The following is a 57,671-nucleotide window of genomic DNA, read 5'->3' as shown; positions in this document are numbered from 1 at the left end:
CATTCAGGCCACATTTGACAAGTATCTTTCAGACGAGGATGACGAATATCTTTTCAAATTCCATAAGCGTTACAGCAATCCGGACAGTTTCAATGCCAACGTAAATATTGGAATCAGAAAGATATGTGCTGATATGGGAATGAAAAAGGAGGATTATTACTGTTATTATACTTTCCGTCATACATGGGCTACAATTGCCCAAAATGACTGTGATGCCAATCTGTATGAAGTTGCTTTCGGCATGAACCACAGTCATGGACTGAATATAACAAGAGGCTATGTCAAGATAGACTTCACTCCTGCCTGGGAACTCAATGCCAAAGTGATTGACTTCATTTTCTTCAGCAGCAAGAAGAGCAAGCAAGGCAAGGCACGTGACTTCGAGACACCGGCAGACAAGATGTTCCGTATCACCAAAAAGATGATGATCTATGGCCGTGCATATTTCAAAGGTGACGTTATCGGTGAAATAACAGACATTGGTTTCAGTAATGTAGACCAGGTTATTGACAGACTGGTTGAACAGTTGCCGAAGGATATTCCTACTGGATGTATGGTTCAGTTCCGTCTTATGAACTGTGATTCCAAGAAGGAAGTTGTATATGAAAGAAGCAAAGGGAAAGGATTCATGTAATCGACAAACTGGAACAAACCATTAACGCAAAGGGAGGATTCTACTTATCTTTATCAGAACCGTACCATTTCTCATATTGGTGCGGTTCCTTTCTATTTGTCCGGTTGATTCCAGGGCAATACTTCACGACCTATAAGTATGACAAAAACGAGTACGATGAGCTTCCATATAAGTATAAAGGTTTTCTTAACCAGCCATACAGCCAGACGTATGGCAATCCTCAAAAGCCAGAATACCAGCTTCAGGAGCAACATACCGATAATAAATACCGGCAACAGATATATAATCAACAACAATTCAAACATAACGTATAATATTTAGTGATATATAATAGCTTGTTTATTATATAAATATACTAAAAATCAATGAGATACAGAAATTTGCACAACACTATTTTCTTGTTGTTCGAGTAGATTTTCTACTGATTATCAGTGTTATATCACCATGATAACAAGGTATCTCCAGACTCTGAAAACAAGGTTATTCTGTCTGAATGTTTCTACAATACAAGTTCAGATAAAATAAGGTTTCCCGATAGCCATTTCATCAGCTTAATCAGCTACTAGATTATATTTTCCCTTTTATTCGGATTCCAATAACTTAGATAATCAGGTTACTTTTACCATGCTATCATGGTATCGGGACTACATATTATATTGGATATAGTTCTTATGATAACAATAGCCATCTATCCCATATAACTACATCTTGTGTGTTTTTGAAACTTTGGTTTATCCAACCATAGATAACGGAACATTGTTTACTGATTACTTCGATTTGTATGGTTCTATGATTGAATAATGCTTGTAGCATCTATTTCAGAACACACTGATATTGACTTGATAGGTTCTAGGACTCTATACAACAATATTCCGCTATATGGATATTCCAGGACAACCGGATGCTACAGCACATGGTAAGCAGGAATATGCCTCCAAAGAATTGTGTTGTTGATTTCGGTTTGCAACGGCAATCTCCGGTAAATTTGGGTGTAATAATCATTCCCGGAAGGTTTCGTTCTGACGTGCAGAGTTTTCCAAGCAAGTTGTACTTTTGTGGCCACAAAACTCCGTTTCGTACTCACAAAAGTAACTTGCCGAATGCTGACGCATCGGAGCGGCTGGCCGCTGTTTCGCATGGCGAAAGATGGTCCGGGAAACCTAACCACCAATGTATCCAAGTATGAAGAATCAGAGAACCAAATACATCAAGGTAAGAATGACACCGGAGGAAGTACAACAGTTTAAGGAGAAATCTGCCTCCTATTCATCCGTGAGCCATTATATACGCTCGGCACTGACAGAGTATTCAAATATCGGAACCAAAAGACAGCTCGAACTGATGAATGATCTCGGTCTGTTTTACCGCAAATATCAGAATGAACTTTCCTGGGCTGGAGGAAACCTTAATCAGTCGGTTAAACGTGCCAATGAGCTTGCGGTAGCCGGATTACTCGCACCCAGCTATATCCAGGAGGTTCTGTTACCAATTATCCTCGAAACTCAGGAAACATTGAACCGAATAAAGAAAGACCTTGATTCTCTGACACAGAAAGCTGTCAGAATCTGAATTGCAGACTACACGGTATTCAATCATTTCAGATATTATTATAGTATAACCATGGATTAATGAGCTTGAAGTATTTCGGTTACTCAGTCACTTAAACCATGATAAATTAAGATTCAATATGATAGCAACCATATTACCGGGAAGTACGAACTTCCATGCTGTCGGTTACAATGAACATAAAGTCTCGAAAGGTGTTGCACGGCTTATCGAGATTCAGAATTTCGGTTCACTCGGAACTTTTCACAAACCTACCCCGAGTGAGCTGGTCGGTTATCTCCAGAAGTACAGTTCACAGAACAGCAGAATCAGGAAACCGCAGTTTCATGTGGCCATATCATGCAAAGGACACGAAATGTCGGAAGATGAGTTGCTGGATTTTGCACACCAGTATCTCAAGGAAATGGGATACGGAGAATCCGGTCAGCCGTTGCTTGTTTACTCCCATTATGACACGGAGAATACCCATCTTCATATCATCACTTCGAGAGTGGCACCTGATGGAAGAAAGATTCAGCACAGCCATGAACGCAGACGTTCTCAGGAAGTCATAGACCGTATTCTTGGAAATGACAGGAAAAAGAAAACAGAAAATGATATTGATGCTGCCAAACAATATATATTCTCTTCCTTTGCCCAGTTCAAGGCAATAATGGTTTCCATGGGCTATGAGGTTTATCAGAAAGATGAGAATGTATTCGTCAAGCATGGTGGAAAAGTTCAGAAGGAAATCCCTTTTTCTGAAATAGAAAGTCTTTTCAAGAGCGGTTATCGGGAAAGGGCTCGTTGCCGTCAGCTTAGAAGCATATTAAAGAAATACCGTGATGTAAGTTCAAACAAGGAGGAACTGCAGAAGGAACTGAAAACGAAGTTCGGTATTGATATTGTGTTCTTCGGCAAGAAGGATACACCATACGGATATATGCTCGTTGATCATGCAAACAAGACCGTCATTCATGGTGCAAGAGTGCTGGCTGTAGAGGAACTTCTGGACTTTACTACTCCTGAAGAACGGTTCAACCGAATTGAGGACTATATTGATCGGTTACTGACACTAAATCCGAAGATTACCCAGGGTGAAATATACAGTAAAATCAGGAAGCAGCGTGCCTATATTAAAAAAGGTATCATCTATTTTGATGGCCAAAGCCGTCCGTTGAAATCTTTTATGGCAGAAGCTATTGACCGTAACAACCGTATAGCCATGGTAGAAATGTTCAGCCCGGCTACTGAGTCTGAACGGGATTTGCTTTGTAAGATTTTCAAGGTTTCCCGGACAGATTTGGTGGACTTGTCTCTAGAAAGAACACACTATTATACTGATGCAGTGGATTGTTTGCGTGAGATATTCAGTGATGATACTGTAACCTCGGTCAAAAGCCAACTTCGTGAAGAGGGCTTTATTATACGTCAGGAAGAGGATGCAACTTATGCCATAAATTTCAATCAGCACATCATTATAAATCTTACTGAAGAAAACTTCAATCTTGAACGGTTAAGAAAACCAATGACACAGTCTGTCAAGCAATTGGATAAACACAAGCGTCTGCAAAACAAGAAGTCCAACGCATTTCTCTCAGGCAAAGGTAAATTGCGTGATTTTGGCGGTGGAAGCCACAGCGAGAAACGTGAGTGGGAGGTTGGACAAAAAGAGAACTATAATGATATTGACAATGACAATTATCCTATGAAGAGATAATGTATCTTTTACTCTTCCTCTACAATTATTGTTTTATGAGAATATATCTTATGAGTTAATACAAGTCTCTTCTATAGACAAGACTTGTATTAACTCTATTGGCATTAGAATTAATTAACTCACAAATCATTTACATCCTCGTAAAGTTTGACAAGATGTCTAATAGACATATCAATTAATGGCTCGTACATAAAACTATTAATATGAATACACTCAGGAGTCATCATATTAACACGCTCAAGTATTTTTAATACTGTATTTTCTGGTAATCTGTTACGCATTTTATCTATCCATTTGGTCGTCTGATTCTCTCCTGACTGTAATGATTCTTCAGTCTCTCCTAATGATAAAAGTTCACGTCTCATATAAGTCTCTGCTTTAAGACGAATTGCAATAGATAATACAATTTTATCTTCTATTTGGAGTTCTTCTGGTTTTTCTTTATTGATGATTTTTCGAGCTTCATCATAAATTATATCTATAATCTTTGTTCCGGTTGTAATATAATTATATTTTTTATTCTTTATATGTTTGCGAATAATATTATCAATGTCAATATCAGTAAGATTATTAGTTCGATCTAATAAATGAAGACAATTGGTTAGCGTCATAAAATCATTGTTTTCTTTTCCATTACCATCATCATAATCACTACCTTCTGTATATTCCACTATATTGCGAACAAACGGTATCATACTAATAAAATTGCAAGTATTAGTATGTTTTATTTCATTATCAAGGGGGGTTCTCATTATATATGGACCCCTATGTAATGATATATTACCTTCTTTTTCTTTTGTTGCCATAAAGAATTTCTTTATACGAAGTCTTTGAGTAGCATTTCTGTAAAAGTCAAAATTATGAGTCAGAAGTATTATTTTAAATTTATCATTACAACTGTTAGATATATCGTTAATATATTCAATTATAGCAAATTTATTTTGATAATCAAAAGAGTCTGATATATCATCCAATACTATTAAAGATTCTTCATCTTTCTCTTTTCGTGCTTCAATTTCAAAAATCATTTGTAATATGAAAAAAGCTCTCATTTCTCCTTTAGAAAGAATCTTCAATATTTCATCCCTTGATTGTTTAATATCTTCACCAGTTTGTTTCTTATATACAAAAGATAATTTAGGAGTCTCTTGTTTCAAAATAATATCTTCTTGATTATCTATTCTAGCCTTAAATGGAACATAAAAACGAGCATTGAATAAATCTACAATATTTTTCCATTTTTCATGTTCCTGACGAGCCTCATGTATGATATTCATTAAATCTTCTTTATTTGATGAATATTGTTTATACAAATCTTCCAAGACCCTTCTAGTTTCCACATCCGAAAAATAGCCAAGAAGTACATTCTTTTTAAAAACTTCATATTCTTGTAATTCTCCAAGAATAGTCATATTGTCTTTTATACATTCTTTAAATGCACGAAGTTCTGCATTAGAGTCAAGTTTCTCTAGTATTTTAGTAAAAGTAGCTTGTAATTTTTCATCGCTTTCTACTGTTTTTATCTCTTCTAATATTCTTTCATTTAGCTGCGAAAAAGACTCAATATTACTATTATCTTTAAGTTGTAACTTATGATTCACTTTAAAGAAAGAGCCATCTTTTAATCCATTACTAAGAGTTTTTGCTTGATATGTTCCGAAAGTAGTCTTACCATCTGTTGATATATGAAAGAATTGGGATTTAGTTAACAATTCATTATAACGTTGTACAAACAGATTCAAGGATGTCATATTTTTCTCTATAAAATCCTTCACAGCACCTTTTTTATCGAAGATATCATTGAACTTTATTTGATACAAAGGATAATCCGCATTATTTATTTTATCCCATAATATATCAAGGATGTCATATATACTAGAATTCTCTTTTTCAGCAAACACACTCACCAATTCTGTTTCACAATCTGTACTTTGAGATATCTTTTTATATTGCTTGATAAAATTATTTTTTGCCCCACTAATTATTTTTATTATGGTATCGTATCTCTTCTTCAAGTCTGTACTAGCCAAAAAAGTAGTTACACTTTGTGCAGCGTCAAATGTCATATCATCAGGATTAGCAACAAATATATTTTCAGGTTTTAAAACAGCCCCAGATTCTAAAGTTACATTTGATTTTACAGGTAAATCCTTGTGCAATCTATCACAAATAGTTTCTTCCAATCCTTTTCTTTTATTACTTTCCGCACGTTGACTAAGTATTTGTAAAGTTTTAGCAAATGATGTTTTCATTGTACCGTTTGGTGCATATATCATTACTGTATTACATGTCTTAAAATCTATTGTTTCTTTAAATTTTGATATACCAAAACAGTTTTCAAAGTCAAAATTTAGCTGTTTCATTTTTTTGTATTTATAAGTTAATAAATATATCTATGGTAAAGACTATTCTTTTGTCTTATAATTATATAGCCAAAGTTATAAAATATATTAATAGATTAATATTCTATTTCCATATTAATCACAATTGGACTTTAAATTGTAACTTTTTAAGTCTTAAAAGTCCAATTCCCTCAATAATTATAAACACAGTATTCCGGTTTATCAAACCCAAATCACAATTGTGTTGCACATTTCTTACCTGAAAATCTTGGTTAATACATTTGTCACAAAATCAATCAATACTTGAAATGATACAGACTCCGGTTATAGTGACATTTGCCAATCAGAAAGGAGGTGTAGGAAAGACTACCCTTTGCGTCACCTTTGCCAACTATCTGGTGACAAAGGGTGTAAGGGTTGTAGTGATTGACTGCGACTTTCAGCACTCCATCATGAAATGCCGAAAGGCTGACATCAGAAAATACGGCGAACAGGAAATGCCATACGAGGTATGGGCATACGAAGCAAACGACAAGGCAATGATGACTTCCCTTATGGAGAAACTGCACAACGATCCTGAAATTGACGTTGTGCTTATCGACTCTCCAGGCAGTCTGAAAGCGGAAGGACTGGTACCAATATTTGTAAACTCAGACATTATCGTTGTCCCTTTCCACTATGATCTGGTAACCGTTCCGTCCACAGCCAGTTTCCTAATGTTTGTTGACCGGCTGAAAAAGGCTGTCGGTGAAAGGATGAAAGCCAGACTCTTCATCATTCCCAATCTGAATGACGGAAGAATCGGCAAGCGTTACGAACTGCTTATCTGGGACAATGCAAGGGATACCTTCTCCAACTATGGATACGTCACTGCGAAGATTCCCAAACGTGCGGATATGGAACGGTTCAGCACTATGGCGGCACTGGATATGCAGGCTGCTATCGTTACACCGGTCTTTGATAAGGTCTATCAGAGTATCTACGATACACTTCAACCGATAAGGGAAAAAGAACTCAAAGGCATACAGCTGACGGAAAATCTGAATCCCAAGCCTAAGAAGAAAAAGAAGGCACAGCCGTCTGATAAAGCTTCACAGGACATTACCGGCCAATCTGAAACCAGTCCTTCAGAGAATGGTACAGGTAATCAGAACAAAGAATCAGAATAATCAGTAAACTTCAATAACCATAGCACTATGAGTAAGGATATACCGGAAATAGATGACCTGACAAGAGGCATCAATGATTCAGAACTTATATTGACGCAAGATACCGTAGGAACACAGGTTGAGCAAAGAGAAAATAATAATGAAGCACAGGAAAAGGATACTGCTGTTTCCCTTTCGGATACAGGATGCTGGAGTGACTTCATGGAATTTCTGACATCTGACGGTTCAGTAACGGATAAAACAGAAAGGCTTGTCTGCAAGCTCGACCGTGACCTTGCGGATTCACTGGACGACTGCGATATACATGGCAGGTGCCGCTCTGACCTGGTGAATGCCATCGTAAGGGCATTCTTCAAGTCATATCTGCCACGTCTGGCAGAATACAGAAGAGAAAAGAAATCTTTGTTTAACAGTTATAATCTGTAAGTTATGAAAAAGACAGACTGGACCGACAGGATGCTGGCCGCTCTTGTCGAGCTGTATCCGGTAGAGACCACAGCCTATACAGCTGCCGTTCTAAACCTGAGCGAATCGACCGTCAAACTGAAAGCCCGTGAACTTGGACTTGTAAAAATGGCCAAATCCAGATGGATGGAGCGTGCCGACTATATCAGAAACCATTTCCAGGAGTGTTCCTTCTCTGAGATAGGAAAAGCTCTTGGCATTACCCGGATGAGTGTCGGACGCATAGCCGCTGCACTCGGACTCAAACGCAGCAGTGAAGAGAAACACCTGATTTCCTCACGTATCCGTACACAGATGGTAAAGAGGGAAAGACGGCGTATCGTCTTCGGACTGGAACCGGTCACAGGTATCCGTGTCATCTCAAACAGGGCAAAGGTAAGGGTACGCTCAAACATGAAGTCAAACGGATACATCATCAGTGAGGAACACAACGTGATTTATTATACAGGCACTACGGAACGCAGGGAACGTCTGGAAAGCCGGGGCATCAGACTCGGACTGCATATCCTTCCGCTTCCGCAGGACAGTTCCGCTCTTTCATCCAACATCATATTACAACAGCCATGCAGTACGGACAGATAGTATTCCTTCTCTTCGTTGCAATGGTATTCTACTATGCGGCAATGATTTTCATGGACTTCCAAAGGGCAAAGGCTGCACAGAATGCCGAGCAGGACAGCCATAAAGAAGAGGACATAGACATATCGGAAGAGGCACGAAGCTTCAGGCCGATAAGAATAAACCGGGATGAACCTGAATCCAAAGAACAAAGTTCAGAACAGAGTAATACGGAAAATCTCGAATCAAATAATGAAAGCAATAATTCTGATGGTACAGAGAAATCTGCATCCAAATCAGAATCTTCCAAACACGTTTACCGGGAGGCCATCATGACTGACGGCATTCTGGTTGAGAATATCATTCAGGAAATAAACCGGCTGGCAGAGACCGGTACCAGTGATCTCGGTGCCGTTATCTTCAGCTGTGAGAATGCCTGATATATATACCGTTCCTTTAGTGACATCTGTTTCTTTGGCGATGAAATCCTTTAACAATTTTCAGAAATGCAGATAATAAAGAAAAATGCCCGGAATCTTACGGAGCGTTTCATCGGTTCAAGTTTTGCACAGAAGAGTGTGATGGCGGCCATTGCACTTATTATTTCCACATCAAATGTAATGGCAGGAAGCAAGGGTGCAGCAGGTTTTACCAAGGCCACCCAGGAAGTCAGCTCCTACCAGACTCCGGTATCGAACCTGATGAAGGCCATTGCTGCCGTTATCGTTCTGGTCGGTGCCTTCAACGTCTATTTCAAGATGCAGAACGGAGACCAGGACGTGAAGAAGACCATCATGCTTACCATCGGAGGCTGTATCGCATTCATCGCACTTTCGGAAGCTCTTCCGCTGTTCTTCCAGTAATCCTTACCCGGCATGACAATGAATCAGGAAGGATACCCTGTGTTCAAGGGATTGCAGAAACCGCTGGAGTTTATGGGCATACGTGGCCGTTTCCTCACTCTGGCAGCGGCAGCCATAGGCGTATCATTCGTAGGCTTCATCGGTTTCTCAATCGCTTTGGGAAAGATTGCAGGATTCATAGCCATGATGGTCATGGCACTGGTGGGACTGATAACAATCTACATCAAACAGCGTGGTGGACTCCACAACAAGAAGAGGGCAAGAGGTATCTATATCTACAGAAGCCTGAGAAAAGAACAGTAAATCACTTTATACAGTATGGCACACAAAAGGAAAAGAATTTTTGACGGACTCTATGCGCAGCTGGAGGAGACGGACGGCAATGTCGTGCTGTTCTCGGCCAGAGGCGAGCCGTCCGTTATCTTTGAGATAACCAATCCGGTCCAGCAGCTCTGTACGGATGCGCAGCAGTACATGCTGTTTCATGACGTGCTATCCAATATCCTTCAGACCATCGGTGAAGGATATGCACTGCAGAAGCAGGATATTCTGTGCAGACAGGCATATCACCATGACGTGCCTGATGATGCGGAGTTCCTGACAAGGAGTTATTTCAGATACTTCGAGGGAAGGGAGTTCACAGAGATAAGGACTTTTCTTATCCTCACTCAGGAGGCTCAGAGAAGCCAGTTCATCCAGTATGATCCGAAGAGATGGCTCGATTTCCATGCCAAGGTATCAAAGACGGATGATATTCTGACGGAGAAGCATATCCGACACAGGAAGCTCAACAAGGAGGAAGTCAGCGAATACTGCCACCGTTTCATGGCATGCCAGTTCCGGCACGGACCGTTCTCGATGACCAACTTCAAGGCTTCGGACGAATATCTCAGGACAGGTGACCGGATTATCCGTTCCTATCCGCTGGTCGATATTGACGAGATTAATCTGCCTTCCATGGTAAAGCCGTACACGCAGATGAACATCAACGGATACAGTATCGCAACCGACCTGCTTTCTTTCCTGACCGGCGTCCCCTACTCGGACTGTGTGGTGTTCAACCAGGTCATTCAGATACCGGGACAGAGGAAACTGCTGCGCAAGCTTCAGGCCAAGGCGAAGCGTCACGGTTCCATGCCGGACCCGAGCAACCGTATTGCCAAGGCTGACATTGAGGAAGTGCTGGACAGGCTGGCCGTTGACAGTACCATGCTTGTGTACTGCAACTTCAACATTCTGGTGAGCTATCCGCCTGACAAGGTTACTCCGGTAACTTCCTTTCTGGAAACAAAACTGTACGAGTGCGGTATTATGCCGTCAAGGACGGCCTACAACCAGCTGGAGCTTTTCATGGACAGTTTTCCCGGTAACGGATATGCATTCAACCCGGACTATGACCTGTTCCTGACTCTCTCTGATGCAGCACTGTGCTTTTTCTTCAAGGAGCATCTGAAGGAATCCGAGGATACACCGCTGACCACATACTACACCGACCGTCAGGGACTGCCTGTCTGTATCGACATTACCGGCAAGGAAGGCAAAAAGAAAATGACGGACAATGCCAATTTCTTCTGTATCGGTCCTTCAGGTTCCGGCAAGTCCTTCCACATGGAGAAAAACAGGACAAAATAAAAGCAAGCACTTGTAAAATTCAGTGTTATAAAAACCTGATTTTCAACTAATATGTTTTAACAGACGAGAATTTTGGCTATTGGCGTTTAGTCCTCATTGGAGTAATTTTGTACCACAGTTGTACCTCACAAGAGGGGTCGCACGGTTCGACTTCCTTTCAGCAGCGTGCAACAGCGTTCAACAATGTGCAATTTAATTTCTTCGATGATGGACCGTCAAAATGAACACAAATTAACAGGTCAGCCCGACTTCGGTTGGGATATGCCAAACAAGCCGTTCCTCACCATTGGGGAGGTGGCGGACATACTGCAAGTGAGCAGCCGCACCGTGTATAACCTGATTTACAAGGGTACGCTACGGGCTTGCAGGATTACATACCACATCACGCTAATCACCAAGGAGGATTTCTTTCTGATGATTAAGGAAACAACCTACTGCAAGCGGAGCGTTTCACTATTCGCAAAGCAGAGTAAAAAAACAAAGAAGAAAATGGAAGAAGAAAGACAGGACATAGGAGAAACCAACACTTCCCGACAAGAGGGGAAGAAAGGAACAAAGGGCAGCCCGACCAAACGGAGGCTCATTCCGGCGGCAAACTACAAGCAGTCCGTTCGTGACACATTTACGGACAGGGAAAGTGTCGGCGGCGACCTTTATACGATGGCGGAGATATGCCAAAAGTTCAATTATACCTACGGACGGTTTTACAACCTCCGTATGCGGTACTCAATACCGTGCATCAAAGCCAACTCCACCAAATGTTTCCCGAAAGCGGAAGTGGACAAGGCGATGGCGGAAGAGGACGAGCGGTTGGGCAACAACCTTACGGAACATTGGTATTCGTGCTTCGACATCATGCGCCTGTTCGGGCTGGGCAAGACCCAAGTCCGCAGGTTCGCCCTCACGCACGGGGTACGGACAAAGCGCATACACGGCAACCGCCTTTACTACCTGAAAGCCGACTGGGATGCGGCACGTAAGGAAGCGGAGCGGAAAAGCGCAAGCACGAAAGCCAAACGGGAAGAATAACCATTTATAACCAATTAAATACACAACCGATATGACAAACATTTGTACGAAAGTGACGGTCAGGAAACGACCTATCAAGAACGGGCAGTTGTCACTATACCTTGACTTCTACCCACCCATCAGGCACCCGAAAACGGGCAAGCTGACAAGGCGTGAATACCTCGGTATATACATCTATGCCAACCCGACAGAGAAGTTTGAAGCTGAGTTCAACAAGACCATGCTCCGCAATGCGGAACTTATCAAGTGCAGGAGGACGGAAGCCATCATCAACGAGGAGTTCGGTTTTCTCGACCGCAACAGGGGCAAAGAGAGCTTCTTGGAATACTTCCGCTCCAAAATGGCGGACGATGACAATTTCAGGAATTGGAATGTAGCCTACAAGCACTTTGAAAAGTATTGCGGCGGTAGCTGCACTTTTGATGATTTGACCGTGGAATACTGCCAGGGATTTCTCACCTATATGCTCTCGCTTACAACGCAGAACAAAAGCAAGATGATGGCATCCACCGCCAACAACAACCTGAACAAACTGAAATGTGTCCTGCGCCAAGCCTACGAGGAAAGGCGGATAAAGGAGAACATCGCCCCACGGCTGAAACACGCCAAGGAAGCCAACACAAGGCGTGAGTTCCTGACACTTGACGAGGTGAAGATGCTTGCGGACACGCCTTGCGAGAAACCTGTTGTAAGGTCGGCGGCTCTGTTCTCTTGCCTTACAGGATTGCGCATCAGCGACATCATCCGTCTGCAATGGGAGAACATCATCAAATCGGCGGACGGTGGCTGGTGTATGCATATCGTCACCAAAAAGACAAGGACGGAAGCTGTGTTGCCATTATCGGATGAAGCCCTCGCCCTCTGTGGCGAGCGTTCCACAGGGCAGGTGTTCAAGGGAATGACACAAGCCTTGCTCCCCTTGTATCTCAAAGATTGGATAAAGTCGGCAGGCATTACGAAGCACATAACCTTTCACTGCTTCCGGCATACCTACGCAACCCTGCAACTCGCCGCTGGTACCGACCTTTACACCATTTCTAAGATGCTTACGCACAGCAACGTGGCGACCACACAGGTTTATGCCGATGTGGTGAACGACCTGAAGCGCAAGGCTTCCGAACAGATTACACTCAAATAAAGACTACAGCTTATGGATAAAATCACGTTTGAACAACTGCCGCAGGCTGTTTCCCTCCTGATTGAAAAGGTGGGGCAGCTTGCGGACAAGGTGGACGAAGCGTTGGGCAAAGCCACACAGCAGAAAGGCAAACGCCTGCTTGCCTTGGATGATGTCGCCGCCTTGCTCGGCAAGTCCGCTTCCACCATTTACGCCATGACATCCGAGAAGCGCATACCGTACCACAAGAGGGGCAACAAGCTCTACTTCTTCGAGGATGAAATCATCGGATGGATTGAACAGGGCGGTACATCGGGAACAGGCAGCGAGGAAGAGTTTAACAGGCGGCTTGAAGCCTTGCGCAGCGGCAAGAAGCACAAGCCAAGTTCTTTACAGACAAAGCAGACATTATGAGAAAAGAGGACTTGATACCCGTCATTGCAAAGTATGACCCGATATTGGCAAATGCGGTCAGCCGAATGGTTGACTACATCCAAGACCGATGGGCAGCACCGTACCCGTCCAAAGAACAGACGGAAGCGGTGAACGCCTACCTCCGTTCCGTCCATGCGGACGGCGGCGGCACGATGAGCGAAACCGACATTGCCCACCGCAGGATTGCCACGCAGAAGATAACCATCAATGCCATCCGTGTGCTCGACCATGAGCAGCTCGACCGTTTGCAGGATGTGCTGAACCACATAGCGGCGGACAGGGAGTATTACATGCCCGAACTGCGGCAAGGCATTGGCAGGTAGCCGACCATTGTAACACCTATATATCATAGATTATGGATAAAGACAAACAGACCGTACATTACTGCACCATCCTTTCTGGCGAGCAGTGGGATTTTATTTTGGAGGGCAGATTTTCCGCCCAAAGGCAAAGATGCCTGCACAGGCTGATGACCCATGCCGTGCGGACAAAGACCGTTTGTAACATCAAGGGCATAGAAATCGCCTTGGAGGTGGGAGAAGTCGCAGCTTCCGATGTGGAACTTGCGGAATACTTGGGATGCAACCGAAAGACCATCGGCAAGCTCATTGACTGCTTTAACAGGCTCGGTGTGCTGACCACCCGAACCAATAACCGAACTTCCATACACACCCTGCATTTCCTCACAGGCTGGTATGTCGGCGGTGTCCTCCTGACCAATCCCCATTATGTCAGACCATCGGCTAATGTCAAAGAACATGCAGACGGCAGACGGACACCATCTTCCGATGAAAGGTTGCCACAGAACGGGCAAAGTTTTATGTCGGATAACCGCCAATGCCGAGAGCAGGAAGCGGACACCACGGAAAGCGGTGCAGCAGCCCTTTCTTCTTCCCTTTGTTCGTCTATGTTCTCTGACCGTTCCGCTGACAGGCAGGACGGCAAGGACAATGCCGACCATCCCCGTATCATAGACAGTGGGGATGCGATGCCTGACGGGAACCACACAGAGAGCCACAATGAGCCGCAAGACGGCACGATTGGCGGTGCAGATGATACCGACACAGGCACGGAAGATTGACGGGCGCAGAGGGCGGATTTCAGCGGTACTCCGTTGTCGTGGCGTGAATGAATGGGCTTGCCCATATATAGCCCACTATAACTTCTCCGCTGCGCTCCGAAGTTGTGGGCTCTCCCGAGGGGCTTAGGACGCTGCCCTAAGAACCCGGCAAGGACTTTCAGCCCTGTGCAACCCGACCAAAGAGTGACCCCCTCTTTGGAAACTCCGCTTAGTGGCTTCCACCCCTAAGAACCCGGAGCAGGAAGTGACCCTCTCCCTGCACCCACCGATTAAGGCTCTGCCCTAATAACCCGAAGTGAAACTCAAAATACAGACAAGCCCTATGGCACAAAAGACATCCGTCAACATCAAGCCGTGCAACATCGGCAGCAGCGAAGCACACAACAGGCGCACAGCGGAATACCTTGCCAATATCCGCAAGGAGAAGTTCTACATACGCACCGACCTTATGGCAAGAAACGAAACGTGGGTATCACCTGATTTCGGCGAAGCCACGCTCACCGACCGATACAATCAGATAGCCGCAATGGTCAAGGAAAAGACAGGCCGTGCAATGCAGACCAAAGACCGTGAAAGGGTGAACAAAAAGACGGGCAAGGTGACCATCGTCCGTGGCAGCACTCCGCTCAAGGAGGGCGTGGTTGTCATTAAGGAAGATACCACGATGGAGCAGTTGCAGAAATTCTGCAAGGTGTGTAACGAGCGTTGGGGTGTCACAGCCCTGCAAGTGTTCATCCACCGTGACGAGGGGTATTACGGAATACCCGGTGACAATGCCACATGGAAGCCCAACCTGCACGCCCATATCGTATGGGATTGGATGAACCACGATACGGGAAAGTCCTGCAAGCTGGACGAGAAAGCCATGAGCGAGATGCAGACCGTTTTGGCTGAGTGTCTGGAAATGGAAAGGGGCACCTCAAAGGAGCAGACGGGAAAGGAGCATCTTGAACGCGCTGACTTCATTCTTGCCAAGCAGAAGCAGGAAGCCGAACAGGTAAAGGCGGAAAAGGAAGCAGCCGAAGCCGACAGGGATGCTGCGATCCGTGAGACGGACAATGCCAAATCCGAACATGAAAAACTACAAATCGGGAACGAAGAGAAGCAGCGGCGCAGTGAGGAACTTGACAGCGAAATCGCCGAAAAGGAGGAACGTGCGCGAGAGGTTGACAGGGAGAATACGGACAGCATAAAGTCCGGCATCGCCAACTTTTTCGGCAAGGGCAAGTACGCAGCCATCGAGCAGGAGAACGAGAGACTGAAAGCCGAGAACGAGCATATCAAAGAATCGTTCCCCGATGCCGTCAGGAAAGAGGTGGCGAAGCGGACTAAAGCACTGACCGAGGCAAAGCGGGCGGTCGAACTGGAGCGTGACAGTGCTATGGCAATCGCTGACAGCTTTGAATCCGAGAGGGACACGGCACTGCGGCAGCTCCGGGAGCAGAAGACCGGGGAGCAGCATCGCATCAGCATGGCGGTAAGCCGAGCCACAGCGGAGAAGGACAAGACCATCCGCCTGCTGCAAAGTGCGCTGAAAGCAAGCAGGCATATCCTCAGCCTGTTTGCGGATATGCTCTACAAGGCCAACGAAGTATTCAGGCGAGCCATAGATGCGATTATCCATTTCGGTACGGAGCAGCACAAGTCCGTCTTTTCCCCCTCCGAAGCCGCTGACATCAAGAGCGTGATGCAGGAATATGGGGAAACGCCCGAACAGCATTCTGCTGTCGGCGCATGGCTTTGTGACTATGCGGAGAGCCGACAGCCTTTTGACGAAATAAAACATCGCCATACACTCAAAGAGGTTGGCGATGTCGCGGAGGGGAAATATGATTGGAAAATCAACTCTACACAGAGCAACGGGCTTTCACGGTGATATTCTCTTTTATAATGTAAGTAAATGCTTTTTCCCCTTTATATGTTCTTTTATTATTGAAACGGTTTCTCCTATTTTATTTTGCATCTAATTTTCTAATCTCAGTTATCATTGGGCAAACTATTGCAATGCAAATAATTAAAATACCTGATAGTAAAAACCAATGATTTACATCGATTCTATCAGCAAAGAATCCAGAAAGAATTAACCCAATTGGCATAGCAAGAGACATGATACTTCCAGTTAAAGAAAATACACGTCCTAAATATTCAGGCTTAATTTTCTCCTGAAAAAGAGCTGTTTGCACACCGCTGTAAAACGGAACCGAAAGCCCCATTATTGCACAGCAGACTACAAATATGAAAAATCCACTTTGAGGAAGTAATCCTGAAATGGTTAAGCTTATCCCCATCATAAAAATTGATGCCGTTATTAATAAGATTCGCTTTTGGTAATTCCCAAATAACCCTAATAATAGACCCCCTATCAACATACCAGAGGCATAAGCAATCTCCGTAATAGAAATATGCATCGGTGTACCATTAAAATATTCCATAGTGATTAAAGGATATAATGCATTTATGGGCATATAAACAAGCATATATAATGTTCCAACGAGTAATAAAGCAAATAATCCTTTATTTTGCCGTAGTACAGCCATTCCTTCTTTCATTTCTCTTATGAAATTTGGTTTCAAACTTTGCACTTGATCACCTAGCTTAGGAATACGTACAATTGCTACCGTAATAGATGCAATCACAGCACCCAATACATCGATGGCAATAATAGCATTTAGTTCCCAAACGGAGTATAAGAGTGCTGCAACCGCCGGACTAACAATATAGCTTATAGACTGCAAAGACTGACTATAGCCTGCACATTTCGTAAGCTGTTCTTCTGGTACTAAAAGTGGAGTAACCGCATTGAGAGCCGGGGTATGAAAAGCTGTTCCAATGCTACGGATGAACAATACTACCATAACCATCCAGATAGGTAACTCCATATACAATGCAACAATAGCTAGCACGGCCCCAGCTGCTGCGATAATTAAATCAGCACCAATCATTATCTTCTTCCTATCATGACGATCCACTAATACACCAATGGCTGGTCCAAAGACCGCATAGGGTAAAAAACCTACAAGTGAAGCCATAGACAAGACCATCGCAGATCCTGTTTTTTCTGTAAGGTAAAAAATAATCGCCATTTGCAGGATGGCACTAGTGATTAATGATACTGCCTGCCCTGCCCATATTGTATAAAACTTAAGTTTCCAATTGTTGTATTTTTCCATTTATATCTTATTTTTATGTATCCGCAAAAATATAAAAAGTGTCGTTCTTATGAAGAAAAAACGATATTAAAATAGGAATATATTAAAAATGAGCTACTTATGAGTATTTCTCATAGAACGAGGTAATGACTTGGGAATAGTCACAAATTCTGTGATGTGTGGTGTATTTCTGTCAAACAACTTTTTTTGATGCAAATGTACACAAATATAACGAACGAAAAGAAGAATAAGCATTTTTTCTTTCCATGGTATTGTGACTATGCGGAGAGACAGCCCTTTGACGAAATAAAACATCGCCATACACTCAAAGAGGTTGGCGATGTCGCGGAAGGTCGGTATGATTGGAAGATTGAGAGAGGGCGAGGTGGAGTCACCCTATAATGGTTATTGCTTTTTTATTGTAAATTCCAACTTTTGAAGTCCCTTTTTATAAACATTGGCAAGGATGAGTGCGTAACGGACTTCTTCGCCGGATTGCATGGTTTGGATAATACGGGTAAACTCATCTTCGGGAATGACGCTTTTGAACATCGGACCATGTGAATCGTTGCGTATCAAACGAATGTCATCGGTAAACGGTGAAAAGACATACGAATAAGTCGCCTGATATGACACCGTCTGAAATTTAACCCAATTCGGGTCTTCTTTGTCAAGGACATCTTCCAACCAAATACGGGCGTTGTCGTATGACGGCAGCGATGAGCCATCGCCGTAATATATATTACCATCCTTATCAACAACGAACTCCTTGCTGATTGCGTACTTCTCGAAAGGACACAAATCATGGTATTCGATATCTTCTTCCGATGTTATCTCTTCATCAACCGGAACTTCTGGTTCCGTGACAACTCTGTCCTCAAGAATACGGATAAGCGAATAAGTACGGTCGGAAGCATCCGCAGGTGGATTTGCGAGGATTGTCCGCCTTACCGAGAGATAATACTCATGTCCTCTTACATAGGTAAAGCCCTCGATGCTGTTGAATCCGAGAGGTTCCCATACTCCGGGATTATCTTCCGACATGACAAGCATACACTCGATGGGATTCTCCTTCTTGTCGTCGCCCCATGCATACATCACGCCTGTTTCTGCTGAAATCTGCATTCTAATCTCTTTGACAGAATCTTTAGGCTCATCATCGTTACTACATGCTGTTAGTCCTACCACTGCAAACATAGCCATAAGCAGTATTCCGAAAAAGTCTTTCGTATTCATTTTTATCTTTTTAATTGTTAGCTATTATAAAAATGCAAAAACTATAAAAACATTGCATCTCGAATGCAACTTTTTATTTCGTATGTCTTGAATAAAGTTGCTCCAATCCACAATCCAAATACAAAGGTAGTGAATTTCCTATCAATGACCTTCTTCGCAGAGCAAAAATCAGAGTTTTAAGACTTATTTCATACGCCATTTGTACCCCTATTGGCTCTCAATGCGCAAAACATGCTAAAAATCAATCATGTCAAGCAATTCCCCGACAATTCCTTTGTGGTTTTGACCTCATTCCGAGCGGTCATCGGCAAAGTATAAAAATGACTTCTATTTGTTAAGTTTTTGTTAAATCTTCATCTTAAACAAACCTTTTCCTTTCCCTCTTTGCTTCTTCCAAAAACGGCTTTTTCACCCTGTTTCTTATAGTGATTATTTTTGTACCGATATTTTCTTATATTACTGATAATCAGCTATAAATGCTCTCTCATATGTATTCCACATGAACAGTGTGGTACGTCAGCTGCTGGAACAGAATACGGATGTGGTCATGGTGGATACGGGTGATTCCTACGAAGGCATATGCGGATATTACAAGGGTACATACATAGCCTACTCGAAGGAGAAGCCCATTTCCATGAATCCGTTCAAGGTCACGAAGGAGGAATATGAACTTAATTTCGGTGAGAAGAAGAACTTCCTTAAATCGCTGATATTCCTGATATTCAAGGGTAACACATTTCCAACAAAGATTGAGGACATGCTGATAAACCAGACCATCGTGGAATATTACGAGGCCTATTTCAATCCGTTTGAAAAGTTCAGCGACAGTGAGCGTGAGGCATTGAGGCAGAAACTGCTGGTTGCCGCCAAGATGGAGAATGACTATGAACAGTACACGCACAGCATGGAGGACATTGACAGGCAGATAAATACGGAAGAGGTTCAGGAGAAGGCTGAAAACCGTGCCCTGCTGCTGCCTTCCGAAGTACGCCGTCTGAAGCTGATCCGACAGTGCCGATCACTGACTGCTCTGATAAATGATGAAGCGGCCACAGAATCGGAAAAGGAACGTGCACTTGCCATCATAGAAAAATATAAAAGGGAACTTTATAACAATTCCATGCTGATTAAGATTGACAGGCAGATTGACCACATGGAAGAGCAGAAGCGCAGGCTGAAGGTTCAGGAACTATCATTCAATTCCTACTATGAGTTTGCCCTGGAGCGCATTCCGCAGATTACGCAGTTGGAGAAAATCAGTTTCAATATACATGACTTTGCAGCCATACTGAAACAGTTCTACCGTGGCGGCGAGCTGGAGATGACGCTGAACTCCGACCTGGACATTAATCTGTTTGACGAGCGTTTCATTGTGTTCGAAATAGATAAAATAAAGGATGATCCGGTGCTATTCCCGATTGTGGTGCTGATTATCATGGACGTGTTCCTGCAGAAGATGCGTATCAAGAAGGGACGGAAGGCTCTTATCATCGAAGAGGCATGGAAGGCAATCGCTTCACCTACCATGGCGGAATATATAAAGTATTTGTATAAAACCGTCCGAAAGTTCCACGGAATAGCCGGTGTGGTCACACAGGAGCTTAATGACGTGATTGATTCCCCTATTGTGAAGGAGGCCATCATCAACAACTCGGATGTGAAGATTCTGCTTGACCAGACTAAGTTCAAGGACAGGTATGAAGATATTGCAGCCATTCTGGGACTCACTGACATACAGCGTCAGCAGATTTTCACTATCAATGCGCTGAACAACCATGAGGGAAGAAGCTACTTCAAGGAGGTGTGGATTTGCAGGGGACAGCACTCGGATGTGTACGGCGTAGAGGAAGCACCGGAATGTTACTGGGCATACACCACAGAACGTACCGAAAAGGAGGCACTGAAGATTTATCTTGCCCGGTACGGTACGCTGCAGGAGGCCATCACCCGTATCGAGGAAGACCGCAAGGCTGACGGAGGGCTTCTGTATCTGGAGTTTGCAAGAAAAGTCAACCAACATCAAAAAGTTATGTCACTATGGTAAAATTCAGATTCATGCTGATTGCGATACTGCTGGTATCGGCATCAGCCAATATGTCTGCTGCATGGAGAATCGTATTCGACCGCAACTGCCTGAAGATTGTCATGGCCAATACCGCTTCACAGAAACTTATCGAGGAACAGCACAACCAGCGTGTGGATACCATCGCCGCCAAGAAACAGAAGGTAGAACTCTATACGGTAAGCATGGCTACCATGAAGGAACTCTACAAGCTGAGCATGGAGAACATATCCGGTTTCGGGACTGAAAGTCTTTATTATAAGGAAATAGGTCTGTGCGCTTTGGATATTCTGCGAAATGTTCCGGTACTTGTCAGTACGGTAAACAAGGCCAAATTTTCAAACAGGCTGCTCTGTCTGAACGAACTCGGCAATCTTGTAGCGGAAACCCAGCAGCTGGTCGGCAACTTCGTCAATATTGTGAACAATGCCAGGATTCCCAATCCGTTGCAGGGACAGGCAACTGCAGAAAAAAAGGATGACGGCTACAACCTGCTGGACAGGTATGAAAGGCTGACATTGGCCAACAGCATCTATACAGACCTGAACAGGATACGCTACAAGGTGGAAGGGATGGTTCTGATGGCACAGTATGCCACTGCAAACGACCTCTTCTTTGCCATAGATCCTGAAGGATGGGCAAATGTGGTGACCATGAAGAATCATGTGGGGAATCTTGTACAGGACTGGAACGGCCTGGTTGCTTCAAATTATTAACTCTTCATATGTATGTGTCTGTCATGAAACTCAGGAATATAAGTATCATATCAACAGGTATTATAATGCTGTTGCTGCCTTTAAAGGCTTCCGCTTTCATAATACCCAAAGACCTGCCGACCATCGAAGCACTCATTGCCCTGCACAAGGCCATAAAGAAGGACGAGGACAAGGCTCTTACAAGAGTGGCCACAAGCTATGGCGAGCAGTCGCTCATTGAGAAGGGTGCGGAAAAGTTCAATGATGTCCGGACCACTCTGGATACAAGGCTGAACAATGCCTATTCGTACCTGGTACTGGCTGGTGCAATCTCTTCAACGGCCAACTCACTGTATCAGCTGGTAACGGAATACAAGAACTTTACCGGCAATACCTTCAGTCATGTATCAAAGAAGCCTTTCGTAGCATGGTATTATGCCGATGCCAACGTGGCAATATCAAGGGAGATACAACACTGCTACAGACTATATGCATCTGTAGCTGCTTCGGGTATAAACCTTATGAAGGCTTCCATGGATGAGAAACTGAATCTGGTAATGACACTGAAGGCTTCCATCGACAGGGCAAGGTACATCATAGACAATGCCAACCTGTACTGTTTCCTTGTCACGGACTGCGGATGGAAGCCGGACTATATCTGGGAGATACTGAACTCCAATGTGAAAAATGAGATAGCTGAGCGTGTAATCAATAAATGGAATCAGGGATATGCAGGTTAGAATTATGTTATTGTGCCTGTTCTGTATGGCAGTTTCAGGTACAGTCACTGTTGCCAATGCCCAAAGCATAGTAAGTGACAGTGAAAAGCAGAAGCAGTGGAAGTCTATGGAAAACGGTCCGTGGGATTTTGCTCCGGACTGGTATTACTTTTTCCTGCATAAGAAATACTCAGGTGCGGAAATGTACTGGAAATGGGACTGGTTCAATTCCGGATTCCGTGTCCGTTTCAAGGAACCAAAGTCTGATGTAAAACGTATCATGCCGGTGCGTGTGACTGCCGAAGAGACGCAGAGGCAGAAAATCAAAAAAGTGGAGAGTGAGCGCAAATATATCGAGGAACTGTATAAGGAAGAACTGGCAAGGGAGGCTGACAGAAATGTTGACCTGATGTATGCCACCTACAAGGACGAGTTCAACCGTATGCAGGACTGTATCACGGACGGACTGCTCTACTGTATGCAGAAGAGTGACGGCAAGCTCCGCTATCAGGTGGACGAACTGAGCCGCCAGAATGAAATACTCTGTGCGGATATAGCCTATATACACAAAACCGGTGTCGGTTATGGGCTGGAGAACGCCAAGCGGCAGAAGGCATACGAGGAAGCCAAATCCAGGATGGCAGAACTGGTCAACAGGACTGCGCACCTTTGTGCCGTTGCCGCTACACACTATTAGACACTCTCTATAATTGATAATAATTTAAGTAATAATATTAAACAAATAATATAGTCAATCATGAATTTACTGTTTATTCCACTGACAATAGGACTTCCGGCCATTGACGAAAGTCTGGAAAAGCTGCTGACGGCCATGGAGACATTTCCCAATGTGGCCGTTCTCGGTGATGCCGTTTCAATGGCAAAGGCTCTCGGTCTGTGTCTGGCCCTGTGTGTCGGTTCATACGAATGCTGGATGATGATGCTTGGAAGGCGTGGTATGGATGTCATGAAGCTGTTGCGCATCATCGGCATTTCCCTGTGTATTTCATCCTCTTCATGGATATGCTCGGCTCTGCAGGTTCCGGGAAAGAGTCTGGAGTCCGCTACATGGGCTATGGCAAAGGCAAAGAACAAGGAAGTGGCAGCCTTCGAGCTGAAGGTGGCACAGAAACAGAGTGAATATCTCGACAGGCTGAGAACCGTGCAGGACTCCATAGCCACGGCAAAGCAGGTGGCCGAAATCGGTCAGGATGCTGCCTGGTGGGACAAGCTTATATATAATGTGGAGAATCTGGGCTCGACCATCAACAACTACGCCCAGAGGGCTGCCGTGGCGGCTGAGACAAAGGTCAGTGAATGGATAAACGATGTAATACGCTTTGTCGGCGAACTGATTTTCCAGATGTCGTATTACGGGATGCTCGTGGCACAGAGGATTTTCATGGCCATCATGATGATATTCTGTCCGATCATGTTTGCTCTCTCGCTGGCACCGCCATGGAACTCGGCCTGGAGCCAGTGGATGTCCAAGTTCCTTTCCCTCTCGTTATGGGGATTCGTGACCTATATGTGCATCTATTATATAGACTTCATCCTTCTTTATAACCTGCAGCAGGATCTGGTGGCATACGACCATCTGCTTCATGGCTCGGTAAACTCCTGGGAACAGATCGGCGCACTGGGACTGCAGGGAATAGGCTCCAACTGTATGTATGCCATGGGTATGCTCGTGGGTGCCTATATCATACGCTTCGTTCCTGAAGTGGCTTCATGGCTGATTCCGGGAGGTGTAAGTTCAGGCACGGGTTCCGTTGCCGGTTCGGCTGCAATGGGTATCACCACTACTGCAGGTGCCATGGCCGGAGGTGCGGCAGGTTCTGCCATGAGAGGAACAGGTTCGGCTGTCAGGTCATTAGTCAAATAACTTCAAATCTTTTTACAATATGCTTATTGAATCCCTTGCACAGAAAACCAGACTGGCTATGATGACGGTATTTGCGGTAATCGGAGGCTGCACCGTCATCTGTGCCTTTACAGTCTGGTGCTGTATTTCCCTTGTCAACGAGGAAAGGCAGCAGATTTATGTACTTGACGGAGACATTCCGTTTCTTGCCGAGCGTGCACGGCTGGAAGCCAACTTCACCATGGAGGCCAAGGCGCACATACAGCTGTTCCACCAGTATTTCTTCAACTTACCGCCCGACAACGACTATATCAAATGGACGGTAGGGAAAGCAATGTATATGGCTGACGGGACTGCACTGAAACAGAAACAGGCCATGGACGAGAACGGTTTCTACTCGGACATCATTTCCTCTTCGGCTGTCTGCACCATCATGTGTGACTCCATTCAGTTTGACGTACATGAACGGAAGTTTACCTATTATGGTACGCAGCTTATCAAGCGAAGGACCAGGGACATCAGACGCTCGATGGTGACAACCGGTTACATCGAGTCCGTACCGAGGACAAGGAACAATCCGCACGGTCTGCTCATTACCGGCTGGAGGACTCTTGAAAACAGGGATTTGGACTATTGATATACGGATATTATGAAATCATTCAGAAAAAAGATACAGGAAAGCCGTCTGAAAACGCATCTGCTTGTCAGGTCGTGGTTGCAGCCCAAACTGGGTGTCATCGGAACAAGATACCGTCTGGCCGCAAGGATAAGACTGGCCAACAGATGGGCGGCTAAACATCCGAAAACGACATTCGCAGGTGTAGCGGGAACGCTGCTTCTGCTCCTTGTAAGTACCGTAGCCATAGATTCCGGCAACGGAAAACAGAGTGAACCGGATGTCAGTTCGATTGCCAATATGGAACCGGTGTTTCAGGGATTCCGTACCATCCAGGCAAACAAGGACATTCACCGCAGTGTATTGACGGACATGACGGTGAAGGGACAGTTACTGCGTCATGAACTGGACTCCATGATTGCCATACCGGTTAAGAGCCGTGAGGATTCCTTGCGGATCATCCTCAAATACCGGCAGCTGGAAAATATAGTCAAATCCATTAAAAACAATGATAACCCATGATTAAGATTAATTTCAAACAGCCCAAGTATATCTTTCCGCTGGTCATATTCGTTCCGCTGTGCGCACTGGTATACTTTGTGATGCAGACCTTCTCCGGTGGTGAGGAGACTGCCGGAACGGTAGCTACAGACCGTATCAACATGGAGCTTCCCCAGGCCAATGCCGAGGAGGCCGGAGACAAGATGTATGAGATGTCCAGACGTTTCGGTGACGAGGATGCCTTCACAGCCGTAAGCGGTATCGGGGAGGAAGAACAGAAGAAGGAGGAACTGGAACACGGCTACAGCGAGGAGGAGCTGAACCGTCTGGATGCAGCTGAAGCTGAAAGACAGCGACAGCAGAGGGAACTTGAAGAACTGGAGCGTTCCCTTGCCGAATCAAGAAAGCATATCAATGCATATGCTTACGGAAACGGTCCTTCGGAAAACAATGAAACGGGTTACAGAGGTATGGGATATTCCTCACAGGATGAATTTGCACGTGACCTTGAAGAGATTCAGCGAAGGAGCTATGAACGGCAGAAGGCCATTGAAAGCGGACTGGGTATCAAAGACCCGGAAGCAGAGGAAGAGGAAAGAAAGCACAGGGCTGATTCTATAGCTAAAGTACGTCAGGAAGAAAGGGAACGCAACCGTCCGAGTCTGGTAATCAAGTCTGATGACACCAATGCCGACAGGTTCAATACGGTTACTGCTCCGGATGAATTTGCCGAGAACAAACTGATACGTGCCATGATTGACCAGACTACAAAGGCGCATGAAGGTACACGTCTGCGGTTCAAGCTTCTGGACGATGTGACGGTAAGCGGTACAAAACTGAAAAAGGGTACTTACCTCTATGGTACAGTGACAGGTTTCGGACAGCAGCGTGTCAGGGCTTCCATAACCAGTATCCTTATCGGCGACAGATTCATCAAGGTCAAGCTGTCTGTCTTTGACAATGACGGTATGGAAGGCTTCTATGTTCCTGAATCGGCTTTCAGAGATTTTATGAAGGATGCAGGTTCCAATACAGTACAGCAGAATATCAGTTTTGAATCCAGTGACGGTTACGGTACAGGTATTTCCACGGAGGCCATTGCACTCCAGTCACTGCAGAACATGTATAACTCTGCAACTTCTGCCATATCTTCCAATATCAGAAAGAACAAGGTAAAAATCAAATACAATACCATCGTTTACCTGATAAACTCGGAGGATGCGAGATAATATATCTATACAGCAAAGAAAATTATAGTAACATTTTAATATTCCAATATGAAAACCAGAATTATTCTGATAATATGCCTTATCACAGGCATAGCCGTACATCTGTCGGCCAACGAGAAGATATACATCAACCGGGAAGTGACCACGCACATTGTAATGCCGGAGAACATCAAAATGGTGGATATTTCCACTACTAAAATTATAGGCAAGCAGTGTACAGACAATATCGTCCGTATCAAGCCTTATCTGGAGAATGATTCCATATCGTCTGAAGGTTACAGCGAAAACGAACTGCTGGGTACACTCACCATTATCGGTGAGCGTCATATTGCCCAGTATGACATTCTCTATACAGAATCACCAGATTGTGCTTCTACCATCTACAATGTATCCTACAATGAGACACAGTCCTATATCAATCCGGAGGTTTCCATGCCGATGGCCGAGATTGCACGATATGCCTGGGCTGTCTATGGAAGCAGAAGAAAATTCAACCAGATTGTATCAAACAAAAACGGAATTAGGGCATACATCAACAACATCTATTCCATCGGTGACTATTTCTTTCTGGACTATACGTTGAAGAATAAGACCAGGATTGCATACGACATCGAAGAGATAAGGGTAAAACTTACTGACAAGAAAGAGACCAAGGCAACCAATTCACAGACCATAGAGCTTACTCCAGTATTCTCCATGAACAATACCCGTAAGTTCAAAAAGGACTACAGGAACGTGCTTGTGATTCCGAAACTGACTTTCCCTGAAGAGAAGGTACTCCGTCTGGAGATTTCCGAGAACCAGATAAGCGGACGTGTGGTGGTACTCACCATCGAGTATGAGGACATTCTCAATGCGGACGGCTTCGACTCGGATATTCTGGACGGTGCCGACTATTACCCCTACTATTATATTGATCATTCCATAAAAAGATAGGCCATGAAGAAGATTCTGTTCATTCTGTTGTGCTCGGTTGCATTCATCGGTGCATCGGCACAGACCGGAAAGGTTTCCGTCAATACAGGATTCCTTTTTCCAAGTACGCTGAATGCCACTTTGGGCTATGAGTATCCGCTTTCATACGGAAATGCGGTCGAAGTATATGGTGAGGTCGGGAATCACTGGCAGAAGCCGGTATGTCACAATTTCTGGAAAGGATATTTCTGGGATGGAGGTATGGTTTACAAATACCGTCTGGCACGGTACAAGAACGGCATGATGAGCCTTCGTCTGGGGCCTCAGTTCGGTGCGGTACAGAAGAAGTTCTTCTTCGGGCTGGAGGCCGGATTTGAATACAGCTATGTGTTCCGCAGCGGACTGGAGTTCTCTGTCATACAGAAGAACAATGTGAACTTCCTGCATGGGGATACTTTCCGCAATGGTCTGCTGTTGGGTATAAAGGTTCCATTTTAGTAAATTCATATACAGGTAGAGCGTATGGCATTTGAGGAGACAAGGGAACAGCAGCAGATGTACAACTACTTCAGGAGCTGCATATATATCTTTCTGATTATTGAAATCATCATGAACCTGCCTGTTACGGCAGACAACAGGGTTACGCAGTTCGTACTCGACCTGCTGGCACGCTTCAAGGTATTCAATTCAGTATCGGGATGCAAGGTGGCCGAACTGATATGCATCTGTATTGTCTGTATCGGCACAAAGGCTGAAAAGTCCCTGAAGTTCAATGTAAGGACAATGGTCATCTATCCTGTGTTGGCCGGTCTGACACTTGTAGGGCTTTGTTTTGTATTCCACGGCATGAGTTTCGGATTCAGCTGGCTGGGATTTCCGGCCAACAGGCTTATGTATGCAGTCTGTTCGGTAGTCGGCACCATGCTGGTACATCAGGGACTGGACGGTATTGCCAAGTATTACAACTACAAGGTTGGTGAGGACCGTTTCAATTTTGAAAACGAATCGTTCCAGCAGTCTGAAACACTGGTCAGCAATGATTATTCGGTGAACATTCCAATGATATACTACTGGAAAAAGAAAATGCACAAAGGATGGATCAATATCATCAATCCGTTCCGTGGCACGATTGTACTGGGTACGCCGGGTTCGGGTAAGTCTTTCGGTATCATTGACCCGTTCATCAGGCAGCATTCAGCAAAGGGATTTGCCATGATGGTATATGACTTCAAGTTTCCGACACTTGCACAGACGCTTTTCTATCAGTACTGTAAGAACAGGAAAGCTGGTAAACTGCCTCAGAACTGCGGATTCCGTATAGTAAATTTTACCGATGTGGAATACTCCAACCGTATCAATCCGATTCAGCGGAAATATATCCCGGATCTGGCTGCCGCTTCTGAAACGGCGGCTACTCTTTTGGCCTCGCTCAACAAGGGAGGTGGAGAGAAGAAGGGCGGATCGGAAGCATTCTTCACTAATTCTGCGGAAAACTTCCTGGCTGCCATCATCTATTTCTTTGTAAACTTCCATCCGGTAGGATTCAGGAACGGCAGGAAACTGAAGCGTTTCATATCACTGGAGGGAAAGAAGCTGGAGATTGTCATACGCAACTGGGATGACTTCAATGCCATCGACAAGGACGGCAATGTGGTGCTTGACTTTGTGGATGAAAATGGTAATGACGTATCGACTGACGAGGACCGTATGTTTGTTGACCTGAACGGATACAGCTATAAGGACCGGACCGGCAGGAAGATTCTGATTCAGAGGTGCTGGTATGAGGACGAGCATGGCAATGAAGTGGAACCGGATACCGTAACCGGTGAGTTCTCGGACATGCCGCATGTGCTTTCATTCTTGGGAAAGCCATACGACCAGGTATTCAATATCCTGATGCAGGATGACAGGATTGCTTCACTGATGGCTCCGTTCAAGAGTGCATACGAGAACAAGGCCAATGACCAGCTGGAAGGTATGGTCGGTACGCTACGTGTAAATGCCGCACGCCTTGTATCTCCGGAAGCCTACTGGGTATTCACCGGGGATGATTTCGACCTGAAGATTTCTGACAAGGCTAATCCGAGCTATCTGGTAATAGCCAATGACCCGGAAAAGGAACAGGTTATCGGTTCTCTTAATGCCCTGGTTCTGAACCGACTGATTACAAGGGTGAACTCAAAGGGCAATATCCCGGTAAGCATCATAGTGGATGAGCTTCCGACACTGTACTTTCACAAGATAGACCGTCTTATCGGTACGGCACGTTCCAACAAGGTTGCCGTGACCTTAGGTTTCCAGGAGCTTCCGCAGCTGGAGGCAGATTACGGCAAGGTCGGTATGCAGAAGATTATCACCACCTGCGGTAATATCTTCATGGGTGCAGCACGAAACAAGGAGACGCTGGAGTGGGCACAGAATGATGTGTTCGGAAAGGCAAAGCAGACCTCTCGTTCCATTTCCATCAACGACCATAAGGTATCAACCACAATATCTGAGAAGATGGATTTTCTGGTTCCCGCAGCCAAGATTGCGGATATGGCAACAGGATGGCTTGCCGGACAGGCTGCACGTGACTTTACGGCTACTGATGACAGTATGCTTGACCATTTTGACATCGAGCAGTCGGAAGAATTCAAGACCACAAAGTATTTCTGCAAGACACACTTTGATATGAAGAAGATTAAGAACGAGGAAAAACACTATGTGGCTCTACCCAAAATCTATGAGTTCAAAAACGACAAAGAGAAGGAAATTTTGCTGAACCGTAACTTCAAGCGTGTGAACCAGGAAGTGGAGGATATGGTAAAGGAACTTCTCGGTATCAGTTAAATATGTAATTTATGAATATGACCTTAAAACCGGCATTCGGACTTAGCGGCAGTGCCCTGAAAGTCATAGCCATGATTTCCATGGTGATAGACCATGTTGCTCTTTATCTGATGGAGCACGGTACCGTATTATACGGAACGATGCGCTGTATCGGGCGCATCGCTTTTCCAGTGTTTGCCTTTCTGATAGCGGAAGGGTTTATTCATACCAGAAGCAGGTACAGGTATTTCTTTACCCTGCTGGGCTTTGCCGTAATCAGTGAAATACCCTGGTATCTGCTGAATGGTGCTGACAGGACACATAATGTGATGTTTACACTGGCTTTGGGTGTGGCCACGCTTATGGTTCTTGAAAATCTTCTGCAACGTAGTCTGGTACTGGGATTCTTTTGGACAATTGGCATGGCCGGACTCGCTTCTTGGCTTGGAGTGGATTATGAATGGAGAGGGATTATTGTTATCGTTATATTTTATCTTTTTAATGTATATGGTCACTCTTTCCCATATAGTAGAGGTATGCAATTTTTTTGCACATTTGTTTTGATGATGTACTACGGGGTAATTGGTGCTGTAATGGGCTGTATGGTTTTATATCTTTATAATGGTACAAGAGGGTTTGTACAGGGAAGCATAGCAAAGTATGGGTTCTATGCTTTTTACCCTGTACATCTTTTTGTTATACATTATATTAATTGTACGTATTTTTCTTGAATTTTTACCCACTATATATCTGGATTGAGCCTTAACTAGTATTTAAACATAGGTCAACTTAATTCTTTTACAGCTACTTTAATCTACTTAACTCATTAATATTAAGTAAGCAGAATCTTATCTTCATTGTTTCATCATATATTTCAGCAGAAGTATGAAAATGTCCGTAAAACCAATTGGTAAGAGGATGTTCATTCCCTACAAGCCATTCATATAGTCGGGTAAAATCTTTTCTCTCCTTATCCAAATCAGAAGTCAAATCATCATCATTAGCACAGAAATGCTCTACATCTCCTTTTGTAAATGGAGGACAAAAATCCGGAGCTGAATGAGTTATTACTGTATCAATTTTTATGCCTTCATCATTGAGAATCTGTAACTGCTCTTCATCATATCTAAACATTTCATCCTTCCAATACAAAGGTAACCTTTGTTTACCGAGAATCCGATTATAATCCATCTGGGAAAGTCTGAAACTCCTGTCTATAGATATAGCTCCACCAACACACAAGATATTATGTTTCCTAGTATGCACAATGGTATAATCCGGCAAAGTTTTCATATAAGGATAATCAATCAACTCTTTATCAAAAAACAAGGGGTCATCATGATTGCCACGTACCATAAGCAGTAGAACATTCTGTTTCTTTAACTTTCTATGTAACTTCCTTTTATAGAGTTCATCATAATACGCCAGTTTATTAAATCCGAAGCCACAGTCTCCAGCAACAATAACAGTCGCATTTTCTATTTTCTTTTGTACAATATTGAAGACAAGTGTTTCAAACTCACCATGAATATCGCCACAAACTTCAACAATGTCGTCTCTATATGATATATCAAGATATTGCATTATTAATCAAGACTAATTCATTCTAAAATAAATTCAAACACCTCCACAAATTCTTATACTGAAACATATTAGAGATCGGCAGCCTTAAAATTAAATACAGGCTTTATTACATTTTCAATATCAACAGTGTCCTTAATGTTATCCATGATTTCATGTTTTGATTTATAAACCATAGGAGACTCGTCTTTAGTATATTCTGTTACTGTTTCACTATATACATCTTCCATCGATTTTTTGAAATCCTCCAGACTTATCTCCTTAAATGCCTGACTACGGCTCATGATTCTTCCTGCACCATGAGGAGCAGAATAGTTCCAGTCTTCATTGCCTTTCCCGATACAAATCAAAGAACCGTCGCGCATGTTCAATGGTATAATACATTTTTCACCTAATCTTGCCGATATAGCACCTTTTCTGATTATATTATCATTACCAATATAATTGTGGACACTTTCAAAAGGCTGAAAATGCTCTTCATATGAAACAAGACCTTTTTCAACGATAAAATCCATAATCAGATTTACAATCAGTTTACGGTTTATCTGTGCCCAACGCTGGCAGATATGCATATCATGCAGATAGTCTTCCCGAAACTGACCTTCCAAATAACATAAATCCTGTGGTATAGTCAGTTTACAGGTCTTAAATGAGTTGTGAAGATTTCTGATTACATCCTGTAATTCACTTTTTCGTCCAGCTAGTTTGTATTCTGCAATTATACGGTTTTTCTCTTCAATCAGCTTATCCCAGCCGGACTGACATTTAATAGCCAGTTTCTGATAAATATCTGCCACCTGCTTCCCTAAATTACGGCTACCGGTATGCACTACAAGATAATAAAGACCTGATTCATCTCTGTCCAATTCTATAAAATGATTTCCACTGCCAAGCGAACCTATTGATTTGTATAGTCTGCGAACTTCCTTCAGTTCACGATAACAGCGTAACTGCAAAGTCAATTGTTTGGCTTCCTGATACAGTTCTGAATATTTTTGCGGTAATGGCAGATAGTTCTCATCCCTAAAGTCACGTCCGGAAGGAACAGCACGGAGGATATATTCATTCAAAGCATGAAAGTCGATAGGGTTATTGCAGGTAAATGGTTGAACCAACATACCACACCCTATATCCACTCCTACTATATTAGGTATCACCTTATCACCTAAGTTCCCTGTAAATCCAATCACGCATCCTGCTCCGGCATGTACATCCGGCATAATGCGAATCTTGCAGTCACTGAATACATCAATGGACAGCAGCTGTCTGATTTGTTCAATAGCAGTATCTTCTATATTGTCTGTGAATATCTTCACATCATATCCGCATATCGTCTTCATAAGAATTTTTAATTACGTTTGGTGAATATATCGATTCTGAAGATGTTTTTCTCCATATCAGGGTCATGAATCATCGTCCATTTTGTCTGAGTGTCTTTTGTCAGTTTATTCATAATATCAGCAGATACTATCATATCCAGAAATTTGCGAACTAAATCATCATTGGTATCTCTATTATAATAAATTGCCACAATCAAATTGGATATATCATCTAAAGTGTGATATTTCGTTGGAAGATTTTTCAGCAGATCACTCAATTCCACATCCAGATAATCAATATTTCCAGACAACATAAAGAAATCTATAAATTTTGTATCAGAGTAGTATCTCAAGAAACTTCTGACATCATTAAAATCAAAACAAATAAGACTGTGTTTCACTATCATATTTATAAATGAGCATACAAAACTAATTACTTTTCTGTCGGCCTCATTATATAAATCTGAAATGGTGCTGCAAGGCAAAACATCATAGTCCACAACAAAAATCCCATCTACTAATTTTCCTATTTCGTCAAGAAGCCGTAAAGCATTTTCCCTCTTCTCCAGTCCTTCGGACGAGTGAGGTAATGTGACAACAAGTAATTTTACCTTTATTTGCATGTCAACAGCTTTTTGTAGAAAAGCTCTTATACAGCCTTCTCCTGTACCTCCACCAAGGCATACTATAAAGCAGGACAGTATTTTATCGGTAATGATTTTCTCTATGCTTGGTGATATTTTCTGACACTCTGATTCTGCAAGACTTCTGTCATTTCCACTACCTAATCCATCTGCTCCTATCAGGTATTTATGCGGTAATGACAGTTCCTCCATTTCTTTTCTGTTCATACCAAACACACTTAACTCTGTATCGGTCAACTTACAAGTCTGTATTTTGTTCACTATTCTGCCGGCTCCGCCGCCAATACCAATTATTGAAATAACAGGTTTAGATTCTTTTGGAAAAACAAATGGAAATTCTAAATTATTATCCTCCATATATACTTTTCTTTATTATATCATACACAATAAACATCCTTCTTCTTAAAAGAAAATAAACTGGCAGTAACATAAATACCAAAAATGCCAATACATAAACAACAGTGCGTTGAAATACTGTAAATCCAGAAATATCAGGATGTGACAATATACTGCGTAAAGGTTTCATTATTTTAATATTTAAACAATCAGGTTGGGAACAGGAACATCCATTCGGCATCAGTTTGTGATGCCAGGACAAAGACAAGGACAAAAGCAAAGTCAAAGACCGGGTAACATTCAAACCTCATATGGTATATATTACCCGTCGTGTTTTAAGTTAAACATGTCTCAAACTAATCCTCATAAATAATGACTGATGATACTGTTCCCGTAAAGAAAGAATCGATATACATTATGACATCAGTTTCTTCCAACCTGATTTATTCTTCCAATAGGGATAACTTTTCGTATGTAGTCTGAAGTGCATTTGGAATGATAATCTTCAGTTTGGATATACGATCAGATTCCTTTATCTGCCACTCTTTATATAGTGAAAACATCCGTTTGTACTGCAATGAAGCTTTTTCCAGTTCAGACTTATATTTCTGTTGCGATTCCAGATTCAACCGGTCGGACTCCCTTTTCAATGCAAACTTGATACGGTTCAGTTCACGCTCATTCTGTCTGTGTATCTTTTGCAGTTCAAAGAAGACTTCTTCCACCTTCTCCTGGCTTACCGAAGCTGTATGAGAGTAAATCAAGGTATCCTTTCCTGTTCCGTCTGCTGTATAAGGTTTCATCGTCTTGGTTAAAAGTTCTTCTCTGGCATCCGAAAACTTTCCTCCGGGATGGATATATTTTCCTATGGTTGCGGCTATAGCTTCAAGTGTAAAATAACGGTTTCGTTCTTTCACATTCATTTCAGCAATAAGGTCTTCCGCACGTATTTCTTTCGGAAGTTCTGTCTTTTCAATAACAGGATATCCAAATAACTGACACCATTCATCAAAGGAGCATCTGTTTATTTGCTGTATCTCCCTTTCTTTGGCTTTTATGGCTTCGCGCATCCAGGCACAAAAAACATTCATTTCTGCAATTTCTTCAAGCAGCCCCTTAACTTCAGATAAACTCTTTTCATCATAACCCAGACTGACTGTCTTCCCGCTTTCGGAGAGTGAGCCTACAATATCCACCTTGGTAGTAATGAAACTCATATTCTTCAGTTTTGCTTCATTACTCAAAACTGTTTCCTGCGCAAGGTCTGCTAAATGGGATGCAGAAGTTGAAGTCAGTCCCTTTTCTGAAAAGAATACCTCATTTACTTTCTCCATAAATACTAATCCAATTTTTTAAATTCAAAATCATCTATACAGCAACATGCTTTCTTATAATCAAATCCATACAAACGCATATATGCTTCTTTAATTTCCTTTGCACCGTTATAGAACGGATCTGTTGTATGAATATCTGTAGTAACGATTACTTTCATTTCAGGAGTCAACACTGTATCGCTTGTCCTTTTAATCCGCTTCGGAGTTATTTCAAATGACCTGTCCTCCGTGTTTATAAATCCAACTGATGCCATCATGAGATTATCAAAAATCAGATTACAGAAGCACGAATCCTCAATTATATTATTTGTTAGTTCATCCATAATTAGACAAGGTGTTCTTTCATTCCAGTCTCTATACTCCTCTGGTAACCAACCTGTCCCCCAAACCCATTCTTTACCCCTACATGGGTAAGTGTCATAAGGTTCTTCGAGAAAATCATAATAAATTGCAAAGTCACCTTCATTGTCAAATTCGTATGTAAGCCATAAAACCCTTTTCTTACTACTTATCCGATAACGGAAATGCCTTATCAGGCAAGGATGTTCAAAGTATGAAAAACCATGAAAATCTATTTGTAAGGAAGGATGCAATTTTTCGACCTTTTTCCCAACCCGTTTTAAAGCTTCAGATATAGGACCTCTAAGCACTTCTTCTATAATCTCATTCTTTAATGAAATAACTGAAAGAGCCTCTTTCATGAGATTTTGATTGAAAGAGATTTCATGTAGTATCTGACTCGCAGAATTTACTTTATTCTTTTTAAACAATGATGTCAGGGGGATCTTCATCTGAGCTAATCCAATTTCTTAAATTCAAAATCATTTTTGCTACAACACGCTTTTTGGTAGTCGAATCCATACAGGCGCATATACGCTTCCTTCAATTCCTTTGCACCGTTGTAGAACGGGTCAGTAGTGTGTTGCTGTGTTGTAACTGTCACCACCATTTCAGGAGTCAGTACCGTTCCGTTTGTTCTTTTTATTCTCTTTGGAGTTACTTTGAATACTTTTGACATAATGCTTTCACTTTAAAGGTTTACAATTAAGGTTCCCACTACCCACCCTCGTTTCTACATAACCGATATATGGTAATACCGTTGTTCTGCCACATTCAAGGCTGTACTACATGCTCATGTACGCAATGCTGGAAATGCCCGACAAAATAACTTGCTTGTGTCCCCAAGCCATAAGATTTCAGATTTTTCCAGACAGATTGGATGAATATCGCCTTTATGCAAAACTACCTCAATTTGTTTCCCTCTATTCCCGCCCTCATTCTTTATATGATCAATACACGGTAATGATAACAGCTATGAACTGCTATTGATAAATGCTTGACTATGCAAGGCTATTAGATATACGTTTGTGAATGATACAAGAAGTACACGAAAAAACGACTCGCCTATATCCCTCAGCTAAAAGAAGTTTAATCTTATCAAATGATAAGCCGTATTGCCTTCATATAAGAATTACACCAGATTATTTTATAGCAAATCCACAGTCCAGTTGATGCTCTGTATAAGGTTGTCAAGTTCTCTGAGCTGTTTGCAATATGCGTCCGTTTCCTTGCGCAATTCCGCCACGTCTACTGTCCTCACATATCTGATTTCATTTCTTCCGTATCTGGTTTCTGTTTCTGTAACGTGTTTCAGTACTTCACGCATCAGTGAGACTCTTGCTGAAAGAGAATCGCGACGAGCAAGCATTCTGGTCAGATTCTCCCCATTATGCGTAATCTGCATATTGGTACAGTTTATCTGATAGACCAGTTTCTCCTGCTTTTCAAGGCAGGAATCCAGTTCCAAAAACAGTGCTTTTACATCCTCGGCAGGAGTATCACCCTCCTGAACCTTGGCACTGTCCTTCAATCTACCTTTCAGTTGGCTGATTCTTCTTTGCAAATCAGCCCTGTTGCTAAGTGCTTCTGCTAATTTCATAACGCTGCTGTTTTAAATTGACAATGCAAAGTTATTGCCCGTGATATGCCATATTGAGGCATTGAAAAAAAATATTTTTTCTTTTCGACGCAAATTTTCGCTATTCTTTGAGATTGAATATCCGTTTTTGGTTCTCATGCGACATTTCTTCTGTTCCCCCATAATAGGTTATTTCTCACAATAGTCCGGCTGTAAGTTCCAGTGGAGTAATTTCCACATCTTCATCAATGAGGATATCCATTCCTAAAATTTCCGCCCATGAATGATAGTTTGCCATAGGACAATCTCGCAGGTTATCTGCTTTTGAATAAACCGAACAGTTCATATCAATCATGGGGGTGCAGCTTTCCCAACGGCAAACCAACTTTATATAATAATCTGAAGGCTCTTCTTGTATGGCTTGAATGGACTGGTAAATCTTCTTCCATTTATTCAAATCCAACCGTTTTGCGAGTTCAGGAGCATTGTATCTCCATAATTTCAAAAAAGGTTGTAGAATTTCTTCAAACTCGTATTGCTCTAATAAGTATTTGAAGGTGACAACCCCGAAAGAAGAGTTTTTTTCATCTTTTAGTTTCATGAAACATGATACGTTAAAACAATGAGTTGACAACAAATCCAAGTTTTTCCCTCCTTGTGAATGAATATGACCGAACAGATGATAGGCTGGTCTTGATTTTTCCATCCAATCTTTCAGCTTTTCGTTACCGTCATCTTCATCAAGTATACTTTTTGGAGGAAAGTGTGTAATAAGTATATCGGTATATGCTGGAACAGGAGATTGAGTATCCGAATAAAGGTTACTCCGTAAAGTCTTGCAACTTATAGAGTAGAAAGATATTCCTTCATATTCCATTCCGTTATCGTATAGACATACGATATTGTCCGGGAACAGCGACTTGAGTTTCTCCGGATAATAATCAAACAGAATCTCATGGTTGCCCGGAACAAATATACGTAACCTAGCTGGTATCTTTGAATACCAACTCAGAAAGTCTTTCAGGTCTTCCTCTGAAAAGTTTGAGATAGCATCTCCTGCACAAATCAGTATGTCGGTATCTGAGGGTATTCTCCAATTCCGGTGCATCCCGTGCGTATCCGAGAATGCAAAGATGCGTTGTCCTTTATAGTTGAAATACATGGTTTTGATTTTATTGTCAATACAAAGTTGTTACTCGGTATATGCCAAACCAAGGCATCGAATATATTTTTATTTTTAATGCCTCAGTTTGGCATATGTGGTCTTATAAATTTGCAGGGTAAACAGATTAACCAATTCATATATGACAGTAAAAGAACTTTTTATGAGTGTCAGTTTTGATGAACTTCTTCCGTTTTTGAAAGATTTCGAGGAAGATCATCTTGACAATATCTATGCATTCCGTGAGGCGTATGATATTTTAAGGAATATGGAGCCAAACACGGATTATCAGGGTGAAGTAATCATAAGTTGTAATACCAAAGTGAATCATCAAATTATTAACATCCGCCACTTGGATGACGATGTTTGGGAGAATGAACTGGCAAAAGAAATAAACTTTAAAGGCGACAGCAAGCCGGATATGCGTGAAGTTGCCATGCGCTGTTTATGGGAGTTGACATTTTACGGTTTCTCTCCGTCTCAAAGAATTTCTACTTTTGATAAAATGTTTAACGGATGTAAACCGGTATTGCGTTACGAGATTGCGCTTGACAAATTGGAGGAAAGTATATGGAAACATCAGACACCTCACAGACTGCGACATAAGGATGAGAATGGAAGAAGACTGATAATCTGTAATTCCTCACGTAAATTCGGATTTGACAGAAAAATGAACCGTTCTAAAAGAAAACGTGAATACCGTCAAGATAAACGAGAGAAATATCTCAAAATAATGTCTGCACGTGAAAGGTTGATTTCCATCCTTTCCGCTCCGGGTAGTAGTTTTTCATATAGAGATGTAGAATTTATATTTAATATAAAATATGGATGTCGGTACTGTTATAATTCTGTGACTAACGAAAATGGAAGTCGGTTGAACTATATCTTCGAATCCATAAAGAAATATCAACAACTTGATTTGAGCCGTTATGACAGTGCTATTGTTTTCATCAGTATGCCATCCGAATATCCGGTTGATGAAACGGAAACGGATTCTTTCAAGAGCAATGTACAGCAACTGTTAGGATATAAGAATATTCTTTGGGGTAACATAAAGACAACCGATGATTCTAAAGAAATAGAAGTGATGTTAATGTTAAACAAAACTTGATTCAACTCAATTTTATATTGTATTTATGAAAGAGAAAAACAAATGGCAGCACAAGGTTAATTACAAAAAGAGCAAAGAGGGTTATGCCGATGTGAGCTATGAGGATACATAGTGTCTGGATATGACATTGGCACGTATCATAGCTAATCATCTTCGTGCTTTCTTGAAAGCAGAAAAAGGACCTTGAGGCGGATGTCCGGGAATAATTGTTGAAAAATATGGCTCGGAAAAATGTCACGATGTATGGCTGAACACAATCCGTAAAATGATTTATGCTTTTGAAGAATACCAGCGGAATGACAAATACGATATTGACGAAGAAAAACGTGATCGTATCAGAGAGGGAATGCAGATGTTCATTGATTACTACCGTAACTTGTGGGTCTGAAAATTAAAAGGATGAAGTCGGTTTGCCGTGCACTAACTTCATCCTTTTGTGATTATTTCAACATTGTTAGTTCTTGAATATCAAGCAGACGGAATTTAGCTCCCGTTATCTCATCCAAACTCTCAGCAGAAGCATGAAAATGACCGTAGAACCAGTTGGAAAGGAGGATGTCCGTTTTCTATGAGCCATTCATACAACCGGCTAAAATCTTTCCGTTCCTTATCCAAGTCGGAAGCCAATTCGTTATCATTGGCACAGAAATGTTCTACATCTACCTTGGTTAGCGGAGGACAGAAATACGGTGCGGAATGGGTGATTACCGTATCAATCTTTATATCTTCAATTTGAAGAATCTGCAACTCTTCCTCATCATACCTGAAAGATTCGTTTTTCCAATATAAAGGCAACAGCTTTTTACCAAGTATTCGATTATAGTCCATCTGCGAAAGTCTGAATTGCCTGTCAATGGAAACGGCACCACCTACGCATAGGATATTGTGCCCTTTCGTATACACAATGGTATAATCCGGCAAAGTTTTCATATACGAATAGTCAATCAGTTCCTTCTCAAAGAACAAAGGGGCGTCATAATTGCCACGTACCATGAGCAAAATCACGTTTTGCTTTTTCAACTTCATATGCAGTTTCTGTTTATACAGGTCATCATAATAGGCCAGTTTGTTGAATCCGAATCCGCAATCTCCGGCAATAATGACAAGCGCATTCTCTATTCCTTTCTGCACGACATTGAAAGCGAGCGTTTCAAACTCGCCATGAATGTCGCCACATACTACAACAAAATCTTCCCTGTATGATAAGTCAAGGTATTGCATTATCAACAAAAACTTTTTTGTATTCCATGTAATCGTTAATACACCGTTCTAATTCTCTTGTTAAATCCTCTGTAGTATTTATTAGACAGGCGTCTATTACCAATTTATCTGTAAAAGGGGTTTTCTTATCAATAAGACGAATATCTCCTTCATACATGTCAATCCATCCCCACGATTGCCAATGGAATTTATATGGAAAAGATTTATGTACATATTCAAACTGTATATTCCATCCCCAAAAGAAATCACAATTTATCTCAATTTTTTGATTGGTATATATTTTCCCTTCCTGTTTATCATTATCTAAAATTTTACCTCCATATAACGAAGATAATATTTCATTCCGCTTATTTGCTATTACATATTTTTTCCAATCAGCTTTGGCGTTACTTGGATATAAGACATTATTATGAAGAAGACAATCACTGACTATATAATCCAATAAGTTTGTGGAAACGAGGTCTTCTTGCAATCTTTTTTGAATATTATCAGAACTCATCAAAACTGATTGATAATTATCTTCTATTTCAATATTATCCGAAATTAAAATCTCATGGATAGGCTTCATCCATTTCTTATCCAACAAGACAGTTCTCCAAGAGCTACCAGCATTATCAAAAGTCATACCCTCAAATAAAGACCAATCCATAAACTTGCTAATGAAGTAACGCAATAGCATGGTATCTTTTTGATACGCACCCTCCTTACCAAAGAACACTTGTGTATTGTTCCATTTCCGATTAAAATTCCTCCAATTCCATTCTCCATTTTCATTACGGAACAGGAAACGTACCGCTCCTTTGAAGAAGGCATATTTCTCTGCTGAAACAATTATTTCCTCCCAATTGATATCCTCGATAATCTTCTTGGCTTTTTCTCGTTCCTCGTTTTGTTGCTCTGATGCAACATTCGATTTTATAGTTTCATCAGAAGCCAAAAATCCATAAATTTCATGGCTATGCAAGCCCAATTCATCAATAAGCCTTAAGCTTCCAATCATAGATTCGATGCTGTTGATATTTCCATTCGCTACTAAATTCCAAACGACACGCATCCAACGATTGAAACTTTCTTTTTCATATTTCCCTAATTCAAAATATCTGCAAATCGCATGAAAAGCAACCCTTTGCGATTGGGTTAGAGCCGTTATGGTATCATCCTCATATTCTGGAATAAAACGAAAACTATCTTGTTTATCCCATAAAGGAAGAAACTCCTTTTGAATATCTTTTAAAGCTTCTTCTTTTTTATCAGAGATAAAAGAATGAAAATTCTCCAATGTTGTTTGTAACTTCTCCAATGCCACTTCTAATGACGGAATCTTATAAAATTCAAAACTTGTATATTGGAGTGCCGTATCATTTCCTTTATTCCCATACAAATGACAAAAGTTCTTGTTTCCTTCAACTACATCCGCAGAATTTAATCCTAAGATCAGACTGTTCAATATATATCGGTTTATGAAAGCAAAATATATTTCATCTATTCGCTTTGATTCAGATCTGTTTCTCCAAAATATGTCAGTCCATGTGGTATCCATTTTTATTGCAATACCATTGGCTTCATTTGACAGTCTTTTCCATTTACTATTATCCTGTTCACTTTCTGCCTGTCCCTGAATAAACCCGATTAAATCAGCCTTAAAGTTCTCAAACATGGTCAGTTGCTTACCACGGGCATTCATCTTGATATAGAGGTCATCTGAAAGTCCAAATTCTTTCAACGGCAAATAATAAAAAACAATGGGAGAGTTATTTGTCAATTTCTGCCAATAGGATTCCATTTCTTCAAAACTTGCATTGCTAAACAATTCCTCTATACCATCAATAATGTCCTCACCTTTTTTGTTATTTATTTTTGTTCCTCCCAACATTCTCAGCATAGACTGGATGGTAGGATCTTGTTTCCATGCAGAATAGAACCACGTTTGACCGATAATAAAGTCAACAATATTCATTTGAGAGCATCTACCAGAATCCTTGCCATCTGTACAAATGAAAGAACTAAAATTGCTTTCATCACATAAATGTTCACAAAACTCACGAGACGAGACCCTTGTTTCGTAAGTAAAGTTCTTTAAAATACAACCGGCTTCTTCTAACTTTCCTGATCTTAGTGCTATGTACCAGTGTAATAGCCACAACGTGGTTAATCGTTGCTGACCGTCCAAAGGTTGCAGTTTTCCGTTTTCGACAGAGCCATATACAAAATCAAGTTTTAATTCCTTCTCATCATCTTCTTCGTCTAAGGCTTCTTTCAGATTCGTTAGAAAACCTTGGCGCAAGTATTCTTTACCTAATCTTCCCTGTGCGTAATCACGTTGTATAATAGGAATCTCTATTTTGTTTTTCTGTATGAAACTCCAAAATGTTATCTTATTTCCTGTCATAATTATTCCTCCAATTTTTTAATACAAGACTCTATATCGCTCAAATAACTCTGCGCATCCTCTTTTGTCCAATAATTATTGTTTCCGGCGGTTGCAGAGTAATACTTTAAAAATATCTGTCTGGTGCATGGCGGGACAAACGATGAAAAACTGTCCTGTTCGTTTGTCATTATCAGTTTGCCTTCTTTTGAAAGTTTGGGAACAGGTATCAACTTGCCTTTATCTTTTCCTATGATTACTCTTCGTTTTCCGGAAAAGATAGAGTTACCATAACTTCGGTTGGTAGAAGAATCTAACAAAGCATAGTTCCAAATCCGATTTTTCTCTTCTTGAGTCCACTCTATACCGCTAAAAGGAACTTCTTTCTTTATTTCTTCAAACAAATTTTTTTTATTATCTGATGAGTCAAAATATTCCTGTATCTTTTTTTGCAGTTCCTCATTTACACTTAAATAAATGTTTAATAACCATTCTTTTTGAGATTCATCGTCATTTTCCGGATTGGTAGTATTCGAGTTGATGTGTTCTACATCCCAGCTTTCCAATTTATAAAGATGGAACGGGAATTTATAGAATGTTCCCAACTCATATTTTTCATTATGCCTCTGAGATCGGTTCTGATTGATTACAGTTTGAATATTGTGAAACAACAAAACGGATTTACATTTTACCTTATCACTGCCGTCCTCTTTATATTTAGAATCCAACGGACACGTATCAATTACCTTTCTGACCTCGTTTCTCAAATACTGAAGGAATGATTTCTTATCGGTTTGCCGATTCCATTCCGATATAAGACTCTCGATACTGTTCTTATTACATTCAATAAGGAAACCGATGTAGTGAAACAGTTCCAAATCATTATACCATTCTTCAAATGTCTGATAATACTTTTTCACAATCTTCCAGCACCTGAGAACTTTTGAATCACTGTTTTCCACTGATAAACCATCCGACTTGAAATATTCATAAAAATATCGGAATGTTTTATACTCATCTGTTCCAATTTTTTCTTTATAGTCATTTAAGCACAAATCATTAGCTTTGCATATTAAATCAAATATAAAGTCTATCCGAGTAGGACGGTCATAACCTTTCTCATGCAGGAAAAGCCAAAACTCATCATTCTGTAATGAATATTCAATCTTGTCCCATTCCGAAGCGATTTCCTGTTGGCGTAGCTTTATATGCCCATTGTCGTTCATATCAAAATTTGATCGGTTCAAGAACAAAGCCTTGATAAGTTCAGAATTTGTAAGTGATATTTTACCTATATTCAGTCGGGTAAAGACCTTGATTGGATCTTCATCAACGGATTCATACCATATAAAATTCACTTTCTCAAACAACTTCTCCTTAAAGTCTTTTATGGAGAAACAATCTTTATCCTTTAGCCATTCACTGATGACCTGTTTTGCACTGGAAATATGAAAATAATCGATATTCTCCTCATTCATTTCCAAATTTCCACTCAAATATTGTTCACTGCCGCTCCTTGTTTCGTACTTCAACGTATAATGCATGTCTGTTATCCCCAAACATCTCATTAGAATAAAAATAGTGGTCAACCTTTGCTGCCCGTCTATTACTTCCCATGTTCCTTTAAGATAATCATAGACATCGTTGAGATCCTTGGCTTCTTCTTTTATCTTTTTAAATACATTCTTTTCACGCTGTTTTACGACCAAAGGCTGTAAGCAATAAAAGCCATTCTTGTCATTGAACTCATTGATGTCATTCAACAAATCTTTGACTTGCTGTTTCGTCCAACGATAGCCTCGCTGGTAATTAGGAATATAAAAATTCATTCCACAAAGTTCAGTAACAGTTTTTAGATCAATCCTGTTGTCACTGCAATCATTTCGTTCAAATGTTTGATTCATAGTCATATCTATTAAAGTTTCCTATTATTTTGATTATTGGCCATATCATTAATTTCTCTCAAATACAATCTTGCACACATCTCCGCATCATCACCGGCGCGATGGTGCGTCCTTTGCTCTATACCCAGCTGTTCACAAAGATAATCCAAAGAATTACATCCAAAGGAATAAATCTTCCGAGCCATCTGCAAAGAACATATCCATTTCAGCTCAGGTAGATGAATGCGGTAGAGCTCAGCAGAATGCTGCAAGCAGCTTCTGTCAAAAGGTACGTTATGAGCTACAAAAGTATCGAACTCATCCAGATAAGTCCGTTCTATCTCTTCCCATACCTGACGGAAATCAGGAGCATCTTCTGTATCATGCGGTCGGATACCGTGTACTTTTATGTTCCAATACTGATAACGGTTGTCTTCCGGACGTACCAGCCATGAACGGGTCTCTGCTATTTCTCCGTGTCGTATAACACAGATTCCCACCTCACATATTGAAGCACGTTTGGAGGTAGCCGTTTCAAAGTCTATTGCTATGAAATTTATATCTGATTTATCAGTCATTATTTGATTTTTTATAATAAGACAATATATTCTCTGCAAACCTGCATATTTCATCCTTTACCCATTGTGGCTCGATAACTTCTATCTGGTCTGTCTGTTGCAGCAATGCTTGAAGGAAATCGTATGTAGGCCGGACTGTCATTTCGAATGTAGTAGATTCATCATCAGATGCAATTTCACGTTGAGAATCATGTATAGGTAAAGTAGCTAGGTATTTTCTTGCCCATCCGTATGCCTTAATTACCACACGCTCAATATCAATATCTCCGTCAGCTATAATGCCTACGCATCCTTCAAAATATTCATTTATATCAAATGAATCAGGAAGTTTAAATGTTGTATCCATAACTTTGACATTGAGAATCCTGTCAAGTGCGTATGTCCTTATTTCCTCAGAATATACCGACCATCCTATTAGATACCAACGACGGTTATAAACTTTAAGATGATAAGGTTCTACCTGAAACGTGCTTGCGTGGGACCTGCCAAAGCCCTGGTGGGTAATTTCTACCACACAATTCTGACGCATTGCCTGAAGTAATATCTGTAAATATTTATTTCCTGAAGGAATCTTCTCGAATGAGATGCGTTTCTCCAACTTTCTGTCTGCCTGAAGCTGGTTCAGTGTAGCATAAGAATCTATCAGCCATGAACGAAAGGAATTTCCTTCTAATAAATCAGCATCTTCTATATAGTATCCATATCTACGTTTGGCATCGCATGATATGATTATATCAAAGATTGTCTGCACTGCATCTTTATGATTCATAAATGTCTTCCATGGTAATGGTTTGCCATCACCCAATCCACAGTCTTCCCATTTGTCACTTATTTCCTTGAATGTGATATATGGATGGCATCTGATTAAATCTACTAGCCATACATACCGACCAAATTTGTTTGCTGCCATAATTTTATTGTTTAATCTTTTAAAAATACGTATTCTATATTAAATTACAGGTAAGTTCTGAAGTATATTAATATCTGGCAAAACCGATTTTTTTGTAAGGCAGATTTATTTTTTCTTCATTACAAAGCTTCTGAATGGTTTCAAAAGAAGGTGTTTTACCATCAATAATCTCCATCATAGTATATTTGCGTACTACATTATCAATCTCACCACCGCTGAAATCATAAAGTAAAGCTAACTGCATCGCATCATTATGATTCAGTGCAGGCATTTTATTGAGCCAGATATTGCATTTCACTTCTACAGACGGCTTGCTGAAATGTATCTTGAAAAGGAACCTTCTTTCAAAGGCCTTATCAAGATTATCGGAAAGATTGGTAGTGGCTATTAGGATTCCTTCAAGTTTTTCCATTTCTTCAAGAAGGATGTTCTGGATAGTATTTTCTGTCTGATCCACGCTGTTACCAGAGGATATGTCACGACGTTTTGAAAAAATAGCATCGGCTTCATTGAAAAGTAATATTGGCTTCAGCTTGGAACGCTTACATAATTTTCTGTAACGGTTGAATATGTCTTTCACTATTTTTTCACTTTCGCCATACCACATACTTTTGGAAGCACTTATATCTACATGAATAATGTCACGACCGGTCTCCCGTGCCCATTGCATGACAGATTCAGTTTTTCCTGTTCCAGGACTTCCATATAGCAGTATGGAAACTCCTTTGGGTAATCCTTTTAATTCAAGTCTGTCAACCAATGATTTATAATTAACTTCTGAAAGGGTTTCACCAACTAATGAAAGTTGTTCACTTTCTCTACCGGAGAAGAAGAGTTTTTTTTCTTTTATCTCAGATGATAAAATAAGATCTTTCCTGTCAACTTTTTCAATAAAAAGTTCTGCATCATCTTCAAAATAAAGAAGCTTGCCTTTATCAGTCAATTGTAAAACCGTGTATTCTCCGAAAAGGCTGCTCATGGTAACCATTTCCACAAGATCAAGACGCTGTAATTTATGTTTCTCTTCCTTGAAGAGTTTTATATTCTCATTCCTTTCCTTAATAGGATAAAGTCTGGCTAATTCACGGCTTATATTAATTATATCGCTATTGGCACAGGCATCACAGAGCATATAAAACAATGCACGATAATCTTCTTCAGATACAAGTTCCTTAATCTTACGGATACATGTAAGATTAGAATTATAGTTTTCCATATTTCTTATCCTTATGGCTAATTTTGAAAGAGTCTGTTTCTTTTCTATATCATGATCACGACTATAGATATAATCTTTAACTTTACGCGCAAAAGAATATGGATTGAGTTCTGAATACTGTTGACCAAATGCACCATAATCATCTCCTAAGAACAAGTGTTTACCACAGTCTGTAAGAAAGATATCACTATTGTCTCCTGACAGTTCAATCAAATCTGCTTTTATCAATGGATGGGTACCTTCAACAAGAAGCTTACGCTCGCGAAATTGCAATCCAAACACTTCATACATATCCGAAAGGGTTCTGTTTAAGGAAGAACGCCCGTCTCCATCTTGATTGAAAAAATCAAAACATACTTCATAGAAAAGGGCACGGGACTGGATGTCAGTTATAGTATTCTTCAAATCTTTAACGATTTGCATTTCATGGTTATCCTGCTCTAGTGTTTCAATAAACTGAAACAATGCTTCAGCTGTCACATCACTATCCTGAATCTGTGAATCTACAAGCTTACAGAAATCATACCTGTCAAACTCTTTGTCAAGCATTCGGGCTTTACGGTATTCCGGCTTGATATTCTCCAATATGCAATTTATAACATAATTGGTAACCATATAATCCTGGCGTGCTATACGGTACTCACTCAGGTTTGTCTGAACTATAAAACCTTTTTTCAATAATGATTTAATAACCGGGACATACTCCATGATATCCAACTGAGTACAATCAAAGTATGATGCAATATCATCAATATCACAACTTCTTCCACTGCAGCTACGATCGAATAAAGCTGTAAAAATAATTGCTTCTTCTGTATTGTCTAAACCTAAAAGTTCTTTAAGACAATTCAGAGACAATACCATTTCTTTACCGCCCAATCGTTTAAGTTTACTGTTATGGAGCTTTGAAGCTACTGCCTTAATTAACTGTATCAATGTTTTTTCCATATCATTTTGTTTTATGCCACAAAATTGCATAAGTACTTATGCCAAATTTAGGTATAGATATAGAAAAAACAAATAAATTTGATCAGAAACATAGATTTATGACCTTTTTTATAATCCTCTCATAACATTTTCTACTGCTATAATATATTTCGGATCTTCCGCATACCCAATCTTATCAAGCCAAAGCAGATAATTTCCACCTTTGTATTTATATTGCACTTTAGTATAATAAGTCCGGACACTTTCTGTCCAATGATTGAATTCATAGTATTTCCCTGTACGGGGATTGGTCAATCCGAAAAGATTGTGCTTGTTCCGGCATACTGATGAACGGAACCATCCTGTCTCCAGAATAGCTTGGGCCAATACTATTTTGGGATATAGGATTCCGTTTCTTATGATTTCTTTATAAAGATTGGGGATAGTAAGTTCAGGAAGATTGTTTTCTGCTTGATTTTTTTCCTTTGCAGTATTTTGCACTTCTGTTTTCAGGGATGCTTTTCTGTCACTATTCCGGCTATTTTCTTCTGATTCATTATGATTGTTTGATCTTATAGTCAGGGTATCCTTTGCCATCATCTTATTCTTTTCCCCTTTTGTAACATCCTTTTCTACATGCTTATAGGCCTCTTTTTGTCTTTCTGTTGGCAGAAGTTCCGAATCTCTGGTTATCGTATAGAACTGTGCCGATACGCTTACCGGTAGCAGCATTAACAGCAGTGAAATCAGAATAGTGTTGTGCATTTCTTTTTCAGGAGATTGCCGTGAATACATTTGTGGCATTCAGGCGGTTAGAACCGCAAATATAACAGCTTAATTACAGTAATATGGAAATGCACAACAGAAATCAGTCCGATTTGTTGCCATACGAAAAACTGGCAATACTGGGTATCGACCGTGAAAAGGCGGACAGCTTACCCATGGAAGTGAAGGAGAAGCTGATGGCAGGTGAAGTGACTCCCATCATGCAGGTATCCATCAACGCAAGGAACGGCAGCATCATCACCATGCCGATGAAGCTTCAGATGACTACAGACAAGAACGGTGCTCCGGCTCTTATTGCCTATCCGGTACGTGCCGAACTGGACCGGGAACGAAACAAGGTTCTCAACCTCACTCAGCAGGAGGCTGAACGTCTGGCCAGAGGTGAGGTAATACAGAAGGCTGTCAACGTAAACGGTGAAAAGACTCAGCAGTATCTCCAGCTTGATCCGGAAACGAAATCCGTCATTCACAAGCGTGTCACTGACATAAAGCTGGAGCAGCGTCTGAAGGACATGGAGAAGGTAAACGACATTGAACTGGGTATGCAGCAGAAGCAGCAGGTACGGGAGGGAAAACCTGTTGAGCTGAATGTGGGCGGCGAAAAGGTTTCAGTCGGCATTGACCTGAAAGAGCAACAGGGATTCAGGCTTATCAAGGGGGACATGAAAGAATGGGAAAGACAGCAGAAACTCCGATATGACGAGATTCATCCTGAATACCTCGGCCTTGTCATGACTGACAAGAACCGTTGGGAATATCAGAAGGTGGTGGACAGACAGTCCGTTGAGCGTGCCATTTCACTCTCTCCATCCCGGAAGGAAACAAAAGCAAACAGCCTTAAACTCTAATACTCGATTCCTATGGCCAAAAAGACAGATTCAGATAATGATAACGGTATCATACGGCAGTTCAACGAACTGAAGAAGAAGCATCCGGATGCCATGCTGCTGTTCAGACGGAACAGTTTCTATGAACTCTATAAGCAGGATGCCGTCAAGGCTGCCGCAGTGCTTGCCATCGAGATTACAGACAGGATGCTGCCTGACTACAAGAGACCAATAAAGGTTGCATCATTCCCACAATCGGCACTTGACGTTTATCTGCCCAGACTGATACGTTCCGGAATAAGGGTTGCAATCTGTGATGCATTGGACAGTCCTTTGAAGAAGAAGGCCGGACAGGACAAGGCTGAGAATAATGACAGAACCATTCAAAACAATACAGATATGGGAAAGAAGAAAAAGGAACAGGGTGTGCAGGAAGCTCCTGACAAAACAGTGGAGAACACTGTTGATGTAAAACCTGCAAGGGAAAAGAAGTCGAAGGCCAAAGCTGAAACCAAAGCTGATACCGGGACGGATAATGAGGTAAAGACCGAAAAGAAGAACGAACAGAAAACGGAGACAGCCCAGGAACGCAAGCCCCGTGAGCCGCAGATGGTGACAGCCAACGGTGAAAAGGTAACTCATGGCCATGCCTACCAGAGTACCACCAATCCTGCCGAATGGTACTTTACCGCAAAGATTGACGGACAGCAGCTCAAGCCGCAGAAGATGGATGCAGCCGACCTTGCTGCCTATCAGAACAAGGAAATGACGGTACCGCAACTGATGGAACGCTACTATCCGACAAAACTGATGCCGAAAGTATCTGAGGAAGCCTTCCGTATGCCAATGGAGATTGCAGGACCGGACGGCTCTATAACCGTTAATAAGTTCAATGTCTATAAAGAGAAGGACGAGCAGCGTCCTGACTTTGGGAAATACAAGTTCTATGTTCAGGTTGGGGATACGAACATGTCTGCCGTGGCTTCACGCCAGGACCTTAATGCCTACTTTGACAGAGTGGCCACTCCAAACCAGCTTATTGAGAAGAACTTCGGGGAACGTCTGCATCTGAAATCCGCATACGAGAAGTATCAGCTTCCTGAAGGTGTTGACCCCAAGGGTGTGCGTGTGGCCAAGGACAGGAACGACAACAAATGGAAGGTTTCGGTTGACCTTGGAGAAAAGGGACAGACTTCCCGGCATGAAATCTCCTTCGATGACGGATATTCTCTTTTCAAGACCAAGACGGCCACAAGGGAACAGATTGCGGCCAAGTATCTGAATACGGAAATAACCGGTATGGTTGCAACCAATACGGCAAAGGTGGAGAAATCGGCTTCTATGAAAATGTAACATAATCAGAAAACTAAAATACAAGTTATATGTCAGCTAAAATGAATCATGAGGAGCTTGTGGAGCTTCTGCAGGAGGGCAAGATAGGTTTCCTCCGCTTTGTTATGGACAGTGAGAATGCAGATGATTATCTGGAGTGGTGCCGTTCACACGGTACTGACCCTTCGGATGAATCGGCCGAGTTCTATGTGGAACAGACGGACATCGAGCAGATGGACCGTCAGGTAATGGATGACGACAGCTATGGCATCTGGAACTGAATCTCAGGGAAACAGCGGGCAGGCGGCCATAGACCGCTTCGCTGCAATGATGATTGAGCGTATGCAGCAGATGAAGGATACCGGATGGAAACAGGGATGGATTGGCGGTGAGTCGGGTTATGCCGGACTGCCGCAGAATGTGGGTGGCAGAAACTATTCCGGTTCCAATTCCTTCTTTCTTCAGATGCATACTGCAGCCATGAACTACCAGCTTCCGGTATATCTGACCTTCAAGCAGGCACATAACCTTAAGGCTCATGTACTGAAAGGTGAAAAGGCCTTTCCGGTGGTGTACTGGGATATGATGATAAAGGACAGTCACGGCAAGAGGATAAGCACAGAGGAATACCGTGCAATGAGCAAGGAAGAGAAGAAGGATATGGATGTCATTCCTTTCATCAAGTCATTCCCGGTGTACAATGTGGCACAGACCAATCTGGCAGAAGTGCAGCCGGAGAGGATGCAGAAGCTCATGGACAGATTCAAGGTTCCGGAACTTCGGGATACGGAAGGTATGTACACCCATGCCGCACTCGACCGTATGGTGGAGACGCAGCAGTGGCTATGTCCGATACGTGCCGACAAGCGTGAGAACGGTGCCTATTATTCTCCCTCGAAGGATATAGTGGTGCTGCCCATGAAGGCGCAGTTCAATATCGGTGATTCTCCGGAAGAAACTTACCGTGGCGGAATGGAGTATTATTCTACCATGCTCCATGAAATGACTCACTCCACCATGACACCGGAGCGTCTGAACAGGGAGATGGGTGGCAGGTTCGGTGACCCGAAATATGCCAAGGAGGAACTGGTGGCGGAACTTACGGCTGCCATAATCAGCCATTCCATGGGCTTTGATTCCAAGATAACGGATAACTCGGCTGCCTATCTGGACTCGTGGATTGGTGTACTGAAACAGGAACCGAAGTTTATCGTATCGGTCATGGCTGACGTGAACAAGGCTTCCGACCTGATTCTTGACCATGTGGACAAACAGCGTCTGGCTCTCGGCGAACAGCCTTATCTGGCAAAGAATGACCCGCTGACTCCTGTCAGTGCGGACGAGGAGATGCCTTTCAGGAATGCGGCCATTGTCAAGACCCGTTCCGGAGACTATGCCATCCGTGCGTCATACGATGGTGTGGAGCTGGGGCTGAAAAAGGTTTCCAAGGAAACGGCCAGGACATTCTTCCAGCTTACGGACTGGAAGGACAAGGAGGCTTTCCTGAACATGACGGCACGGAAGACATACGAACCGGAGATTACGATGATGGGCAGGAACCGGAATGCCGGTACAGGACTTGGTATATGAAATTCTGTATAACATCTTAAATCGGAAAGCATGAGTGACTACAAGGTTAATTTCAGGGAAATGAAATCCCGTGTGGGGATTGATGACATTGCATACGCCCTGGGATACCGTCTGGACAGGAAGGCCGGTGTCGGACGTTATATCGAGCTGGTACTCGGTGAAGGCGGCAACAGAAGGGATACGCTGATTGTCAGCCATCCGAACGACAAGGCGGCACAGACCTTTTTCCGGCGTGACGGTTCCAAGGGCGATGTGGTGACACTCATCCGTGAGAATCTTTCTTCCTTTACGGTATCAGGAAAGGATGAGTGGCAGAAGATAGCCAAGGTCATGGCACGTTTTGCCAACATGCCTGAACCGGAATACAGGGAGGACAGGGAGTATGTTAAATCGGCAGGAAAATCATCAGGCGTGTTTGACGCTTCCAGATATGAGGTGAAGCCGGTTGATACCGAAAAAATACCGGGACTGTTCTTCCAGCGCGGACTGTCCAAAGCGACAGTTACGGTTCTTTCACCCTTTATTTCCCTTATAAGGGACAGGAACAACGGGAAGTTTGAAGGCTACAATATCGGATTCCCATATACTGACGGAAAGGGAAATGAAGTCAGAGGGTATGAAATCAGAGGACATGGCGGCTACAAGTCAAAGGCTGCCGGTACGGATTCGTCATCTTCGGCATGGGTGGCTGTTCCTTCGGGTATCAGTCCGGACAATGTAAGAAGCGTGTTTTTCTGTGAATCAGCTTTTGATGCCATGGCCTTCTACCAGATGAATCGGATACAGATTGGGGACAGTGCGGCTCTGGTTTCATTGGGCGGCACATTTTCCGACAGGCAGATAACCGGAGTTATGGAACGCTTTCCCAATGCACGTGCCTTCGACTGTTTTGACAACGACCTGGCAGGGCGAATATACGGACTGCGCATGATGGCTCTGCAGGAAGATATTCAGATGAAGATAAGCAGGACTGACGGCGGCATCCGGATTGAAGCGAAGGGAAAGGTATTCGAGCCTGACATGGAGCGTCCCCTACTGGCCCAGGTTGCCAGGCAGCTGAACATCCGGTACCGTATGGGACAGTGGCTTCCTCCAAAGGCTTTCAAGGACTGGAACGACTGTCTGCTGAACAGGTCGATGGAGCCGGTGATTTCACCACACAAAGAGGAACGTGAACAGAATCTGAGCGAACAAAGGAATAAAGGACGTAAAATCTGAATGATATGGACAGAATCAAGTTAAGAATAACGGTAATGGCCGTCCTTGCAGTTTTTCTGCTGAAAGGTACGGACACTTTTGCACAACAGACAGACCCGACTCTGACGGGTGCTGTCTTTGCACAGACATCCACACTGAAGAATATCTACAACAAACGTCAGAAGGCACACGAGAAAATCATTGCTGCCGAGACTGCCGTAACGGTTGCACTCGACAGGGTACACAGTGTGGAGGACAAGATGCTGGAATATCTTTCCAATGCACAGGGTGCCATGCAGAACCTCTATCAGATAAAGCGTGCAGGTGAACTGGTGGCCACCGAGATACCACGGAACTGTGACCTGCTGCTCAAATCGGTAGGAAGCAACCTGAAGGGAACGGCCATTGCTGCAATCGTCTCGGACGAGCTGGCCGATGCCGCAACCCAGATGGCTGCGCTTTATCCGTTCATGAAGCAGCTGGTGACTTCCGGAAGCTATGATACAGGCGGTTCTGACGGAGGCAAGGAGAAGCACAAGGTAAACCTGCTCAGTTCTTCCGAGCGGTACTACATAGCAAACGAGGTACTGACCAGACTGGAGGCTGTCAATACCGACCTTTTTATCCTGGCATGGCAGGTACGCACACTCTCATGGAACGACCTCTGGTTCTCTCTTGACCCGGAAGGATGGGCAAGCGTGATGTCCGGCAAGAACATAATAGGTGGAATCGTTGCGGACTGGAACCGGGGATTCTCATTCAATTAATTCAAACAATGTAACTTATCAGGAATATGGATTCAGAAAAGAAGATTATAGGACGCTGTCCGTTCTGCGGCGGCAACGTGGTGAAGACCTGCAAGGGGTATCGCTGCGAAAACAACACAGGTGAGCATCCTTCTTGTGTGCTCAACATCAATGCCATCATCGGCAACCGGAAAATGAATGACGGGGAGATTGCCGAATTTCTGGAGAAACGCCATATCCTTCTGGACGGCTTTGCCACCAAGGAAGGAAAGACTTTCCCGACAGTTCTGGAACTTGCTGATGACGGTGCAGTCAATATGCAGTCTGTTATCGGCAGGTGTCCGCACTGCGGCGGCGAGGTACGTGTGGGGACAAGGGCTTTCAACTGTTCCAACTACAGCAATCAGGAAGCACCGTGTTCATTCGCCATCTGGAGGAATATAGGAGGCCATCAGCTGACACTGGAAGAGGCGAAGGAACTTTGTGAGAAGAACATTACTTCATCCGAACTGGAGATGTACCGGGAGGACGGTTCCATTTACCGCAAGCGTCTCGGTCTGGCTCCGGACAAACTTCAAATCGTAAAGATATGAAACAGGGAAAGAAACTATTGATACTGCCTGCAGTGGCAGTTCTGCTCGGAATGGGAAGTGCCTGTTCCGGCAACAGCGAGAATAAGGCGCAGGATATGGCAAGAAAGGCACTGATGGCTTCGGTGGATAACCCAGAAGCTGTAAAGATTGTCGGTATCAGCAAACCTGACTCTGTATTTGGCCGTGAGTATGTTACCATGGAGGAGAAGATGGCTCTTTCTGTGGCCATGATGAAAATCAGCCGCAGGTTTATGGAGGATACGGATTTTGATAATCCGGATTCAGAATGTCACGGGATGTCCGGAAAGATGAAACGTCAGATGGATGCCATGACGGCACTCCGCTCTCTGATGGTTACGGGGGAACTGAAGCCTGCAGGTGATGAAGCCAGCCATGAACGCAAGCCGTTCAGCGGCTGGAAGGTAAAGATAGAATATGAAGCCACTGATTCTGACGGACAGCCATACCGTTCTGAATACTGGTTCATTATGGACAAGGAAGCGCAATGTGTAATCAGGTCATTTGAAATTCCACTGTTATGAAGCGTAAGCATTCGATAAACTACAAGTTTTAAACCTTTATATACAACAATAGCGACTGTCACTATGAACCTAATAGTTTCAGCCGCTATTATTTTGTTGAACCTATATGTTGCATATGGCATTAGTTGTCAGATACCCCATGTTGTTTTGTTAATATGCTTTCCGGATGTTTCAGCTTCCATTTATGTGGAAGTAGATTCAAAAGTTCTTCTTGGGTTGCCTTTTTGTGATAAGGCATTTGTGCGATAACATCGTTCAGGTATACCCTGGGATTTACCTCGTGCGCCTTACATGTGGCCAGCAGAGAACATATGACAGACATATTAACCGCAGCTTCGTGATTACCACAGAAGAGAAAATTTTTTCTGCTCAGAGTGATGGGCCGTTGGACATTTTCCGCCAGATTGTTGTCCCAGTACAGGCGGCCATCGTCCAGACATCTCATAATATTATCCCATTTGGTATAGGCATATGTTATGGCCTTGCCTGTCAAAGAACTTGGACTGTATTTAATTCCTTCTGTCTCCATCCATACCTTCATTGCCTCCATGATTGGCCTGGACAGTTCCTGACGCGTCTGTCTGCGCTCATCATATGACAGGCCGGCTTCGTCACACTGGCGTTCTATTTTATAGATATGCTGTATCTGAGTCAGTGCATGTTGCGCCATCTCCCTGTTTTCATCCAAAGCCTGCTCAAAATGACGGCGTATATGCACCAGGCAGTTGAGTAGCCGCACATCGGGGTTGGTCTTGAAGGCTGTTTCATAACCTGCAAAACCGTCACATTGAAGATATCCCTTGAAGTGATAGTGATTTGCCAGGGATTCGATGACCGCTCCGGCCCGTGATCCCCCGTCGTAATGGAAGATGACCAGTTTCTCCATGACTGATCTTACCATCCAGAGATATTCCTTGTCGGCTCTGTGTTTTTCTCTGTTAATGACCGGAACTGTAGTCTCGTCCGCCTGTACATAGTCACAGGAGAAGACTTCACGTTTGAGTTCTTCATACAGAGGCTTAAGCAGTTCCACGGTTTTCTTGAACCAGCCGTCCAGTGTACTTTCGGTAAGGCCTTTTATTCCAAGATGGCGGTATTGCTGTATCTGACGGTAGAACGGGACATGATATTCATACTTCTGAAGCAGTATCTCGGCAAGCAGG

The 57,671-nt window shown here is 42.4% G+C and carries 56 protein-coding genes and 2 pseudogenes (1 of these 58 running past the window's edge); 38 read left to right on the top strand and 20 right to left on the bottom strand.

Features of this window, described 5'->3' with window-relative positions; translation table 11 throughout:
- A protein-coding gene (locus tag OCV82_RS09730; RefSeq protein WP_115648708.1) for a tyrosine-type recombinase/integrase crosses the window boundary here: on the top strand, window positions 1-634 show its final stretch. It extends 863 nt beyond the left edge of the window; the window shows 634 of its 1,497 coding nt (coding positions 864-1,497); its start codon lies off the left edge, out of view; its stop codon occupies window positions 632-634.
- 92 nt (window positions 635-726) lie between these two features.
- Here the strand turns inward: OCV82_RS09730 and OCV82_RS09725 are convergent, their stop codons facing one another.
- On the bottom strand, window positions 727-939 hold the full coding sequence (locus OCV82_RS09725) for a hypothetical protein (protein ID WP_115648707.1): 213 nt from the start codon (window positions 937-939) through the stop codon (window positions 727-729).
- An 877-nt stretch (window positions 940-1,816) separates the two neighbouring features.
- On the opposite strand from OCV82_RS09725, the gene OCV82_RS09720 reads away from it, so the two are divergent.
- The gene (locus OCV82_RS09720) at window positions 1,817-2,203 is read left to right on the top strand and encodes a plasmid mobilization protein (protein ID WP_115648925.1); all 387 of its coding nucleotides are present in this window, start codon (window positions 1,817-1,819) and stop codon (window positions 2,201-2,203) included.
- Window positions 2,204-2,321: 118 nt separating this feature from the next.
- Window positions 2,322-3,899, top strand: coding sequence for a relaxase/mobilization nuclease domain-containing protein (locus tag OCV82_RS09715; protein WP_115648706.1), 1,578 nt, complete (start codon window positions 2,322-2,324; stop codon window positions 3,897-3,899).
- A 119-nt stretch (window positions 3,900-4,018) separates the two neighbouring features.
- Here the strand turns inward: OCV82_RS09715 and OCV82_RS09710 are convergent, their stop codons facing one another.
- Complete coding sequence (locus OCV82_RS09710) at window positions 4,019-6,262, bottom strand: NRDE family protein (RefSeq protein WP_154044219.1); 2,244 nt, start codon at window positions 6,260-6,262, stop codon at window positions 4,019-4,021.
- Between the two features lie 287 nt (window positions 6,263-6,549).
- Here OCV82_RS09710 and OCV82_RS09705 point away from each other — a divergent pair, with 287 nt between their 5' ends.
- The 13 genes and pseudogenes from OCV82_RS09705 to OCV82_RS09645 all read left to right on the top strand — a co-directional run bounded on the left by OCV82_RS09705 (window position 6,550) and on the right by OCV82_RS09645 (window position 16,466).
- On the top strand, window positions 6,550-7,410 hold the full coding sequence (locus OCV82_RS09705; protein WP_115648704.1) for a ParA family protein: 861 nt from the start codon (window positions 6,550-6,552) through the stop codon (window positions 7,408-7,410).
- 27 nt (window positions 7,411-7,437) lie between these two features.
- Complete coding sequence (locus OCV82_RS09700) at window positions 7,438-7,836, top strand: hypothetical protein (protein WP_115648703.1); 399 nt, start codon at window positions 7,438-7,440, stop codon at window positions 7,834-7,836.
- Between the two features lie 3 nt (window positions 7,837-7,839).
- Window positions 7,840-8,457 carry a MarR family transcriptional regulator gene (locus OCV82_RS09695; protein ID WP_181900023.1) on the top strand — a complete coding sequence of 206 codons (618 nt, stop codon included), beginning with the start codon at window positions 7,840-7,842 and terminating at the stop codon, window positions 8,455-8,457.
- Window positions 8,439-8,873 (top strand): hypothetical protein, encoded by a 435-nt coding sequence (locus OCV82_RS09690; protein ID WP_154044218.1) that lies wholly within the window; start codon window positions 8,439-8,441, stop codon window positions 8,871-8,873. Before OCV82_RS09695 ends, OCV82_RS09690 begins: the two co-directional genes overlap by 19 nt.
- 66 nt (window positions 8,874-8,939) lie before the next feature.
- Window positions 8,940-9,296 (top strand): DUF4134 domain-containing protein, encoded by a 357-nt coding sequence (locus OCV82_RS09685; protein WP_115648701.1) that lies wholly within the window; start codon window positions 8,940-8,942, stop codon window positions 9,294-9,296.
- A 12-nt stretch (window positions 9,297-9,308) separates the two neighbouring features.
- Window positions 9,309-9,599 (top strand): hypothetical protein, encoded by a 291-nt coding sequence (locus tag OCV82_RS09680; protein ID WP_018711097.1) that lies wholly within the window; start codon window positions 9,309-9,311, stop codon window positions 9,597-9,599.
- Between the two features lie 15 nt (window positions 9,600-9,614).
- Window positions 9,615-10,907: pseudogene (locus tag OCV82_RS09675) on the top strand (TraG/VirB4 family ATPase); the annotation flags it as partial.
- Between the two features lie 228 nt (window positions 10,908-11,135).
- A complete protein-coding gene (locus OCV82_RS09670; RefSeq protein ID WP_149874217.1) occupies window positions 11,136-11,957 on the top strand; it encodes a helix-turn-helix domain-containing protein in 822 nt (273 codons plus the stop codon).
- A gap of 31 nt (window positions 11,958-11,988) precedes the next feature.
- Window positions 11,989-13,095, top strand: a complete 1,107-nt coding sequence (locus tag OCV82_RS09665) for a site-specific integrase (protein WP_149874211.1) — start codon at window positions 11,989-11,991, stop codon at window positions 13,093-13,095.
- Window positions 13,096-13,107: 12 nt separating this feature from the next.
- The gene (locus OCV82_RS09660) at window positions 13,108-13,488 is read left to right on the top strand and encodes a helix-turn-helix domain-containing protein (RefSeq protein ID WP_138274651.1); all 381 of its coding nucleotides are present in this window, start codon (window positions 13,108-13,110) and stop codon (window positions 13,486-13,488) included.
- The gene (locus OCV82_RS09655) at window positions 13,485-13,832 is read left to right on the top strand and encodes a hypothetical protein (protein ID WP_138274652.1); all 348 of its coding nucleotides are present in this window, start codon (window positions 13,485-13,487) and stop codon (window positions 13,830-13,832) included. Before OCV82_RS09660 ends, OCV82_RS09655 begins: the two co-directional genes overlap by 4 nt.
- A 32-nt stretch (window positions 13,833-13,864) precedes the next feature.
- Window positions 13,865-14,590, top strand: a complete 726-nt coding sequence (locus OCV82_RS15195; protein WP_149874212.1) for a hypothetical protein — start codon at window positions 13,865-13,867, stop codon at window positions 14,588-14,590.
- 322 nt (window positions 14,591-14,912) lie between these two features.
- Window positions 14,913-16,466, top strand: coding sequence for a mobilization protein (locus tag OCV82_RS09645; RefSeq protein ID WP_149874213.1), 1,554 nt, complete (start codon window positions 14,913-14,915; stop codon window positions 16,464-16,466).
- A 76-nt stretch (window positions 16,467-16,542) separates the two neighbouring features.
- On the opposite strand, the gene mef(A) is transcribed toward OCV82_RS09645, so the two are convergent.
- Together mef(A) and OCV82_RS09635 are read right to left on the bottom strand one after the other, a co-directional pair.
- Window positions 16,543-17,760 (bottom strand): macrolide efflux MFS transporter Mef(A), encoded by a 1,218-nt coding sequence (gene mef(A) / locus OCV82_RS09640; RefSeq protein WP_118935671.1) that lies wholly within the window; start codon window positions 17,758-17,760, stop codon window positions 16,543-16,545.
- Window positions 17,761-18,144: 384 nt separating this feature from the next.
- Window positions 18,145-18,975 (bottom strand): DUF4377 domain-containing protein, encoded by an 831-nt coding sequence (locus OCV82_RS09635; RefSeq protein WP_225230843.1) that lies wholly within the window; start codon window positions 18,973-18,975, stop codon window positions 18,145-18,147.
- A gap of 493 nt (window positions 18,976-19,468) precedes the next feature.
- Here OCV82_RS09635 and OCV82_RS09630 point away from each other — a divergent pair.
- The 12 genes and pseudogenes from OCV82_RS09630 to OCV82_RS09575 form a co-directional block, all read left to right on the top strand.
- Window positions 19,469-21,019: pseudogene (locus OCV82_RS09630) on the top strand (TraG family conjugative transposon ATPase); the annotation flags it as partial.
- Window positions 21,013-21,753, top strand: a complete 741-nt coding sequence (locus OCV82_RS09625; RefSeq protein ID WP_115648699.1) for a hypothetical protein — start codon at window positions 21,013-21,015, stop codon at window positions 21,751-21,753. The pseudogene OCV82_RS09630 and the gene OCV82_RS09625, both read left to right, overlap by 7 nt.
- A gap of 65 nt (window positions 21,754-21,818) precedes the next feature.
- Entirely contained in the window at window positions 21,819-22,472 is a 654-nt protein-coding gene (locus tag OCV82_RS09620) for a hypothetical protein (RefSeq protein WP_154044240.1), read from the top strand.
- Window positions 22,473-22,497: 25 nt separating this feature from the next.
- Complete coding sequence (locus tag OCV82_RS09615) at window positions 22,498-23,148, top strand: DUF5045 domain-containing protein (RefSeq protein WP_007835264.1); 651 nt, start codon at window positions 22,498-22,500, stop codon at window positions 23,146-23,148.
- Between the two features lie 60 nt (window positions 23,149-23,208).
- A complete protein-coding gene (locus OCV82_RS09610) occupies window positions 23,209-24,336 on the top strand; it encodes a hypothetical protein (RefSeq protein ID WP_115648697.1) in 1,128 nt (375 codons plus the stop codon).
- 19 nt (window positions 24,337-24,355) lie between these two features.
- Window positions 24,356-24,952: a conjugative transposon protein TraK gene (traK, locus tag OCV82_RS09605; RefSeq protein ID WP_115648696.1), complete on the top strand. Its 597-nt coding sequence runs from the start codon at window positions 24,356-24,358 to the stop codon at window positions 24,950-24,952.
- Window positions 24,953-24,964: 12 nt separating this feature from the next.
- Window positions 24,965-25,453 (top strand): hypothetical protein, encoded by a 489-nt coding sequence (locus tag OCV82_RS09600; protein ID WP_115648695.1) that lies wholly within the window; start codon window positions 24,965-24,967, stop codon window positions 25,451-25,453.
- Complete coding sequence (gene traM, locus OCV82_RS09595; RefSeq protein ID WP_154044216.1) at window positions 25,450-26,661, top strand: conjugative transposon protein TraM; 1,212 nt, start codon at window positions 25,450-25,452, stop codon at window positions 26,659-26,661. The genes OCV82_RS09600 and traM overlap by 4 nt, the downstream gene beginning before the upstream one ends.
- 48 nt (window positions 26,662-26,709) lie before the next feature.
- Window positions 26,710-27,597: a conjugative transposon protein TraN gene (gene traN, locus OCV82_RS09590; protein ID WP_154044215.1), complete on the top strand. Its 888-nt coding sequence runs from the start codon at window positions 26,710-26,712 to the stop codon at window positions 27,595-27,597.
- 3 nt (window positions 27,598-27,600) lie between these two features.
- Entirely contained in the window at window positions 27,601-28,074 is a 474-nt protein-coding gene (locus tag OCV82_RS09585) for a hypothetical protein (protein ID WP_154044214.1), read from the top strand.
- Window positions 28,075-28,098: 24 nt separating this feature from the next.
- A complete protein-coding gene (locus OCV82_RS09580; protein WP_154044213.1) occupies window positions 28,099-30,408 on the top strand; it encodes a type IV secretory system conjugative DNA transfer family protein in 2,310 nt (769 codons plus the stop codon).
- A gap of 11 nt (window positions 30,409-30,419) precedes the next feature.
- Window positions 30,420-31,118, top strand: coding sequence for a TraX family protein (locus OCV82_RS09575; protein WP_138273757.1), 699 nt, complete (start codon window positions 30,420-30,422; stop codon window positions 31,116-31,118).
- Window positions 31,119-31,191: 73 nt separating this feature from the next.
- On the opposite strand, the gene OCV82_RS09570 is transcribed toward OCV82_RS09575, so the two are convergent.
- From OCV82_RS09570 to OCV82_RS09535, 8 genes are all read right to left on the bottom strand, one after another.
- Window positions 31,192-31,971, bottom strand: coding sequence for a metallophosphoesterase (locus tag OCV82_RS09570; protein WP_138273756.1), 780 nt, complete (start codon window positions 31,969-31,971; stop codon window positions 31,192-31,194).
- A 68-nt stretch (window positions 31,972-32,039) separates the two neighbouring features.
- Window positions 32,040-33,308, bottom strand: a complete 1,269-nt coding sequence (locus tag OCV82_RS09565; protein WP_154044212.1) for an RtcB family protein — start codon at window positions 33,306-33,308, stop codon at window positions 32,040-32,042.
- Between the two features lie 8 nt (window positions 33,309-33,316).
- Window positions 33,317-34,288, bottom strand: coding sequence for an FtsZ/tubulin family protein (locus tag OCV82_RS09560; protein ID WP_138273754.1), 972 nt, complete (start codon window positions 34,286-34,288; stop codon window positions 33,317-33,319).
- 422 nt (window positions 34,289-34,710) lie between these two features.
- Window positions 34,711-35,601 carry a hypothetical protein gene (locus OCV82_RS09555; protein WP_138273753.1) on the bottom strand — a complete coding sequence of 297 codons (891 nt, stop codon included), beginning with the start codon at window positions 35,599-35,601 and terminating at the stop codon, window positions 34,711-34,713.
- Window positions 35,602-35,606: 5 nt separating this feature from the next.
- Window positions 35,607-36,302 (bottom strand): DUF6140 family protein, encoded by a 696-nt coding sequence (locus tag OCV82_RS09550; RefSeq protein WP_227236275.1) that lies wholly within the window; start codon window positions 36,300-36,302, stop codon window positions 35,607-35,609.
- Window positions 36,303-36,397: 95 nt separating this feature from the next.
- Window positions 36,398-36,619, bottom strand: coding sequence for a DUF6140 family protein (locus tag OCV82_RS09545; RefSeq protein WP_138273752.1), 222 nt, complete (start codon window positions 36,617-36,619; stop codon window positions 36,398-36,400).
- Window positions 36,620-37,087: 468 nt separating this feature from the next.
- On the bottom strand, window positions 37,088-37,540 hold the full coding sequence (locus OCV82_RS09540; protein ID WP_138273751.1) for a DIP1984 family protein: 453 nt from the start codon (window positions 37,538-37,540) through the stop codon (window positions 37,088-37,090).
- Window positions 37,541-37,715: 175 nt separating this feature from the next.
- Window positions 37,716-38,681, bottom strand: a complete 966-nt coding sequence (locus tag OCV82_RS09535) for a metallophosphoesterase family protein (RefSeq protein ID WP_154044211.1) — start codon at window positions 38,679-38,681, stop codon at window positions 37,716-37,718.
- A 142-nt stretch (window positions 38,682-38,823) separates the two neighbouring features.
- On the opposite strand from OCV82_RS09535, the gene OCV82_RS09530 reads away from it, so the two are divergent.
- Both OCV82_RS09530 and OCV82_RS09525 read left to right on the top strand, forming a co-directional pair.
- Window positions 38,824-39,792 carry a hypothetical protein gene (locus OCV82_RS09530; RefSeq protein ID WP_154044210.1) on the top strand — a complete coding sequence of 323 codons (969 nt, stop codon included), beginning with the start codon at window positions 38,824-38,826 and terminating at the stop codon, window positions 39,790-39,792.
- Window positions 39,793-40,057: 265 nt separating this feature from the next.
- Window positions 40,058-40,180, top strand: coding sequence for a hypothetical protein (locus OCV82_RS09525; RefSeq protein WP_259026531.1), 123 nt, complete (start codon window positions 40,058-40,060; stop codon window positions 40,178-40,180).
- 122 nt (window positions 40,181-40,302) lie between these two features.
- Here OCV82_RS09525 and OCV82_RS09520 read toward each other — a convergent pair whose 3' ends face one another.
- The 7 genes from OCV82_RS09520 to OCV82_RS09490 form a co-directional block, all read right to left on the bottom strand.
- The gene (locus OCV82_RS09520) at window positions 40,303-41,013 is read right to left on the bottom strand and encodes a metallophosphoesterase (RefSeq protein WP_138273748.1); all 711 of its coding nucleotides are present in this window, start codon (window positions 41,011-41,013) and stop codon (window positions 40,303-40,305) included.
- Window positions 41,000-43,402, bottom strand: coding sequence for a DUF262 domain-containing protein (locus OCV82_RS09515; protein WP_154044209.1), 2,403 nt, complete (start codon window positions 43,400-43,402; stop codon window positions 41,000-41,002). Before OCV82_RS09515 ends, OCV82_RS09520 begins: the two co-directional genes overlap by 14 nt.
- 2 nt (window positions 43,403-43,404) lie before the next feature.
- Window positions 43,405-45,285, bottom strand: a complete 1,881-nt coding sequence (locus OCV82_RS09510) for a DUF262 domain-containing protein (RefSeq protein WP_154044208.1) — start codon at window positions 45,283-45,285, stop codon at window positions 43,405-43,407.
- 11 nt (window positions 45,286-45,296) lie between these two features.
- Window positions 45,297-45,842: a 3'-5' exonuclease gene (locus OCV82_RS09505; protein ID WP_138273745.1), complete on the bottom strand. Its 546-nt coding sequence runs from the start codon at window positions 45,840-45,842 to the stop codon at window positions 45,297-45,299.
- Window positions 45,835-46,752 carry a helix-turn-helix transcriptional regulator gene (locus OCV82_RS09500; RefSeq protein ID WP_154044207.1) on the bottom strand — a complete coding sequence of 306 codons (918 nt, stop codon included), beginning with the start codon at window positions 46,750-46,752 and terminating at the stop codon, window positions 45,835-45,837. Before OCV82_RS09500 ends, OCV82_RS09505 begins: the two co-directional genes overlap by 8 nt.
- A 67-nt stretch (window positions 46,753-46,819) precedes the next feature.
- On the bottom strand, window positions 46,820-48,916 hold the full coding sequence (locus tag OCV82_RS09495; RefSeq protein WP_171038614.1) for an ATP-binding protein: 2,097 nt from the start codon (window positions 48,914-48,916) through the stop codon (window positions 46,820-46,822).
- A gap of 108 nt (window positions 48,917-49,024) precedes the next feature.
- Entirely contained in the window at window positions 49,025-49,660 is a 636-nt protein-coding gene (locus OCV82_RS09490; RefSeq protein WP_138273742.1) for a glucosaminidase domain-containing protein, read from the bottom strand.
- An 83-nt stretch (window positions 49,661-49,743) separates the two neighbouring features.
- On the opposite strand from OCV82_RS09490, the gene OCV82_RS09485 reads away from it, so the two are divergent.
- Genes OCV82_RS09485 through OCV82_RS09450 form a run of 8 tightly spaced genes read left to right on the top strand, consistent with a single transcriptional unit; the run spans window position 49,744 to window position 56,508 of the window.
- Window positions 49,744-50,529 (top strand): DUF4099 domain-containing protein, encoded by a 786-nt coding sequence (locus tag OCV82_RS09485; protein WP_154044206.1) that lies wholly within the window; start codon window positions 49,744-49,746, stop codon window positions 50,527-50,529.
- 12 nt (window positions 50,530-50,541) lie between these two features.
- Complete coding sequence (locus OCV82_RS09480) at window positions 50,542-51,861, top strand: MutS N-terminal domain-containing protein (protein ID WP_154044205.1); 1,320 nt, start codon at window positions 50,542-50,544, stop codon at window positions 51,859-51,861.
- Between the two features lie 29 nt (window positions 51,862-51,890).
- Entirely contained in the window at window positions 51,891-52,121 is a 231-nt protein-coding gene (locus OCV82_RS09475) for a hypothetical protein (protein WP_005837618.1), read from the top strand.
- On the top strand, window positions 52,105-53,430 hold the full coding sequence (locus OCV82_RS09470) for an ArdC family protein (protein ID WP_154044204.1): 1,326 nt from the start codon (window positions 52,105-52,107) through the stop codon (window positions 53,428-53,430). The genes OCV82_RS09475 and OCV82_RS09470 overlap by 17 nt, the downstream gene beginning before the upstream one ends.
- A gap of 30 nt (window positions 53,431-53,460) precedes the next feature.
- Window positions 53,461-54,648: a toprim domain-containing protein gene (locus OCV82_RS09465; RefSeq protein ID WP_154044203.1), complete on the top strand. Its 1,188-nt coding sequence runs from the start codon at window positions 53,461-53,463 to the stop codon at window positions 54,646-54,648.
- 5 nt (window positions 54,649-54,653) lie between these two features.
- The gene (locus tag OCV82_RS09460) at window positions 54,654-55,394 is read left to right on the top strand and encodes a hypothetical protein (protein WP_115648677.1); all 741 of its coding nucleotides are present in this window, start codon (window positions 54,654-54,656) and stop codon (window positions 55,392-55,394) included.
- Between the two features lie 26 nt (window positions 55,395-55,420).
- Window positions 55,421-55,966, top strand: coding sequence for a topoisomerase C-terminal repeat-containing protein (locus tag OCV82_RS09455; RefSeq protein WP_005837612.1), 546 nt, complete (start codon window positions 55,421-55,423; stop codon window positions 55,964-55,966).
- Window positions 55,963-56,508, top strand: a complete 546-nt coding sequence (locus OCV82_RS09450) for a hypothetical protein (protein ID WP_005837611.1) — start codon at window positions 55,963-55,965, stop codon at window positions 56,506-56,508. The genes OCV82_RS09455 and OCV82_RS09450 overlap by 4 nt, the downstream gene beginning before the upstream one ends.
- A 121-nt stretch (window positions 56,509-56,629) precedes the next feature.
- Here the strand turns inward: OCV82_RS09450 and tnpC are convergent.
- Window positions 56,630-57,671 (bottom strand): IS66 family transposase (gene tnpC, locus OCV82_RS09445; RefSeq protein ID WP_154044202.1); only part of this gene is annotated, 1,042 nt, incomplete at its 5' end.

It is taken from the genome of Bacteroides cellulolyticus (assembly GCF_025567135.1).
Lineage (GTDB): Bacteria > Bacteroidota > Bacteroidia > Bacteroidales > Bacteroidaceae > Phocaeicola > Phocaeicola cellulolyticus.
Note: the sequence above shows the minus strand (reverse complement) of the source record. Positions and strands in the feature narration are given on the sequence as shown.

What these genes read in the sequence shown, in the direction of transcription:
- OCV82_RS09530 (WP_154044210.1), top strand. Translation starts at nt 38,824, where the DNA reads ATGACAGTAAAAGAACTTTTTATGAGTGTCAGTTTTGATGAACTTCTT.
- OCV82_RS15195 (WP_149874212.1), top strand. Translation starts at nt 13,865, where the DNA reads ATGGATAAAGACAAACAGACCGTACATTACTGCACCATCCTTTCTGGC.
- OCV82_RS09670 (WP_149874217.1), top strand. Translation starts at nt 11,136, where the DNA reads ATGGACCGTCAAAATGAACACAAATTAACAGGTCAGCCCGACTTCGGT.
- OCV82_RS09505 (WP_138273745.1), bottom strand. Translation starts at nt 45,842, where the DNA reads ATGACTGATAAATCAGATATAAATTTCATAGCAATAGACTTTGAAACG.
- OCV82_RS09705 (WP_115648704.1), top strand. Translation starts at nt 6,550, where the DNA reads ATGATACAGACTCCGGTTATAGTGACATTTGCCAATCAGAAAGGAGGT.
- OCV82_RS09450 (WP_005837611.1), top strand. Translation starts at nt 55,963, where the DNA reads ATGAAACAGGGAAAGAAACTATTGATACTGCCTGCAGTGGCAGTTCTG.
- OCV82_RS09710 (WP_154044219.1), bottom strand. Translation starts at nt 6,262, where the DNA reads ATGAAACAGCTAAATTTTGACTTTGAAAACTGTTTTGGTATATCAAAA.
- OCV82_RS09535 (WP_154044211.1), bottom strand. Translation starts at nt 38,681, where the DNA reads ATGTATTTCAACTATAAAGGACAACGCATCTTTGCATTCTCGGATACG.
- OCV82_RS09615 (WP_007835264.1), top strand. Translation starts at nt 22,498, where the DNA reads ATGGCAGTTTCAGGTACAGTCACTGTTGCCAATGCCCAAAGCATAGTA.
- OCV82_RS09525 (WP_259026531.1), top strand. Translation starts at nt 40,058, where the DNA reads ATGATTTATGCTTTTGAAGAATACCAGCGGAATGACAAATACGATATT.
- OCV82_RS09725 (WP_115648707.1), bottom strand. Translation starts at nt 939, where the DNA reads ATGTTTGAATTGTTGTTGATTATATATCTGTTGCCGGTATTTATTATC.
- OCV82_RS09625 (WP_115648699.1), top strand. Translation starts at nt 21,013, where the DNA reads ATGGTAAAATTCAGATTCATGCTGATTGCGATACTGCTGGTATCGGCA.
- OCV82_RS09510 (WP_154044208.1), bottom strand. Translation starts at nt 45,285, where the DNA reads ATGAATCAAACATTTGAACGAAATGATTGCAGTGACAACAGGATTGAT.
- OCV82_RS09500 (WP_154044207.1), bottom strand. Translation starts at nt 46,752, where the DNA reads ATGGCAGCAAACAAATTTGGTCGGTATGTATGGCTAGTAGATTTAATC.
- traN (WP_154044215.1), top strand. Translation starts at nt 26,710, where the DNA reads ATGAAAACCAGAATTATTCTGATAATATGCCTTATCACAGGCATAGCC.
- OCV82_RS09655 (WP_138274652.1), top strand. Translation starts at nt 13,485, where the DNA reads ATGAGAAAAGAGGACTTGATACCCGTCATTGCAAAGTATGACCCGATA.
- OCV82_RS09580 (WP_154044213.1), top strand. Translation starts at nt 28,099, where the DNA reads ATGGCATTTGAGGAGACAAGGGAACAGCAGCAGATGTACAACTACTTC.
- OCV82_RS09700 (WP_115648703.1), top strand. Translation starts at nt 7,438, where the DNA reads ATGAGTAAGGATATACCGGAAATAGATGACCTGACAAGAGGCATCAAT.
- OCV82_RS09470 (WP_154044204.1), top strand. Translation starts at nt 52,105, where the DNA reads ATGGCATCTGGAACTGAATCTCAGGGAAACAGCGGGCAGGCGGCCATA.
- OCV82_RS09515 (WP_154044209.1), bottom strand. Translation starts at nt 43,402, where the DNA reads ATGACAGGAAATAAGATAACATTTTGGAGTTTCATACAGAAAAACAAA.
- OCV82_RS09610 (WP_115648697.1), top strand. Translation starts at nt 23,209, where the DNA reads ATGAATTTACTGTTTATTCCACTGACAATAGGACTTCCGGCCATTGAC.
- OCV82_RS09555 (WP_138273753.1), bottom strand. Translation starts at nt 35,601, where the DNA reads ATGGAGAAAGTAAATGAGGTATTCTTTTCAGAAAAGGGACTGACTTCA.
- OCV82_RS09680 (WP_018711097.1), top strand. Translation starts at nt 9,309, where the DNA reads ATGACAATGAATCAGGAAGGATACCCTGTGTTCAAGGGATTGCAGAAA.
- OCV82_RS09545 (WP_138273752.1), bottom strand. Translation starts at nt 36,619, where the DNA reads ATGTCAAAAGTATTCAAAGTAACTCCAAAGAGAATAAAAAGAACAAAC.
- OCV82_RS09485 (WP_154044206.1), top strand. Translation starts at nt 49,744, where the DNA reads ATGGAAATGCACAACAGAAATCAGTCCGATTTGTTGCCATACGAAAAA.
- OCV82_RS09465 (WP_154044203.1), top strand. Translation starts at nt 53,461, where the DNA reads ATGAGTGACTACAAGGTTAATTTCAGGGAAATGAAATCCCGTGTGGGG.
- OCV82_RS09475 (WP_005837618.1), top strand. Translation starts at nt 51,891, where the DNA reads ATGTCAGCTAAAATGAATCATGAGGAGCTTGTGGAGCTTCTGCAGGAG.
- OCV82_RS09520 (WP_138273748.1), bottom strand. Translation starts at nt 41,013, where the DNA reads ATGCAATACCTTGACTTATCATACAGGGAAGATTTTGTTGTAGTATGT.
- OCV82_RS09645 (WP_149874213.1), top strand. Translation starts at nt 14,913, where the DNA reads ATGGCACAAAAGACATCCGTCAACATCAAGCCGTGCAACATCGGCAGC.
- OCV82_RS09620 (WP_154044240.1), top strand. Translation starts at nt 21,819, where the DNA reads ATGCTGTTGCTGCCTTTAAAGGCTTCCGCTTTCATAATACCCAAAGAC.
- OCV82_RS09600 (WP_115648695.1), top strand. Translation starts at nt 24,965, where the DNA reads ATGAAATCATTCAGAAAAAAGATACAGGAAAGCCGTCTGAAAACGCAT.
- traK (WP_115648696.1), top strand. Translation starts at nt 24,356, where the DNA reads ATGCTTATTGAATCCCTTGCACAGAAAACCAGACTGGCTATGATGACG.
- OCV82_RS09455 (WP_005837612.1), top strand. Translation starts at nt 55,421, where the DNA reads ATGGATTCAGAAAAGAAGATTATAGGACGCTGTCCGTTCTGCGGCGGC.
- OCV82_RS09585 (WP_154044214.1), top strand. Translation starts at nt 27,601, where the DNA reads ATGAAGAAGATTCTGTTCATTCTGTTGTGCTCGGTTGCATTCATCGGT.
- OCV82_RS09460 (WP_115648677.1), top strand. Translation starts at nt 54,654, where the DNA reads ATGGACAGAATCAAGTTAAGAATAACGGTAATGGCCGTCCTTGCAGTT.
- OCV82_RS09495 (WP_171038614.1), bottom strand. Translation starts at nt 48,916, where the DNA reads ATGGAAAAAACATTGATACAGTTAATTAAGGCAGTAGCTTCAAAGCTC.
- OCV82_RS09720 (WP_115648925.1), top strand. Translation starts at nt 1,817, where the DNA reads ATGAAGAATCAGAGAACCAAATACATCAAGGTAAGAATGACACCGGAG.
- OCV82_RS09570 (WP_138273756.1), bottom strand. Translation starts at nt 31,971, where the DNA reads ATGCAATATCTTGATATATCATATAGAGACGACATTGTTGAAGTTTGT.
- OCV82_RS09550 (WP_227236275.1), bottom strand. Translation starts at nt 36,302, where the DNA reads ATGAAAGAGGCTCTTTCAGTTATTTCATTAAAGAATGAGATTATAGAA.
- OCV82_RS09575 (WP_138273757.1), top strand. Translation starts at nt 30,420, where the DNA reads ATGAATATGACCTTAAAACCGGCATTCGGACTTAGCGGCAGTGCCCTG.
- traM (WP_154044216.1), top strand. Translation starts at nt 25,450, where the DNA reads ATGATTAAGATTAATTTCAAACAGCCCAAGTATATCTTTCCGCTGGTC.
- OCV82_RS09540 (WP_138273751.1), bottom strand. Translation starts at nt 37,540, where the DNA reads ATGAAATTAGCAGAAGCACTTAGCAACAGGGCTGATTTGCAAAGAAGA.
- OCV82_RS09490 (WP_138273742.1), bottom strand. Translation starts at nt 49,660, where the DNA reads ATGCACAACACTATTCTGATTTCACTGCTGTTAATGCTGCTACCGGTA.
- OCV82_RS09565 (WP_154044212.1), bottom strand. Translation starts at nt 33,308, where the DNA reads ATGAAGACGATATGCGGATATGATGTGAAGATATTCACAGACAATATA.
- OCV82_RS09560 (WP_138273754.1), bottom strand. Translation starts at nt 34,288, where the DNA reads ATGGAGGATAATAATTTAGAATTTCCATTTGTTTTTCCAAAAGAATCT.
- OCV82_RS09635 (WP_225230843.1), bottom strand. Translation starts at nt 18,975, where the DNA reads ATGAATACGAAAGACTTTTTCGGAATACTGCTTATGGCTATGTTTGCA.
- OCV82_RS09660 (WP_138274651.1), top strand. Translation starts at nt 13,108, where the DNA reads ATGGATAAAATCACGTTTGAACAACTGCCGCAGGCTGTTTCCCTCCTG.
- OCV82_RS09690 (WP_154044218.1), top strand. Translation starts at nt 8,439, where the DNA reads ATGCAGTACGGACAGATAGTATTCCTTCTCTTCGTTGCAATGGTATTC.
- OCV82_RS09695 (WP_181900023.1), top strand. Translation starts at nt 7,840, where the DNA reads ATGAAAAAGACAGACTGGACCGACAGGATGCTGGCCGCTCTTGTCGAG.
- OCV82_RS09715 (WP_115648706.1), top strand. Translation starts at nt 2,322, where the DNA reads ATGATAGCAACCATATTACCGGGAAGTACGAACTTCCATGCTGTCGGT.
- OCV82_RS09480 (WP_154044205.1), top strand. Translation starts at nt 50,542, where the DNA reads ATGGCCAAAAAGACAGATTCAGATAATGATAACGGTATCATACGGCAG.
- OCV82_RS09665 (WP_149874211.1), top strand. Translation starts at nt 11,989, where the DNA reads ATGACAAACATTTGTACGAAAGTGACGGTCAGGAAACGACCTATCAAG.
- OCV82_RS09685 (WP_115648701.1), top strand. Translation starts at nt 8,940, where the DNA reads ATGCAGATAATAAAGAAAAATGCCCGGAATCTTACGGAGCGTTTCATC.